The 56210-nt window shown below is 72.1% G+C and carries 52 protein-coding genes, 2 pseudogenes and 1 riboswitch (1 of these 55 running past the window's edge); of the genes and pseudogenes, 30 read left to right on the forward strand and 24 right to left on the reverse strand.

Features of this window, described 5'->3' with window-relative positions:
• Positions 1-103 precede the first annotated feature (103 nt).
• The 7 genes and pseudogenes from AIIKEEIJ_RS04635 to AIIKEEIJ_RS04665 all read left to right on the forward strand — a co-directional run.
• A pseudogene (locus tag AIIKEEIJ_RS04635) lies at positions 104-292 on the forward strand (SufE family protein); the annotation flags it as partial.
• Between the two features lie 6 nt (positions 293-298).
• Complete coding sequence (locus AIIKEEIJ_RS04640; RefSeq protein ID WP_161995052.1) at positions 299-1741, forward strand: condensation domain-containing protein; 1443 nt, start codon at positions 299-301, stop codon at positions 1739-1741.
• Between the two features lie 120 nt (positions 1742-1861).
• A complete protein-coding gene (locus AIIKEEIJ_RS04645; protein WP_006939582.1) occupies positions 1862-3658 on the forward strand; it encodes an acetyl/propionyl/methylcrotonyl-CoA carboxylase subunit alpha in 1797 nt (598 codons plus the stop codon).
• An 83-nt stretch (positions 3659-3741) separates the two neighbouring features.
• Positions 3742-4353 carry a DUF1707 SHOCT-like domain-containing protein gene (locus AIIKEEIJ_RS34255; RefSeq protein ID WP_161995053.1) on the forward strand — a complete coding sequence of 204 codons (612 nt, stop codon included), beginning with the start codon at positions 3742-3744 and terminating at the stop codon, positions 4351-4353.
• A 20-nt stretch (positions 4354-4373) separates the two neighbouring features.
• Positions 4374-4754 (forward strand): DUF1707 SHOCT-like domain-containing protein, encoded by a 381-nt coding sequence (locus AIIKEEIJ_RS04655; RefSeq protein ID WP_043801426.1) that lies wholly within the window; start codon positions 4374-4376, stop codon positions 4752-4754.
• Positions 4755-5015, forward strand: a complete 261-nt coding sequence (locus tag AIIKEEIJ_RS04660) for a hypothetical protein (RefSeq protein WP_161995054.1) — start codon at positions 4755-4757, stop codon at positions 5013-5015.
• Positions 5012-5353, forward strand: coding sequence for a VanZ family protein (locus tag AIIKEEIJ_RS04665; protein ID WP_006939589.1), 342 nt, complete (start codon positions 5012-5014; stop codon positions 5351-5353). Before AIIKEEIJ_RS04660 ends, AIIKEEIJ_RS04665 begins: the two co-directional genes overlap by 4 nt.
• A 34-nt stretch (positions 5354-5387) precedes the next feature.
• Here the strand turns inward: AIIKEEIJ_RS04665 and AIIKEEIJ_RS04670 are convergent, their stop codons facing one another.
• Complete coding sequence (locus AIIKEEIJ_RS04670; RefSeq protein ID WP_161995055.1) at positions 5388-6221, reverse strand: tyrosine-protein phosphatase; 834 nt, start codon at positions 6219-6221, stop codon at positions 5388-5390.
• A gap of 493 nt (positions 6222-6714) precedes the next feature.
• Here AIIKEEIJ_RS04670 and AIIKEEIJ_RS04675 point away from each other — a divergent pair, with 493 nt between their 5' ends.
• Positions 6715-8544 carry a sensor histidine kinase gene (locus AIIKEEIJ_RS04675; protein WP_338020905.1) on the forward strand — a complete coding sequence of 610 codons (1830 nt, stop codon included), beginning with the start codon at positions 6715-6717 and terminating at the stop codon, positions 8542-8544.
• A gap of 39 nt (positions 8545-8583) precedes the next feature.
• Here AIIKEEIJ_RS04675 and lat read toward each other — a convergent pair whose 3' ends face one another.
• Complete coding sequence (gene lat / locus AIIKEEIJ_RS04680; protein ID WP_161995056.1) at positions 8584-9927, reverse strand: L-lysine 6-transaminase; 1344 nt, start codon at positions 9925-9927, stop codon at positions 8584-8586.
• 66 nt (positions 9928-9993) lie between these two features.
• Entirely contained in the window at positions 9994-10443 is a 450-nt protein-coding gene (locus AIIKEEIJ_RS04685; RefSeq protein ID WP_006939604.1) for an Lrp/AsnC family transcriptional regulator, read from the reverse strand.
• 36 nt (positions 10444-10479) lie between these two features.
• Between AIIKEEIJ_RS04685 and amaB the strand changes: the two genes are divergently transcribed.
• Positions 10480-11985 carry an L-piperidine-6-carboxylate dehydrogenase gene (gene amaB, locus AIIKEEIJ_RS04690; protein ID WP_161995057.1) on the forward strand — a complete coding sequence of 502 codons (1506 nt, stop codon included), beginning with the start codon at positions 10480-10482 and terminating at the stop codon, positions 11983-11985.
• On the forward strand, positions 11982-13142 hold the full coding sequence (locus AIIKEEIJ_RS04695; RefSeq protein ID WP_161995058.1) for a hypothetical protein: 1161 nt from the start codon (positions 11982-11984) through the stop codon (positions 13140-13142). The genes amaB and AIIKEEIJ_RS04695 overlap by 4 nt, the downstream gene beginning before the upstream one ends.
• A gap of 10 nt (positions 13143-13152) precedes the next feature.
• Here the strand turns inward: AIIKEEIJ_RS04695 and AIIKEEIJ_RS04700 are convergent, their stop codons facing one another.
• The 3 genes from AIIKEEIJ_RS04700 to AIIKEEIJ_RS04710 are packed head-to-tail and all read right to left on the reverse strand — an operon-like array spanning position 13153 to position 14952.
• Entirely contained in the window at positions 13153-13587 is a 435-nt protein-coding gene (locus AIIKEEIJ_RS04700) for a pyridoxamine 5'-phosphate oxidase family protein (protein WP_006939609.1), read from the reverse strand.
• Complete coding sequence (locus AIIKEEIJ_RS04705; protein WP_006939610.1) at positions 13584-13961, reverse strand: hypothetical protein; 378 nt, start codon at positions 13959-13961, stop codon at positions 13584-13586. The genes AIIKEEIJ_RS04700 and AIIKEEIJ_RS04705 overlap by 4 nt, the downstream gene beginning before the upstream one ends.
• 22 nt (positions 13962-13983) lie before the next feature.
• Positions 13984-14952: a hypothetical protein gene (locus AIIKEEIJ_RS04710; protein WP_161995059.1), complete on the reverse strand. Its 969-nt coding sequence runs from the start codon at positions 14950-14952 to the stop codon at positions 13984-13986.
• Positions 14953-15091: 139 nt separating this feature from the next.
• Here AIIKEEIJ_RS04710 and AIIKEEIJ_RS04715 point away from each other — a divergent pair, with 139 nt between their 5' ends.
• The 5 genes from AIIKEEIJ_RS04715 (at position 15092) to AIIKEEIJ_RS04735 (ending at position 24018) form a co-directional block, all read left to right on the forward strand.
• Positions 15092-16636, forward strand: a complete 1545-nt coding sequence (locus tag AIIKEEIJ_RS04715; protein ID WP_161995060.1) for an AMP-binding protein — start codon at positions 15092-15094, stop codon at positions 16634-16636.
• Positions 16633-18003 (forward strand): FAD-linked oxidase C-terminal domain-containing protein, encoded by a 1371-nt coding sequence (locus tag AIIKEEIJ_RS04720; RefSeq protein WP_202916590.1) that lies wholly within the window; start codon positions 16633-16635, stop codon positions 18001-18003. The genes AIIKEEIJ_RS04715 and AIIKEEIJ_RS04720 overlap by 4 nt, the downstream gene beginning before the upstream one ends.
• Before the next feature lie 44 nt (positions 18004-18047).
• The gene (locus AIIKEEIJ_RS04725; RefSeq protein ID WP_161995062.1) at positions 18048-18611 is read left to right on the forward strand and encodes a hypothetical protein; all 564 of its coding nucleotides are present in this window, start codon (positions 18048-18050) and stop codon (positions 18609-18611) included.
• Between the two features lie 95 nt (positions 18612-18706).
• Positions 18707-23224: an ATP-dependent helicase gene (locus AIIKEEIJ_RS04730; protein WP_161995063.1), complete on the forward strand. Its 4518-nt coding sequence runs from the start codon at positions 18707-18709 to the stop codon at positions 23222-23224.
• Positions 23224-24018 (forward strand): DNA-formamidopyrimidine glycosylase family protein, encoded by a 795-nt coding sequence (locus AIIKEEIJ_RS04735; RefSeq protein ID WP_065922379.1) that lies wholly within the window; start codon positions 23224-23226, stop codon positions 24016-24018. Before AIIKEEIJ_RS04730 ends, AIIKEEIJ_RS04735 begins: the two co-directional genes overlap by 1 nt.
• Before the next feature lie 67 nt (positions 24019-24085).
• Here the strand turns inward: AIIKEEIJ_RS04735 and AIIKEEIJ_RS04740 are convergent, their stop codons facing one another.
• Both AIIKEEIJ_RS04740 and AIIKEEIJ_RS04745 read right to left on the reverse strand, forming a co-directional pair.
• Positions 24086-24343: a DUF7218 family protein gene (locus tag AIIKEEIJ_RS04740; protein WP_029544682.1), complete on the reverse strand. Its 258-nt coding sequence runs from the start codon at positions 24341-24343 to the stop codon at positions 24086-24088.
• Positions 24344-24400: 57 nt separating this feature from the next.
• Positions 24401-24964, reverse strand: a pseudogene (locus AIIKEEIJ_RS04745) (TetR/AcrR family transcriptional regulator); the annotation flags it as partial.
• A gap of 151 nt (positions 24965-25115) precedes the next feature.
• On the opposite strand from AIIKEEIJ_RS04745, the gene AIIKEEIJ_RS04750 reads away from it, so the two are divergent.
• Complete coding sequence (locus AIIKEEIJ_RS04750; RefSeq protein WP_006939619.1) at positions 25116-25652, forward strand: hypothetical protein; 537 nt, start codon at positions 25116-25118, stop codon at positions 25650-25652.
• A 92-nt stretch (positions 25653-25744) separates the two neighbouring features.
• Here the strand turns inward: AIIKEEIJ_RS04750 and glpD are convergent, their stop codons facing one another.
• On the reverse strand, positions 25745-27478 hold the full coding sequence (glpD, locus tag AIIKEEIJ_RS04755; protein ID WP_006939620.1) for a glycerol-3-phosphate dehydrogenase: 1734 nt from the start codon (positions 27476-27478) through the stop codon (positions 25745-25747).
• Positions 27479-27573: 95 nt separating this feature from the next.
• Between glpD and glpK the strand changes: the two genes are divergently transcribed.
• Complete coding sequence (gene glpK, locus AIIKEEIJ_RS04760; protein ID WP_006939621.1) at positions 27574-29088, forward strand: glycerol kinase GlpK; 1515 nt, start codon at positions 27574-27576, stop codon at positions 29086-29088.
• Positions 29089-29094: 6 nt separating this feature from the next.
• Here glpK and AIIKEEIJ_RS04765 read toward each other — a convergent pair whose 3' ends face one another.
• From AIIKEEIJ_RS04765 to AIIKEEIJ_RS04780, 4 genes are all read right to left on the reverse strand, one after another.
• Positions 29095-30300, reverse strand: a complete 1206-nt coding sequence (locus AIIKEEIJ_RS04765) for an aminotransferase class I/II-fold pyridoxal phosphate-dependent enzyme (RefSeq protein WP_161995064.1) — start codon at positions 30298-30300, stop codon at positions 29095-29097.
• A gap of 207 nt (positions 30301-30507) precedes the next feature.
• Positions 30508-31323 carry a MerR family transcriptional regulator gene (locus tag AIIKEEIJ_RS04770; RefSeq protein WP_006939624.1) on the reverse strand — a complete coding sequence of 272 codons (816 nt, stop codon included), beginning with the start codon at positions 31321-31323 and terminating at the stop codon, positions 30508-30510.
• Positions 31320-31739, reverse strand: a complete 420-nt coding sequence (locus AIIKEEIJ_RS04775) for a VOC family protein (protein WP_029544686.1) — start codon at positions 31737-31739, stop codon at positions 31320-31322. Before AIIKEEIJ_RS04775 ends, AIIKEEIJ_RS04770 begins: the two co-directional genes overlap by 4 nt.
• A 61-nt stretch (positions 31740-31800) precedes the next feature.
• Positions 31801-33201, reverse strand: coding sequence for an NAD(P)H-quinone dehydrogenase (locus tag AIIKEEIJ_RS04780; protein ID WP_006939626.1), 1401 nt, complete (start codon positions 33199-33201; stop codon positions 31801-31803).
• Positions 33202-33378: 177 nt separating this feature from the next.
• On the opposite strand from AIIKEEIJ_RS04780, the gene AIIKEEIJ_RS04785 reads away from it, so the two are divergent.
• Positions 33379-33849 (forward strand): gamma-glutamylcyclotransferase, encoded by a 471-nt coding sequence (locus tag AIIKEEIJ_RS04785; protein WP_006939627.1) that lies wholly within the window; start codon positions 33379-33381, stop codon positions 33847-33849.
• Here the strand turns inward: AIIKEEIJ_RS04785 and AIIKEEIJ_RS04790 are convergent.
• The 6 genes from AIIKEEIJ_RS04790 to AIIKEEIJ_RS04815 form a co-directional block, all read right to left on the reverse strand.
• On the reverse strand, positions 33846-34892 hold the full coding sequence (locus tag AIIKEEIJ_RS04790) for an ABC transporter ATP-binding protein (protein WP_050035483.1): 1047 nt from the start codon (positions 34890-34892) through the stop codon (positions 33846-33848). The genes AIIKEEIJ_RS04785 and AIIKEEIJ_RS04790 overlap by 4 nt on opposite strands.
• Complete coding sequence (locus AIIKEEIJ_RS04795) at positions 34889-36343, reverse strand: ABC transporter permease (protein WP_170914114.1); 1455 nt, start codon at positions 36341-36343, stop codon at positions 34889-34891. Before AIIKEEIJ_RS04795 ends, AIIKEEIJ_RS04790 begins: the two co-directional genes overlap by 4 nt.
• Positions 36344-36447: 104 nt before the next feature.
• The gene (locus AIIKEEIJ_RS04800; RefSeq protein WP_006939636.1) at positions 36448-37488 is read right to left on the reverse strand and encodes an iron ABC transporter substrate-binding protein; all 1041 of its coding nucleotides are present in this window, start codon (positions 37486-37488) and stop codon (positions 36448-36450) included.
• A 54-nt stretch (positions 37489-37542) separates the two neighbouring features.
• Complete coding sequence (locus AIIKEEIJ_RS04805) at positions 37543-38697, reverse strand: M20 family metallopeptidase (RefSeq protein ID WP_161995065.1); 1155 nt, start codon at positions 38695-38697, stop codon at positions 37543-37545.
• Positions 38694-39854, reverse strand: a complete 1161-nt coding sequence (locus AIIKEEIJ_RS04810) for a M20 family metallopeptidase (protein WP_065923430.1) — start codon at positions 39852-39854, stop codon at positions 38694-38696. The genes AIIKEEIJ_RS04805 and AIIKEEIJ_RS04810 overlap by 4 nt, the downstream gene beginning before the upstream one ends.
• A gap of 34 nt (positions 39855-39888) precedes the next feature.
• Positions 39889-40587: an enoyl-CoA hydratase/isomerase family protein gene (locus AIIKEEIJ_RS04815; protein ID WP_006939639.1), complete on the reverse strand. Its 699-nt coding sequence runs from the start codon at positions 40585-40587 to the stop codon at positions 39889-39891.
• A 65-nt stretch (positions 40588-40652) separates the two neighbouring features.
• Between AIIKEEIJ_RS04815 and AIIKEEIJ_RS04820 the strand changes: the two genes are divergently transcribed.
• Complete coding sequence (locus AIIKEEIJ_RS04820; RefSeq protein ID WP_006939640.1) at positions 40653-41465, forward strand: purine-nucleoside phosphorylase; 813 nt, start codon at positions 40653-40655, stop codon at positions 41463-41465.
• Complete coding sequence (locus AIIKEEIJ_RS04825) at positions 41462-42937, forward strand: phospho-sugar mutase (RefSeq protein WP_161995066.1); 1476 nt, start codon at positions 41462-41464, stop codon at positions 42935-42937. Before AIIKEEIJ_RS04820 ends, AIIKEEIJ_RS04825 begins: the two co-directional genes overlap by 4 nt.
• Positions 42938-43005: 68 nt before the next feature.
• Here the strand turns inward: AIIKEEIJ_RS04825 and AIIKEEIJ_RS04830 are convergent, their stop codons facing one another.
• Together AIIKEEIJ_RS04830 and upp are read right to left on the reverse strand one after the other, a co-directional pair.
• Positions 43006-43701, reverse strand: a complete 696-nt coding sequence (locus tag AIIKEEIJ_RS04830) for an MspA family porin (protein WP_006939646.1) — start codon at positions 43699-43701, stop codon at positions 43006-43008.
• A gap of 379 nt (positions 43702-44080) precedes the next feature.
• Positions 44081-44704 (reverse strand): uracil phosphoribosyltransferase, encoded by a 624-nt coding sequence (upp, locus tag AIIKEEIJ_RS04835; protein ID WP_050035488.1) that lies wholly within the window; start codon positions 44702-44704, stop codon positions 44081-44083.
• 188 nt (positions 44705-44892) lie between these two features.
• Between upp and AIIKEEIJ_RS04840 the strand changes: the two genes are divergently transcribed.
• From AIIKEEIJ_RS04840 to AIIKEEIJ_RS04860, 5 genes are read left to right on the forward strand one after another with little or no spacing between them, the layout of a single operon-like run.
• A complete protein-coding gene (locus AIIKEEIJ_RS04840) occupies positions 44893-45537 on the forward strand; it encodes an ABC transporter permease (protein ID WP_029544703.1) in 645 nt (214 codons plus the stop codon).
• Positions 45534-46724: an ABC transporter ATP-binding protein gene (locus AIIKEEIJ_RS04845; RefSeq protein ID WP_050035489.1), complete on the forward strand. Its 1191-nt coding sequence runs from the start codon at positions 45534-45536 to the stop codon at positions 46722-46724. Before AIIKEEIJ_RS04840 ends, AIIKEEIJ_RS04845 begins: the two co-directional genes overlap by 4 nt.
• Positions 46721-47527: an ABC transporter permease gene (locus AIIKEEIJ_RS04850; protein ID WP_043801414.1), complete on the forward strand. Its 807-nt coding sequence runs from the start codon at positions 46721-46723 to the stop codon at positions 47525-47527. Before AIIKEEIJ_RS04845 ends, AIIKEEIJ_RS04850 begins: the two co-directional genes overlap by 4 nt.
• Entirely contained in the window at positions 47524-48501 is a 978-nt protein-coding gene (locus AIIKEEIJ_RS04855) for a glycine betaine ABC transporter substrate-binding protein (RefSeq protein ID WP_006939655.1), read from the forward strand. The genes AIIKEEIJ_RS04850 and AIIKEEIJ_RS04855 overlap by 4 nt, the downstream gene beginning before the upstream one ends.
• A gap of 15 nt (positions 48502-48516) precedes the next feature.
• A complete protein-coding gene (locus tag AIIKEEIJ_RS04860; RefSeq protein WP_050035490.1) occupies positions 48517-50073 on the forward strand; it encodes an MFS transporter in 1557 nt (518 codons plus the stop codon).
• Positions 50074-50175: 102 nt separating this feature from the next.
• Here the strand turns inward: AIIKEEIJ_RS04860 and AIIKEEIJ_RS04865 are convergent, their stop codons facing one another.
• Positions 50176-50490 carry a DMT family transporter gene (locus AIIKEEIJ_RS04865; RefSeq protein ID WP_006939659.1) on the reverse strand — a complete coding sequence of 105 codons (315 nt, stop codon included), beginning with the start codon at positions 50488-50490 and terminating at the stop codon, positions 50176-50178.
• A 10-nt stretch (positions 50491-50500) separates the two neighbouring features.
• Positions 50501-50568: riboswitch (guanidine-III (ykkC-III) riboswitch) on the reverse strand.
• 171 nt (positions 50569-50739) lie between these two features.
• On the opposite strand from AIIKEEIJ_RS04865, the gene AIIKEEIJ_RS04870 reads away from it, so the two are divergent.
• Genes AIIKEEIJ_RS04870 through AIIKEEIJ_RS04890 form a run of 5 tightly spaced genes read left to right on the forward strand, consistent with a single transcriptional unit; the run spans position 50740 to position 54046 of the window.
• Positions 50740-51090, forward strand: a complete 351-nt coding sequence (locus AIIKEEIJ_RS04870) for a hypothetical protein (RefSeq protein ID WP_050035491.1) — start codon at positions 50740-50742, stop codon at positions 51088-51090.
• The gene (locus AIIKEEIJ_RS04875) at positions 51087-52070 is read left to right on the forward strand and encodes a C40 family peptidase (protein ID WP_029544713.1); all 984 of its coding nucleotides are present in this window, start codon (positions 51087-51089) and stop codon (positions 52068-52070) included. Before AIIKEEIJ_RS04870 ends, AIIKEEIJ_RS04875 begins: the two co-directional genes overlap by 4 nt.
• 39 nt (positions 52071-52109) lie before the next feature.
• Positions 52110-52442, forward strand: a complete 333-nt coding sequence (locus tag AIIKEEIJ_RS04880; protein WP_050035492.1) for a hypothetical protein — start codon at positions 52110-52112, stop codon at positions 52440-52442.
• Between the two features lie 5 nt (positions 52443-52447).
• Positions 52448-52753: a YbaB/EbfC family nucleoid-associated protein gene (locus AIIKEEIJ_RS04885; protein ID WP_006939673.1), complete on the forward strand. Its 306-nt coding sequence runs from the start codon at positions 52448-52450 to the stop codon at positions 52751-52753.
• 60 nt (positions 52754-52813) lie between these two features.
• A complete protein-coding gene (locus AIIKEEIJ_RS04890) occupies positions 52814-54046 on the forward strand; it encodes a primosomal protein (RefSeq protein WP_161995067.1) in 1233 nt (410 codons plus the stop codon).
• Here the strand turns inward: AIIKEEIJ_RS04890 and AIIKEEIJ_RS04895 are convergent.
• Positions 53979-55367: an NAD(P)/FAD-dependent oxidoreductase gene (locus tag AIIKEEIJ_RS04895; protein ID WP_202916584.1), complete on the reverse strand. Its 1389-nt coding sequence runs from the start codon at positions 55365-55367 to the stop codon at positions 53979-53981. The genes AIIKEEIJ_RS04890 and AIIKEEIJ_RS04895 overlap by 68 nt on opposite strands.
• Before the next feature lie 82 nt (positions 55368-55449).
• Positions 55450-56210 carry the final stretch of an AAA family ATPase gene (locus tag AIIKEEIJ_RS04900; protein ID WP_050035494.1) on the reverse strand. The gene runs 1330 nt beyond the window's last position, so 761 of the gene's 2091 nt are visible here — the last part of the coding sequence; the start codon falls outside the window, past its right edge; it ends in the stop codon at positions 55450-55452.

A 56210-nucleotide genomic window follows, 5' to 3' on the forward strand; every position in this document is an offset into this window, starting at 1 on the left:
AGTACACCCGCCGGGATGGGGTAGTCCTCGAGTTCGGTGAACTCCATGGCATCTCAGGAACGCAGATGCCGCTTGATGCGTGCCAGCATCGCGCTCATTCCCCGAGGCCCCGACCACCCGCGGATTCGCATCGATCCTGCATCAGGGGCTCGACGGTCTCAGCGCCGAGCAGATCCTCGAGGTGCCCGACGACTTCTACTCGGCCCTCGGGCTGGCCGACGCGGTCAGCCCGCTGCGCCTGCGGGGAATGAGCGCGATGCTGGCACGCATCAAGCGGCATCTGCGTTCCTGAGATGCCATGGAGTTCACCGAACTCGAGGACTACCCCATCCCGGCGGGTGTACTGACCGAATGGCTGCCGTGCGTCGCAGCGGATGCCTGGAGCACCGATCCGCGACCGGTGTCGTACGTGCACGAGGCACATCTGCGGCGCACCGCGGGCAGCCGGTACGGCGACGTCCCGGACGCGTGGCTGGGCACCGCCTTCGAGGTCGCGGGACGCCTCGAGGAGGAGCCGTTCCGGCGCGCCCTGGAGCGGTGGATCGACCGGCACGAACCGCTGCGCAGCCAGGTCGTCCTGAGCGGTGACGGCGCCGTCGGCTCCGGCGGCGTGACCCGGCGGACCGCGCCGCCGGGCGCGGTGTCGGTCCGATTCGTCCGGCACCTGCCGTCCGCCCCGGACGACATCCGCGAGCACCTCGAGCAACTGCTGGCCGACTGCACCGAGCCGCACACGTGGCCGGCGTATGTCTTCGCCACCCTCGAGCCCGAGGACGGGGACGCGTCCGCGGCGTCGTTCACGGTGTTCTTCGCCGCCGACCACGCCGTCGCCGACGCCTACTCGGTCGTGCTGGTCGCCCACGAGATCACGGCCCTGTACGAGCAGGAGCGGTCCGGCCGGCCGGCCGGACTGTTCCCCGTGGGCAGCTACATCGACTTCGGTGCCGCGGAGCGGGCGGACGCCGCCGATCTGGCCGGCGAGCACGAGGCCGTGCGGATCTGGCGGGAGGCCCTGACCGCCGGCGGCGGCGCGATGCCCGAGTTCCCGTTGCCCCTCGGCCCCCGGCCGGCCGGTGCGGTGCCGCAGCGCCGTCTGTCGATGCGGATGCTCGACGACGACCGGGCCAACCGCTTCGCCGCCCGCTGCCGGGAGGCCGGGCACGGCTTCTTCGCCGGCACGCTCGCGTGCCTCGCCCGCGCCACGGTCGAGCTCGCCGGGGTCGACCGGTTCCGGACGATCGCGCCGTCCCACACCCGCAGCGGTCCGATGTGGGCCGGGGCCCTCGGCTGGTTCGTGGGGCTGCGCCCGGTCGACATCGATGCGGCCGGGGCCACGGACTTCGCGACGCTCACGGCGCGCGCGGGCGCCGAGCTGCGCCGCACGCGGGCGAGCGCCCGGGTGCCGTTCGACCTGGTCGGCGAACTGCTCGAGGTACCCATGCGACCGCGATTCCTGGTGTCCTACATGGACGTTCGCTTCGTCCCCATGGCCGCGCAGTGGCCGCAGTGGAACGCCCGGACGCTGCGCAGCCGCAGCTACACGCACGACGTGTTCCTGTGGTTCAACCGCAGCCCGAAGGGAGTGAACCTGGCGGGCCGGTTTCCCGACACGCCGACCGCCGCGGCCAACGTGCCGTCGTTCGTCGAGCGGGTCCGGGAATTGATGCACGAGGCGAGCGAGGGCCGCGAGTGGGACACGCCGGAACTCGGGAACGAGGGCGCTTCCGCTACCGGCCGGTAATGTTGCCGGGTTCCGGGCGACCCGTAGGGTGTAGGGGCTATCCGGTTACATCGTCTATCGGATTGGCGCCTACACTCCCAGAGACGGCAATAACCTAACGATCGATCAACAGGAGGCTCCGTGCCCAGTCATGCCAGCGCGCACATCACGAAGGTGCTCGTCGCCAACCGCGGCGAGATCGCTGTGCGGGTCATCCGAGCCGCCAAGGATGCCGGTTACGGGAGCGTGGCCGTCTACGCAGAACCCGACGCCGACGCCCAGTTCGTGAAGCTCGCCGACGAGGCATTCGCGCTCGGTGGCCAGACCTCCGCCGAGTCCTACCTGGTGTTCGACAAGATCCTCGACGCCGCCCGCAAGTCCGGTGCCGACGCGATCCACCCCGGCTACGGCTTCCTGTCCGAGAACGCCGACTTCGCGCAGGCCGTGATCGACGCCGGTCTGATCTGGATCGGCCCCTCCCCGCAGGCCATCCGCGACCTCGGCGACAAGGTCACCGCGCGGCACATCGCCGAGCGCGCCAAGGCACCCATGGCCGCCGGCACCAAGGATCCCGTCAAGAACGCCGACGAGGTCGTCGAGTTCGCGAAGCAGTACGGCGTGCCGGTCGCGATCAAGGCGGCCTTCGGTGGTGGCGGCCGCGGCATGAAGGTCGCGCACACCATCGAGGAAATCCCCGAGCTGTTCGAGTCCGCGACCCGCGAGGCCATCGCCGCCTTCGGCCGGGGCGAGTGCTTCGTCGAGCAGTACCTCGACAAGGCGCGCCACGTGGAGGCGCAGGTCATCGCCGACCAGCACGGCAACGTCATCGTCGCCGGCACCCGCGACTGCTCGCTGCAGCGCCGCTTCCAGAAGCTCGTCGAGGAGGCCCCCGCGCCGTTCCTGACCGACGAGCAGCGCCGCCGCATCCACGAGTCCGCCAAGGCCATCTGCCGCGAGGCCGGCTACTACGGCGCCGGCACGGTCGAGTACCTGGTCCAGGGCGACACGGTGTCCTTCCTCGAGGTCAACACCCGCCTGCAGGTCGAGCACCCGGTCACCGAGGAGACCGCCGGCATCGACCTGGTGCGCCAGCAGTTCCGCATCGCCAACGGCGAGAAGCTCGAGCTCACCGAGGACCCGGCCCCGCGCGGGCATGCGTTCGAGTTCCGCATCAACGGTGAGGACGCCGGCCGCGGCTTCCTGCCGGCCCCCGGTCCGATCAGCGTGTACCGCGAGCCCTCGGGCCCGGGCGTGCGCGTCGACTCCGGTGTGGTGCAGGGCGACGTCATCGGCGGCCAGTTCGACTCGATGCTCGCCAAGCTGATCGTCACGGGCGAGACCCGCACCCAGGCCCTCGAGCGTGCTCGCCGCGCCCTCGCCGAGTTCGAGGTCGACGGCCTGGCCACCGTGATCCCGTTCCACCGGCACATCGTCGAGCACCCCGCCTTCGTCGGGGACGGCGAGAAGTTCGACGTCTACACCAAGTGGATCGAGACCGAGTGGGAGAACACCGTCGAGCCGTACACCGGCGGTGGGGTCGCCCCCGAGGACGAGGACGAGGCGCTGCCGCGGCAGAACGTCGTCGTCGAGGTCGGCGGCCGCCGCGTCGAGGTGTCGCTGCCCGGCCAGTTCACCCTCGGCGCCGGCGGCGGTGCCGCCGGCGGGGCGCTCCGCAAGAAGCCGAAGCCGCGCAAGCGGGGCGGCGCCCACGGCGGCAAGGCCTCCGGTGACGCGGTGACCGCGCCGATGCAGGGCACCGTCGTCAAGGTCGCGGTCTCCGAGGGTCAGGAGGTCGCCGAGGGTGACCTGATCGTGGTGCTCGAGGCCATGAAGATGGAGAACCCGGTCAACGCGCACAAGGCCGGCGTCGTCACCGGCCTGTCGGTCGAGCCCGGCGCCGCCATCACCCAGGGCACGGTGCTCGCCGAGCTCAAGTAGCAGTTCCGCCTGCGACGGCGCGCCCCGCGAATCCTCGGATTCACGGGGCGCGCCGTCGTTCGTTCCGGGACTAGGGTGGTGATATGGCCGATTCACCGGAGGTCCGTATCGGCACGGCCGAGCGCGAACAGGCCCAGCGCCTGCTCGGCGAGCACTTCGGTGCCGGTCGCCTCACCCTCACCGAGTTCGAGGACCGCAGCGGCCGCATCGCCGCCGCCGTCACCCGCCGCGATCTCGCGGTCCTGTTCATCGACCTGCCCACCGTCACCGGCCGGGCCGACGGGCACCGGCGCGGGTGGTGGCTTCTGGTCCCGGTGGTGGTCCTCGGACTGGTCGCGTTCTACCAACTCCTGGAACCGAACGTGTGGATCATGACGGGCGCGACGGTCGCCGCCACCGTCGCCGTCCTTGCCGCCCGCGCCCGCGGCGGACGACCGCGCACGGCCGAGCCGGCCTTTCTCCGCGACGTCCCGCCGCTCCCCGCCCCCGCCGCCCGGGACCCGCACTTCCGGGACCCACAGCCATCCGCGACGCGCGACGTCCCGGACCTGGTGTGGCTGCTGACGATGAGCATGTTCGCCGTCGCGCCGGCGCTGGTGCTGCGGCACCCCATCGCGCTGCTGATCTCCGCCGTCGCGCTGATCCTGATCATCTCCCGGGCATTCCGGACCGGGACCGGCGGGACCGGTCGCTGACGACCCATTAGTGTGGACCCATGGCCGACTCTCCCGAGGTCCGCATCGGCACCGTCGAACGCGAACAGGCACTGAACCTGCTCGGTGAGCACTTCGGTGCGGGCAGGCTCACCCTCGTCGAGTTCGACGAGCGCAGCGCGAAGGCGGCCGCCGCCACCACCCGCGCCGAACTCGACGCCCTGTTCACCGACCTTCCCCCGGCGACCCCGAACACGCCTGCGCCGGTGGACGACACCGCGAAGGCCGAGCAGCGGGAGAGGTGGCGCACCGCCGCCATGGGGCTGATCCCCCTCGTCGCCCTCCTGCTGTTCTTCGTCTCCGGCAGCTGGTTGTGGTTCCTGCTGATCCCGGCCGCGGGCATCCTGTACTCCGCGACCAAGGGCACGAAGGGCGGCTGCTGAGTGGACCCCGTCGAGATCAACGCCGGCAACTGGTACCTGCTCGCCGAACGCCCCGACGAGTGGGCCGCCGGCACGGGCTACCACTGGTCGGTGCGGGAGGCGACGACCGCCGATGTCGAAGCCACCGTGGAACTCCGGCCCGACGGGACACTGACCGGGTCGGCCGAACCCGGTTGCGAGGATGCGCTGGCCGCCGCGTTGGCCGCCGTGCGCCGGTTCGCCGAAAGCGCCTGGAACATGGCGGTCACCGAATCTGCATGACCGCCCGATTCGTCCCGGTGGCGCTCACGCTCGTGGTCGTCACCGTGCTGCTCATGCTGCCGGGCGATACGACTCCGTCGGCGTTCCCGCACGCCGACAAGATCACGCACGCACTGATGTTCGCGGTGCTCGCCTACGCGTCCCGCTTCGCCCGGATCCCGCCCGCCGCGACCGTCGCGTGGCTCGCGGTGTACGGGGTGGTCACGGAGGTCCTGCAGGCGACCGTCGCGGTCCGGCGGTCGGGGTCGGTGTGGGACTGGTGCGCGGATCTGCTCGGCGTGGCGATCGGTGTCACGGTGTTCGAGGCCGTACGCCGACGGAGTCGCTCGGAACCGTAGGGCCCGGCGCCTGCGCCGTCCGCTCCCCCGGCCCTCATTCCAGGAGTCGTTGCCGTAGCAGCGCCCGAGCGGAGTCCGTGAGCCCCAGGGCGTCGCTCAGGTAGCGGTCGAACGACCCGAACGCCTCCTCCGCCGCCGCGAGCGCCGTCGCGAGGTACTCGGCGCGGACACCGAGGACGGATTCGAGGTCCCCGCGGGGCACCCCCTTCGCCGTGAGCGCTTCGAGGACCGGGGCGAACACCGGCAGCAGCCGCTCGTTGGTGAGCAGGTAGTCCTCGAAGACGGTGTCCTCGTCCACGCCCAGCGCGAGCAGCAGGACGGCCGACGCCCACCCCGTGCGGTCCTTGCCGGTGGTGCAGTGCACGAGCACCGGGTCGGCGTCGCCGGTCAGCAGGGTCTGCAACAACGTCCGGTATGCGGCGCGGGCGCTCGGCAGCAGGACGAAGTCACGGTAACTGCCCCGCAGGTATTCGGCGCCGCGCCCGTCCCCGAGGACCTCGCGGGCGAACGCGGCGTCGGTCAGAAGCTCCTTCATGTGCGCGGCGATCGAACCGTGCTCGCGGTCGGCGAGCACGTCGAGGGCGAGGGTACGCACACCCTCCGGGAGCCGGTCCGGCGCCGCCTGCCGCTCCGGTTCGGTCCGCAGGTCCACGACAGTCGCCAGGCCGAGCCCGGACAGCACCCGCGCATCGGCGTCGGTCACCCGGCTCAGGTCGGTGGACCGGAAGACGATGCCCCGGCGCACCGACGCACCGTCGCGCGTGGCGTATCCACCGACATCGCGCAGGTTCGGTATCGAGGTCGCTTCGGGACCGGGCATCGGCCCTCGGGAGGTGGGGGTACCGGGACGACCGGCGGAGTCCGACATGCGCCCACCCTAACCGGGTCGGTTCACCCGTCCGGATCGGTGCACCCGGTCCGATCCGCCGGAGCGACGCCGGGCGCACGCGGAGATCCGGGCGATCGACGCGAGTGCCGGATTCGCCGGCAGCCGAGTGTCACAGGACCCACCCACTACCGCGTGAGGGCGCGGATGACGTCCTTGATGCTCGCGTCGTCGGGCAACACGAGCGGCAGCAGGTTCGTGAGGGCATTCACGATGATGGTGAACCGCATTGCCGTCTCCTTCGGTTCTTGCGGCGCTCTCGCTACCGCTACCGCTTCCGTGCGGCCCGGCGGGTTCCGGACCCACCACAACTGTGCGGTTCGGCCCCCGTCGCTGCATCCGTGGTGACACCGGAATGCGGGACCGTGGTGACACCCGCACGCGGTCCGTGCCAGCACGGTGGTGCCGGCGACGGCGCGGGAGGAGACTGAGACGGTCCGGGAGGAGACCGAGACGGTCCGGGAGGAGGCCGGCCGTGCGGCACCGAGTCATCCAGCTGCTCGTCGTGGTCACCGCGGTGCTGGTCGCGGCGATCGCCGCGGCGGTGGACTGGTCGCCGGCGGCGCTGCGGGATCCGGCCCGCACGCTGCTCCTCGGGCCGCGCGAGTCCTTCGCTGCCGCCGAGGGCCCGTTCCTGCCGGTGTTCGGCCCGACCGAACTCGGGTTGTTCCTCGGCGCCGGTGTGGCGTTCGTCGTGGCCGGCGCGATCGCGTGGAACACCCGCCCGCACGACCTGACCGGTCCCCTCGTCCTCATCGCCGGCCTGCTGTGGTTCCTCGGTGGTCTGCGACGCTCCGGCGAACCCGTGGCCTTCACCGTCGGCGTGGCGGCGACGAACCTGTACCTGCCCGTCCTGCTCCAGGCCCTCGTGGGGTTCCCGACCGGCCGGCTGCACCGACGGTGGCAGCGTCTGTTCGTGGGCGCCGCGTGGCTTCTCGCCACGATCGGCATCGTGGCCGAGTGGCTGTTCTTCGATCCGCGGACCGCACCCGCGGCGTCCCCGTCGACGTCGACGAATCTGCTTCTCCTGCGCGATGATCCGTCCCTCGCACGGATCGTGCAGCTCGTCGTCGGGTTCTGCGCCTTCCTGATCGTGGTGACACTCGTGGTGGTGGTGGTCGCGCGCTGGCGGTCGGGGTCGCCGGCGTACCGGTCCGGGTTCGCTCCCCTCGGCGTCGCGTACGGCCTCTCGGCGGTAATCACGCTCGCCGTGCTCTCCAGCGCGGTGAGTCTTCCGTGGTCGCCGCCGACCTGGGTGCTCAACCTGCGCTACCCGACCACGGCGCTGTTTCCGCTGGCGGTGGCGGTCGGTCTCGTCCGGTACCGGCTGGCGCGTGCTGCGGTCAGCGACGCGATGGTGGAGATCGGTTCCGCCCCCATCGGTGTCGGATTCGTGGACGCGCTGCGGCGGGCCGTGCACGACCCGAGCCTGGTGCTGTGGACCTATGCGCCGGAGCGCGCGGCCTACGTCGATCCGGACGGGTCGGTCCACGCTCTTCCCCGCCGTTCCGATTCTCGCGCGGCGACCATCCTCGAACGCGGCGGCACTCCCGTGGGGGCCTTGGTGTACGACCCGTCCCTCGAGACCCAACCCGAGCTGCTCGCCGCGGTCCACAGCGCCACCGCGCTGGCTCTCGAGCACGAACGGTTGCAGGCGGACCTGCAGCTCCGGCTCGACGAGGTACGGCGCTCCCGCGAACGGATCGTCGCGGCCGGCGACATCCAGCGGCGACGCCTCGAGCGCGACCTGCACGACGGTGCGCAGCAACGGCTCGTCGCCGCGTCGCTGTTGTTGCGCCGCGCCCAGCGCGCCGGGGAGGAGGCCGATCTGCGCCGGCTGCTCGCGGACGGTGCCGCCGAACTCGACACCGCCCTGACGGAACTGCGGGAGCTCGCCCGGGGTGTCTACCCGGCGGTGCTCACCGAGCGCGGGCTCGCGGCTGCGCTGCGCTCGCTGGCCGAGCGGGCACCCGTGCCCGTCGGCATCGACGACGGCCTCCCCGGCCGGCCCTCGCCTCCCGTCGAGCTCGCCGCGTACCTCATCGGGGCGGAGGCCGTCACCAATGCCGGAAAGCACTCCGGGGCCACTGCCGTCCGCATCTGCCTGCACCGGGCGGGTGATGCGCTGCGCGTGACGATCCGTGACGACGGATGCGGTGGCGCGCGGCCGACGCCCGGCGGGGGGCTGGACGGGCTGCGGGATCGGACCGAGGCTCTCGGCGGCGACCTCGTGCTCGACAGTCCCGAGGGCCGCGGCACGACCGTCGACGTCACGCTCCCGTTCCACCTCGACGTCGAGTCCTGACCGGGTCCGACTCTGCCGGACGGTTCCCGGCCCGGCGGATCAGTGCCGTGCCACCTCTCCCAGCACGCGGTCCAGCGCGTCGAGCGCCTCGTCCAACTCGGCGGTGGTGACCGTCAGCGGCGGCCGGAACCGGATGCCGCGCTGCCCGGTTCCGATCATCAGCACGTGCTCGTCGACCCGCAGGCGGGTGAGCACGGCGTCGCGGACGGTGGGCGTGGGCAGGGTGAACGCGCACATCAGGCCGCGTCCGCGCGGCTCGCCGACCAGCCGGTGGCGGCCGGCGAGCTGGTTCAGCCCGGACAGCAGATGCGCCCCGGTCATGCGCGCCCGGTCGACGAGCCGGTCCCGCTCGATCACCTCCAGAATGCGCCGGGCGCGGACCATGTCGGTCAGGCTGCCACCCCAGGTGGAGTTGAGCCGCGACGAGACCATGAAGACGTTGTCGGGGATCTCGTCGATCCGGCCGCCGGCCATGATGCCGCAGACCTGGGTCTTCTTACCGAAGGCGACGATGTCGGGTGCGACGCCGAACTGCTGGTACGCCCAGGTGGTTCCCGTCAGCCCGACGCCGGTCTGCACCTCGTCGAAGATCAGCAGCGCATCGTGCCGGCGGCACAGTTCCGCCATGGCCTGGAAGAACTGCGGCCGGAAGTGATGGTCGCCGCCCTCGCCCTGGATGGGTTCGGCGATGAAACACGCGATGTCGTGCGGATTCTCGGCGAACGCCCGGCGCGCCTGCTGCAGCGCATGCGCCTCCGCGGCCTCGACGTCGCGGTCGTCGGCGAGGTAGGGCGCGTCGATGCGCGGCCAGCGGAACTTGGGGTACCGGGCCGTCTTGATCGGGTCCGTGTTGGTGAGGGACATCGTGTAGCCGGTGCGACCGTGGAATGCCTCGGTCAGGTGGAGAACGCTGCCCCCGAGGTCGGAGCCGAGTCCGCGCGCCTCGTTGAGCCGGCTCTTCCAGTCGAAGGCCGCCTTGAGTGCGTTCTCCACCGCGAGCCCGCCGCCGTCGACGAAGAACAGGTGCGGCAGGGCCGGGTCGCCGAGCACCCGCGCGAAGGTGTCGACGAACCGGGCCATCGCCACCGTGTAGATGTCGGAGTTGCTGGGCTTGTTCGCGGCGGCCGCGGCGAGTTCGGCGGCGAACGCCGGGTCGTCGACGATGTCGGGCGGGTTCATCCCGAGCGCGGAGGATGCGAAGAACCCGAACATGTCGAGGTAGGTCGTGCCGTCCCGTTGATCGACGAGCCGCACGCCCCGCGATCGGTCGAGGTCGAGGACGAGGTCGAACCCGTCCACCAGCAGATGTTCGCGCAGAACGGCGTGTACCCGGCTCGGGGGCAGCTCGCGGGCACCGTCCGGGTGTCGGAATGCAGTGCTCATGCCCAGAGAGTACGTCAAAGTTCCGCCAAGATCGGCGCGATAAAGGAAGATCACCCCTTCCTTCGACTATCGTTCGTAAAATGTTTGGAGGATGACGGTGCTGCGGGTGGCCACATTCGCCGTCGCGCGGATCTCCTGGAGCAGTTGTTCGAGCGCCCGAGGCGAGGCGACGCGCACGAGCAGGATGTAGCTCTCGTCCCCCGCCACGGAGTGGCAGGATTCGATGGCGTCGATGTGCCGCAACCGCGCCGGCGCGTCATCGGGTTGGGACGGGTCGAGAGGGGTGATCGCGACGAACGCCGACAGCATCAACCCGAGCGCTTCGGGATCGACCTTCGCCGCGTATCCGCGGATCACCTGCCGGGCTTCGAGGCGGCGAACCCGGGACTGCACCGCGGAGATCGACAATCCGGCCTTCTCGGCGAGAGTGGCCAGCGTCGCCCGGCCGTCCACCACCAGTTCGCGCATGAGCAGCCGGTCGATCTCGTCCAGGGACTCCTTCGAGTTTTCCGCCATCAGCGCAGGCTAATCGAACCGGAAAGGACATCGACGATGAATCCGACTGGCAATCTGCACGATCGCGCCGCGGCCGCGCTGCGTCGCTGCGGGGCGAGCGCCCCCGCCCTCGACGGCGCCCACACGGTCACCAGCCCGATCGACGGCTCGGAGCTCGCGCGGTTGCACCCCGCCCGCGGCGCGGACGTCGACGCCACGGTCGCCGCGGCGAGCGCGGCCTTCGGGCACTGGCGGCAGGTCCCGGCGCCGATGCGGGGACGGCTGGTCCGCAGGCTCGGGGACCTGCTCGGCGAGCACAAGTCCGATCTCGCCGAGCTCGTCACGCTCGAGGCCGGGAAGATCCCCTCCGAAGCGCTCGGCGAGGTGCAGGAGATGATCGACATCTGCGAGTTCGCGGTCGGCCTCTCGCGCCAGCTCTACGGCCGCACGATGCCCTCCGAGCGACCCGGCCACCGGCTGATGGAGACGTGGCATCCGCTGGGGGTGGTCGCGGTGATCTCTGCGTTCAACTTCCCCGTCGCCGTGTGGTCCTGGAACACCGCGATCGCGCTCGTGTGCGGCGATCCGGTGGTGTGGAAGCCCTCCGAGAAGACCCCGCTCACGGCGCTGGCCTGCCACGCGCTGCTCGAGCGGGCCGCGGGCGACGTGGGCGCCCCCGCCGGCCTGCACCACGTCCTGGTCGGCGACGCTGCCGTCGGCGAGGCGCTGGTCGACGATCCGCGCGTCGCGCTGGTCAGCGCGACGGGCTCGATCCGGATGGGCCGCATCGTCGCGCCCCGGGTGGCGGCGCGGTTCGGGCGCTGCCTGCTCGAACTCGGCGGCAACAACGGCGCGATCGTCGGCCCCTCCGCCGACCTCGACCTCGCCGTGCGGGCCGTGGTGTTCGCCGCGGCCGGCACCGCCGGGCAGCGCTGCACCACCCTGCGACGGCTGATCGCCCACCGCTCCGTCGTCGACGAGCTGACCGAGCGGATCGCCAAGGCCTACTCGGGGCTGCGGGTGGGCGATCCGTTCGACGACGGGGTGCTCGTCGGACCGCTGATCGACGGCCGTGCCCACGCCGCGATGCGGACCGCGCTCGAGCGCGCCGAACTCGACGGCGGCATTCTCGTCACGGGCGGCGACGCGGTCGAGGTCCCCGGTGACGGGGTGTACGTCCGGCCCGCGGTCGTGCGGATGCCGGCGCAGACGGACGTGGTGCGGGAGGAGACGTTCGCCCCGATCCTCTACGTGCTGACCTACGACGGCTTCGACGAGGCGATCGCCCTGCACAACGGGGTACCCCAAGGACTTTCGTCGTCGATCTTCACCACCGACCAGCGCGAGGCCGAGCGCTTCCTCGCCGCCTCGGACTGCGGCATCGCCAATGTCAACATCGGCACCTCCGGCGCGGAGATCGGGGGCGCGTTCGGCGGCGAGAAGGAGACCGGCGGCGGCCGCGAGTCGGGTTCGGACTCGTGGAAGGCGTACATGCGCCGCGCCACCAACACGATCAACTACTCCGACGATCTGCCGCTGGCGCAGGGTGTGGAGTTCGGTTGAGCGACAAGCTGGTTCCGTACCGACTGTGGGGGTGCCGACCGGACCGGTTCGACACCGAGATCGAGGGCGAGTTCGCGTGGACCGACCACATCGTGCGGACCCTCGGCGCGGCGTTCGAGCCGGCCGGCGCCGAGATCCGGAGGGAGGTGTCCCTGCTGCCGGAGACACACGGCGTCAGCGTGCGCGCGGACGGGCTGACGCTGGGCATCCTCGGCGACGGCGACGCGCTGCGCTACGGGCCGGTGCTCCGCCGTGTCGTCGCAGGCGGGTATCTGCCGACCGTGCCGGGCCGCATCTGGGCCGCCGATGCGGGCGCCTACAACGACGACCCGGCCCGCAGCAGCCGCGTCATCGCCCGCGTCTCGGTCAGCCTCGGCGCCCCGGCCCGACTGGTGCCCCGCAACGATCCTCCGGACGTGCCCTACACGCTGCTGCCCCCGGGCCGGACCCTCCAGGTCACCGGGGAGGAACGACACTTCGACCTGCTGCACCCCTACGCCGACCCGCCCGGCAAGTACGCCCTGCTCGTCACCCTCCACGAGGCGGACGGCGCGCTGGTGGAGGTGCGGGTGGACGACCGGGCGTGCGGATACCTCGGCCGGCGGTCCAGTGCGCGTCTGCTGCCGATCGTGACGCACCTGTCCGCGCGTGGACTCGGCACCGCCGCGCGGGCCGCGGTGAGCGGATCCCGGCTGGCGGCCGAGGTGACGGTGTCGGTGACGCCGGCCGACGAGATCGACGAGCGCGTCCTGGACGGACCGCCGGTGGTCGTGCCGCGGCTGGCGCCCGGCCCGGTCGCCGACCCGCCCGACCCGGTGCTGCCGATGCACCGGTACCACGGGTGGGGCGGGCAGATCGTCGTGCAGGGCGACCGGCTGTGGATCCTGCGGGAGGGCCCCGTGGCGCGGGCGTTGGGTCCGGTTCCGTTGACGCCCAAGCGGATCCGTCTGCGGGACGTGGTGGACGTGCAGTTCCGCCCGGCGCTGCCCCAGACCGACGGCATGCTCCGGATCGTGACGGGCAGCGGCCGGGACGGCGCGCCGGCGTCGGCGGATCCCGACACGGTGGTGTTCCACCATCCCGACCGGCAGCGATTCCAGGCGCTCGCCGAGTGGCTGCGGCACGTCGCAGCCGTGAACGCCGGACCGCCGTCGTGAGAGGCACCCCTCAGGGCCGCCGCAGCAGCTCGGCCTCCCCCGGTTCGACGACGATCGTGGCCGGTTCGGTCCGGCCGTAGTACCGCGTACGCAGGAGCCAGCTCCGCGCGTGGGACAGTTCCGAGCGCCACCCGGCCAGGTAGTACTTCCGGCCGAAGCGGGCCATGACGGTCGCCGGTGGCCCGCCCGGCCGCACGGTGGCCCGGCCGTGCAGCCGCAGGACGGGTCCCCGCTCGCCGTCGTCGAGCAGCACCACGACGTCGGGATTCGCGGCCGCGTTGCGCGCCGCCACGGTGCTGCGACCGGTGCCGAAGTACAACCGGCCGTCGACCTGCACGAACCACAGCGGGGCCAGGGCCGCCGCGCCCTTCGGGGAGCGGGTTGCCAGGCGCGCGACGAGGGCACGGTCGAGGAAGTCGCGCACGACGGCGTCGTCGGCCTTCACGCGTCCCGCTCCTCGTGCAGGGTCGCGTAGTCCCACGCGGTGGCCCGCCGGGGCGTGAACACGAACCAGGCGAGGTCCTCGCGACCGTCGGGGGCGGGGGCATCCGCTGCGGCGAGGCGTCCGCGCCAGTTCACCGCCCGCAGCTCGAACCAGAATTCGCCGTCGTCGAGCAGGACGGTGACCCGGTCGAGACCGGCCGACGGCGGCACCGACTCCCGCGGCACACCGACCCACAACTCGCCGTCGCGTCGCCGGACCCGCGCGGGCAGCGCAGTGACCGCACCGGCGTCGTCGAACGCGACCGCCGCCCGACCGTGCTCGAGCAGCCTGCCGGCAAGCGGTTCCGGTTCGACGCGCTGGGTGATCCGCCCCATGCCGACAGACGATACCGCCGGATCATCCGCGGCGGCCGGGATCGCGCGGGGCCGGCCGGATCCGGATCGGTTCGGGCACCGTGACGGTCTCGTTGCCGGGCAACGGCTCCCCGCGGCGCCGCCCGACGTCGGCGACCGTGTCGACGTCCGCGAGCGGCTGCGCCCCCTGCCGCGCGACGGTCTCGTCGTAGAGCTCGAACCACGGGAATCCGCGCCCGGTGTAGTCGGCGGCGGCCAGGGGCCGGGTCGGTGGGGCCTCCCCGGTGACCGTGCGCCACTGCTCGCTGTTCACCAGGTGCACGTCGACGACCGAGCGGTGGTCGAGGTCCCACGCATCGTGCGGTTCGACCGGGGTGGCGACGCCCTGCTCGACGGACCCGCCGGCACCGAGCCCCATGGCCGCGGCCGGCGCGAAGGAGTGCATCGGACGCCGGGCGTCGAACTCGGCACGTTCCTCCCATCGTCGCGCCCGCATGGGGTACGCCGCGATGCGGATCCCGCCCTGCGCCGGCCCGGACCGCAGCTGCTCCTCGACGCCGTAGCCGGAACCGAGCGGCATCGCGACGAACTGGCGCACCCGCCCCTGCGCCACGACGAAGCCGTCGAGCCACGGTTGCGCCGGCACCTCGAGGTAGTCCTCGCGTTCGAAGTCCGGCACCGTCGACCAGGTTTCGCCGGTGAGCGCGTCGACGTCCCCGGCGGCGACCTTCACCAGGAACGGGTACCGGGACTCGAACCCGAGCCAGCACGCCTCCGACTGCCACATCGGCATCACCAGTCCGCCGCGGGACCGCCACGAGTCCGGTATCCGGGCGTCGTCGAGTCCGGCGACGGTCCGCAGCGGGAACCGTCCCAGGCCGGGCGGCAACGGGTAGGTGTTGCCGTCGTCCGGCACCCGCAGGGTGCGGTGGAACGAGACGGCCATGCGGGCGGCGGCGTGCACCTCGGGGAACTCGAACACCAGGCGGTCCTTCTTGAGAGCGAGCGCCACGTCGTCCCTCCCGTCCGCATGCTCCGGTGCCGTTCACGTGCGGGTGAGGGTACGCCGACCGGACGGGCCGGTCGAGCAGTTGCGCCGAGCGCCTCTCGGCTCACGTGACCCGGGCCACAGCTGTGGTAGACCAAGGGGCATGTTTCCTGGGAACTTCGTCGCCACGACCCCCGACAAGCCCGCCATCGTGCGGCCCGCCACCGGGGAGTCGCTCACCTACCGGCAGCTCGACGGGAGCTCCGTCCGCCTCGCGAAATACCTGCGCGCCGCCGGACTCGAGCCGGGCGACCACATCGCGCTGATCTCGGACAACGACCTGCGGGTGATGGAGGTCTACTGGGCGGCGCTGCGTTCCGGCCTGTACGTCACGGTGGTCAACTGGCACCTCACCCCCGCCGAGGCCGCCTACGTGGTCAACGACTGCGGCGCGAAGGTGCTCCTCGCCTCGGCGGGCGCGGCGACCGCGATCGACACCCGTTCCGGGGCCTACCCGAACGTGATCCGCCGGCTCGTGTACGGCGGTGCACTGCCCGGCTTCGACGACTACGCCCACGCGCTCGCGGCATTCGACGCCTCGCCGCTGGAGTCGCAGCCGCGTGGTCAGGACATGCTCTACTCCTCGGGCACCACCGGCCGGCCCAAGGGCATCAAGCCGAAGCTGCCCGAGGGACAGGTCCAGGACGTCCCGGACCCCTACACGGCGGTGTTCGCCCCGATGTACGGCTTCGATGCCGAGTCGGTGTACCTATGCCCGGCCCCGCTGTATCACGCTGCGCCGCTTCGCTTCTGCGGAGTAGTGCAGTCCGTCGGGGGCACGGTGGTCCTCATGGACCGGTTCGAGCCGGAGGAGGCGCTCGCCCTGATCGAGCGTTACCGCGTCACCCACAGCCAGTGGGTGCCGACGATGTTCGTGCGGATGCTCAAGCTCCCCGAGGAGGTGCGCGGCAAGTACGACATGTCGAGCTTGAAGGTCGCCATCCACGCGGCGGCGCCGTGCCCGCCGGAGATCAAGCGCGCCATGATCGAGTGGTGGGGCCCGATCGTGTACGAGTACTACGCCTCCACCGAGGGCGCGGGGGCCACGTTCATCGACTCGGAGCAGGCGCTTGCACACCCGGGATCCGTGGGTCGCGACGGCGTGATGGGCGTCGTCCACATCTGCGACGACAGCGGCGCCGAGCTGCCGGTCGGTGCCACCGGCACGGTGTGGTGGGAGCGCGACGAGCGGCCGTTCGAGTACCACAACGACCCGGAGAAGACCGAGGAGGCGACGCACCCCGATCATCCGACCTGGACCACCAGCGGCGACATCGGATACCTCGACGAGGAGCGCTACCTGTACCTCACCGACCGGGCCGCGTTCACGATCATCTCCGGCGGCGTGAACATCTACCCGCAGGAATCGGAGAACGTCCTCACCCTGCACCCCAAGGTGTACGACGTCGCGGTGATCGGGGTCCCCAACGAGGAGATGGGCGAGGAGGTCAAGGCCGTCGTCCAGCTCGCCGACGGCGTCGAGCCCGGACCCGAGGTCGAGCGCGAGCTCCTCGACTTCGTCCGCGAGCGCGTCTCCCACTTCAAGGCGCCGCGCAGCATCGACTTCTCCGACGACCTGCCGCGCACGCCCACCGGCAAGCTCGTCAAACACAAGCTGCGCGCCCGCTACCTCACCCCGGCAGGCTGACCGTGTCCGCCGATCTCGCCGAGCTCGCCGACCAGCTCCCGGCCGGCGCGCTGATCACCGATCCGGACCTGCTCGCCGGGTACCGGCAGGACTGGGCCCGCGATCCGGACGCGGCGGTGCCGCGCGCGGTCGTGCGGGCCACGCGCACGGCGGACGTGCAAGCCACACTGCGATGGGCGAGCGCCCGCCGGGTGCCCGTGGTGCCGCGCGGCGCGGGCACCAGCCTGTCCGGCGGGGCGGGCGGGGTGCCGGGCGGGATCGTGCTGAGCACCGAGCGGATGCGGGCGATCACCGTGGACCCGGTCACCCGCACGGCGGTCGTCCAGCCGGGACTGCTCAACGCCGAGGTCAAGCGGGCCGCGGCCGAGCACGGGCTGTGGTATCCGCCCGACCCGTCCTCGTTCGAGATGTGCACGATCGGCGGCAACGCGGCGACCAACGCCGGGGGGCTGTGCTGCGTGAAGTACGGCGTCACCACGGACTACGTCCTCGGCCTCGAGGTGGTGCTCGCCGACGGCACCGCGGTGCGGCTCGGCGGACCCCGCCTCAAGGACGTGGCGGGCCTGTCGCTGACCAAGCTGTTCGTCGGCAGCGAGGGCACCCTCGGCATCATCACCGAGGTGACCCTGCGGCTCCTCCCGCCGCAACCGCCGGCATCGACGATGGTCGCCACGTTCGGCTCGGTCCAGGCCGCGGCCGACGCGGTGCTGGCCGTGACGGCCACGTTGCGCCCGGCGATGCTCGAGTTCATGGACCGCGCCTCGATCAATGCGGTCGAGGACGCGCTGCACATGGGACTGGACCGCGACACCGAGGCGATGCTCATCGCCCGGTCCGACGCGCCCGGCACGGCCTCGGCGCAGGAGATCGCGACGATGGTGCGGGCGTGCGAGGACGCCGGTGCCGAGGAGGTGTTCTCGACCGACGACCCCGAGGAGGGCGAGGCGTTCGCGGCGGCGCGGCGGATGGCCATCCCGGCGGTCGAACGGACCGGCAGCCTGCTGCTCGAGGATGTCGGCGTGCCCCTGCCGGCCCTGCCGGCACTGGTCGGGGGTGTCGCCGAGATCGCCGACCGCAATGCGGTGACGGTGGCGGTGATCGCGCACGCCGGCGACGGCAACACCCATCCGCTGATCGTGTACGACCCCGCCGACGCCGACCAGACGGCCCGCGCGCACGTGGCCTTCGGGCAGATCATGGACCTGGCGATCGCGCTGGGCGGCACCATCACCGGGGAGCACGGGGTGGGCCGGCTGAAGAAGGCGTGGCTGCCGGATCAGGTGGGTCCCGACGTGATGGCCCTGACCCGGCGGATCAAGGCGGCGCTCGACCCGGAATCCATCCTCAATCCGGGCGTCATCCTCTGAAGCAAGATCGAGTACGGTGGCCGCGTGCGTGAGGACCGAATCCAGTGAACGCCCGTACGCCCTTGTCGCCGGCGGGCCTGCCGCTGCGCGACACCCGCTACCGGACGTTCGAGCAGTACCCGGAGTTCGCCGCGGCGACAGCCTGGCTGCGCGACTACGTGCGCGCCGCGGTGCCCAACCCGAGGATGAGTGAACGCGAGTACTGGTCGGTGGTGTGCCTGCCGCCGCACGACGGCTCCATCGAGGCGGAACCGCTGGTGAGCGTGCACGTCGGCGCGATCGAGGCCGCGGGGCTGTACGTGGAGGCCCCGGCGGCGCAGCCCCGCCGGATCGGCGGCCGGGTCACCGTGGCCGTCGACGACCTCGAGGCGGCCGCCGGAACGAGCGTGGACGTGCTCGCGGCGGCCCACTCGGACCTGCGGTTCCGCCCCGACGGGCCGGTCGTGTCGATCGGCTGGTCCGCCGGACCCGCCAGCCGCGCGCAGTTCGCCGCCGTACCGTGGGAGCCGGCCGCCGCCGCACTCGTCGGACGCGTGATGCGCAACGGCAAGTGCCGATGGTCGGCTCACCACTGCGCGCAGCTCGCTCGGTTCGCGCTGGCCGACTGACGTCCGGCCCCCGACCCGCCGGCCGGGGGCCACCGGCACGAGCGCGGCGTCCGGGAAACCTCCGGCGTGTCGTACCGGCGGTGCACCATGGAACGGTGACCGACGTCCTGACCCGTTTCTCCGAGCCCACCCGGCAGTGGTTCGCGGGCGCGTTCGAGGCCCCGACCGCCGCGCAGCTCGGGGCCTGGGAGTCGATCTCGTCCGGCGCGCACACCCTGGTGGTGGCCCCCACCGGGTCGGGTAAGACACTCTCGGCGTTCCTGTGGTCGCTCGACCGCCTCGCGGCCACCCCGACCGAGCACTCCGGCACCCGCGTGCTCTACGTCTCCCCGCTCAAGGCCCTCGCGGTGGACGTGGAACGGAACCTGCGCTCGCCGCTGGTCGGCATAACCCAGACCGCGCGGCGGCTCGGCCTCGAGCCGCCGGAGATCACCGTCGGCGTACGCTCGGGCGACACGTCGGCGGCGGACCGGCGCGCCCTGATCCGCACCCCGCCGGACATCCTCATCACCACCCCCGAGTCGCTGTTCCTCATGCTCACCTCCGCAGCGCGCGAGACGCTCGCCGGCGTGGAGACCGTCATCGTCGACGAGGTGCACGCCGTCGCCGGAACGAAACGCGGTGCGCACCTTGCTCTTTCTCTCGAACGGCTCGATCTGCTGCTCGGGCGGCCGGCGCAGCGGATCGGTCTGTCGGCGACGGTGCGCCCGCACGAGGAGGTGGGCCGGTTCCTCGCCGGGACCGCGCCGATCCGCATCGTCGCCCCGCCGTCCGCCAAGACGTGGGATCTCACGGTGCGGGTGCCCGTCGAGGACATGACCGAACTGGGCGTGCAGCCGGAACCCTCGGACGACGGGATGCCGGGGGTTCCGCAGGCCGGGTCGATCTGGCCGCACGTCGAGGAGCAGATCGTCGACCTCATCGTCGCGCACCGTTCCACCATCGTGTTCGCCAACTCCCGCCGCCTCGCCGAGCGGTTGACGGCCCGGCTCAACGAGATCCACGCCGAACGCGAGGGAGAGGCGGTGGACCGCCGGCCCCCGCCCCCGGCGCAGATCGGGGCGCCCACCGAGGTCGCGTTCGGCGCGCAGCCGCTGCTGGCGCGGGCGCACCACGGCTCGGTGAGCAAGGACCAGCGGGCGCTGATCGAGGACGACCTGAAGTCGGGGCGGCTGCGCTGCGTCGTCGCCACCTCGAGCCTCGAACTCGGCATCGACATGGGTGCGGTCGACCTCGTGATCCAGGTGTCGGCACCACCGTCGGTGGCGAGCGGACTGCAGCGCGTCGGGCGGGCGGGCCACCAGGTGGGCGAGGTCTCCCGCGGGGTGCTGTTCCCCAAGCACCGCACCGACCTGGTGCACTGCGCGGTCACGGTCGAACGGATGGTGGGCGGGCACATCGAGGCCCTGCAGGTGCCGGCCAACCCGCTGGACGTGCTCGCCCAGCAGACCGTCGCCGCGGTCGCCCTCGAGCCGCTCGACGTGGACGAGTGGTTCGACACGGTGCGGCGCAGCGGCTCCTTCGCGACGCTGCCCCGCTCGGCGTACGAGTCGACGCTGGACCTGCTGGCCGGGCGGTACCCGTCGGACGAGTTCGCCGAGCTGCGGCCCCGGGTGGTGTGGGATCGCACCGCCGGCACCCTCACCGGCCGGCCGGGCGCGCAGCGGCTGGCCGTCACCTCGGGCGGCACGATCCCCGACCGCGGCCTGTTCACCGTGTACATGGTCGGCGAGAAGGCCACCCGGGTCGGAGAACTCGACGAGGAGATGGTGTACGAGTCCCGGGTGGGCGACGTGTTCGCGCTCGGCGCGACGAGCTGGCGCATCGAGGAGATCACCTTCGACCGGGTGCTGGTCTCCCCCGCCTACGGGCAGCCCGGCAGGCTGCCGTTCTGGCACGGTGACGGAGTCGGCCGCCCGGCCGAACTCGGCGCCGCCCTGGGGGCGTTCGTGCGCGAACTGGGACACGCCGATCCGGAGGACGCCGCCGCCCGGTGCCGTCGCGGCGGCCTCGACGACAACGCGACCGCCAACCTGACACGGCTGCTCGAGGAGCAGCGCAACGCCACCGGCCGCCTGCCCACCGACCGGACCCTGGTGGTCGAGCGGTTCCGCGACGAACTCGGCGACTGGCGCCTCGTGCTGCACTCCCCGTACGGGATGCGCGTGCACGCGCCGTGGGCGCTCGCCGTGGGCGCACGGCTGCTCGACCGGTACGGCGTCGAGGCCGCGCCCACGGCCTCGGACGACGGCATCATCGTCCGGCTCCCCGACACCGAGGATGCCCCGCCCGGCGCGGAGGTGTTCGCCTTCGACACCGACGAGATCGAGGACCTGGTCACCGAGCAGGTGGGCGGCTCGGCGCTGTTCGCCTCCCGCTTCCGGGAGTGCGCGGCGCGGGCACTGCTGCTGCCGCGGCGCACGCCCGGCAAGCGGGCGCCGCTGTGGCAGCAGCGGCAGCGCTCGGCGCAGCTGCTCGACGTGGCCCGTCGCTACCCCACCTTCCCGATCCTGCTCGAGACGGTGCGGGAATGCCTGCAGGACGTCTACGACCTGCCCGCCCTGCGGGACCTGCTCGGCCGCGTGGCCCGGCGGCAGGTCCGCATCGTGGAGGTCGAGACGGCCACCGCGTCACCGTTCGCGACCTCACTGCTGTTCGACTACGTCGGCGCGTTCATGTACGAGGGCGACAGCCCCCTGGCAGAACGGCGTGCCGCGGCCCTGTCGCTGGACTCGACACTGCTCGCCGAACTGCTCGGGCGTGTGGAGCTGCGGGAACTGCTCGACGCCGACGTCATTGCCCGGGCCGAACTGGAGCTGCAGCACCTGGCCCCGGACCGCAAGGCCCGCGACGCCGAAGGTGTCGCGGACCTGCTCCGGCTGCTCGGCCCGCTGACCGAGACCGAGATCGCCGAGCGCACCACGGCCGATCCCGCCGCATGGCTCGACGAGCTGGATGTGCAGCGACGGGTGCTGAAGGTGTCCTTCGCCGGCCACGAGCGGTGGTCGGCCATCGAGGACGCCTCGCGTCTCCGGGACGCGCTCGGGGTGCCGTTGCCGATCGGCGTGCCGACGGCGTTCGTCGAGCCGGTGCCCGATCCGCTGGGCGACCTGATCGGCCGGTACGCCCGCACCCACGGCCCGTTCACCGCGGCGGAGGCGGCGGCCCGGTTCGGGCTCGGCACCGCGGTGGTGCAGGACGTGCTGCACCGGCTGGCCGCCGAGAAGCGGGTCAGCGCAGGTGAGTTCCGGCCCGGCACGACGGGCGCCGAGTGGTGCGACACCGAGGTGCTGCGGCGGCTGCGGCGACGGTCGCTCGCGGCGGCACGACACGAGGTGGAGCCGGTCGGCACCGCCACCCTCGGCCGGTTCCTGCCGGCGTGGCAGCACGTGGGCGGCGGCCTGCGCGGGGTGGACGGGGTGGCCGCGGTCGTCGAGCAACTGGCCGGGGTGCCGGTGCCGGCGAGCGCTCTCGAGCCGCTGATCCTCGCGCCGCGGGTGCGGGACTACTCCCCCGCGATGCTCGACGAACTCACCACGACGGGCGAGGTGCTGTGGGCGGGGTCGGGGCAGATCTCCGGCAAGGACGGCTGGGTGTCGCTGCACCTGACCGACACCGCCCCCCTGACCCTCGCGCCGGCGGCCGAGATCGAACAGACCGACGTCCACCGCGGCATCCTGGACACGCTCGCGGGCGGCGGGGCGTTCTTCTTCCGTCAGCTCACCGAGGCCCTCGGCACCACCGACACGGAAACCGCCTCGGCACTGTGGGATCTCGTGTGGGCCGGCCTCGTCTCGGGGGACACGCCGGCCGCGCTGCGCGCCCTCGTCGGCGACACCTCCCGCGCGACCCCCGCGCACCGCACGCCCCGACGCGCCCCGCGCGCCCGGATGTACCGCGGCCGTCCGGCGCTGCCGAGCCGGACCGGGCCACCGACGGTCGGTGGGCGGTGGTCGCTGCTGCCCGACCGGGAAACCGATCCGACGGTGCGCGCCCACGCCGCCGCGGACCTGCTGCTCGAGCGCTACGGTGTGGTCACCCGCGGCGCGGTCGTCGCCGAGGGCGTGCCGGGCGGCTTCGCTCTTATGTACAAGGTACTGAGCCGGTTCGAGGAGACGGGGCGGTGCCGCCGCGGCTACTTCGTCGACACGCTCGGCGGTGCGCAGTTCTCCACCCCGGAGGTCGTGGACCGGTTGCGGTCCTACGGCGAGTCGCTCGAGGGCCGCCACACCGGCACACCCGCGGTGACGCTGGCCGCGTGCGACCCGGCGAACCCGTACGGCGCGGCACTGCCTTGGCCGAAGTCGGCGGCGCCCGAGGACTCGCCGCGGCACCGCCCCGGCCGCAAGGCCGGGGGGCTGGTGGTGCTCGTCGACGGCGAGCTGGGTCTGTTCGTCGAACGCGGCGGCCGCACGGTACTGACGTTCACCGAGGACCCGGGGATACTCCGCGGTGCGTGCGCGTCACTGGCCGGGTCGGTCAAGGGCGGGGGCCTCGACACGCTCGTCGTCGAGAAGGTCGACGGCAGTTCCATTCACGGTCACCTGTTCGCGGAATTCCTCGCCGAGGCCGGCTTCTCGGCCACCCCCCGCGGTTTCCGGTTGAGGGCCTGATGCCCGAGGGCGACACCGTCTTCCAGGCGGCCACCCGGCTGCGCCGCGCCCTCGCGGGAAAGCCGTTGACGCGCTGCGACATCCGCGTGCCCCGGTACGCGACGGTCGATCTGACCGGCACCGTGGTCGACGAGGTGCTCGCCCGGGGCAAGCATCTTCTGATCCGCGTCGGTGCGCACACCCTCCACACCCACCTGAAGATGGAGGGGGTGTGGGACGTCCACGCGCCCGGGACCCGCTGGCGCCGTCAGGGATATCACGCCAGGATCGTGCTCGCGGTCGCGGACGCCGAGGCCGTGGGCTTCGACCTCGGGATCGTCGAGGTGCTGGACCGCGACCGCGAGGAGGAGGCCGTGGGACACCTGGGACCCGATCTGCTCGGCCCGGACTGGGACCCGGCAGCCGCCGCCGCGAACCTGATGCGCGATCCGGGCCGACCCGTCGGTCTGGCGCTGCTCGATCAACGGGTGATGGCCGGGGTGGGCAACGTGTACCGGTGCGAGCTGTGCTTCCTGCGGGGCGTGCACCCGTCGACACCGGTCGCGGACGCGGGAGATGCGGCCGCCTGGGTCGATCTGGCGCACCGCCTGCTGGTGTTCAACCGGGACCGCGTCAGCCGGATCACCACCGGCGACCGCCGGCCCGGCCGGGGCACATGGGTATACGGACGCGCGGGCAAGCCGTGCCGCCGGTGCGGAACCACGATCCGGACCGGCATGCTGGGGTCGGCGAGCGACCCGGATCGCAAGATCGACTGGTGCCCGCACTGTCAGCCGCGCGACGGGGACGGCTGAGCCGGCGCGTCCCGCCGGCTCGGTCGTCCCGCAGCTCGGTGGTTGCGCAGCTCGGTGGTTGCGCAGCTCAGTGGTTGCGCAGCGCGTCGATGAGCTCGCCCTTGCGCTTGGACGAGTAGCCCGAGATCCCGAGCTCCTTGGCCCTCTTCTTCAACTCGTCGACGGTCCAGTCCTCGTAGGACCCCGACGTACCGCCCTTGTGGCCGACGGAGGACCGGCCGCGCTTCGCCGCCGCGTTCGAGATCCGGGCGGCCTTCTCCTTGGAGGCGCCGTCGTCGCGCAGTTCCTGATACAGCTTCTCGTCCTTGATCGACGACCTGGGCATGATGCCCCTCCTTTCGTCGAGCGTGCCGTCGTCTCGCGAATACCCCTCCGCCTGCGGCCCTACACTTCCGGCCTGGACGAGCAGGCCCACGCAGTGCCGCACCAACCGCTCCGGCGACACCGCGACGGTGCCGTCCAGATAGCCGATGAACAGGCTCGTCAGCGCCCCGACGAGCCCGACCGCCACCATGTGCCGCTCCTCGCGGTCGGCGATCGCCGTGAGCTGCTGCTGGACGAGCAGCACGAACGTGGGAGCGAGGTCGAGTCCCTGACCACCGAGCGACGGCTCCCGCAGCGGGCCGAGCAGCAGCACCCGGCCCAGGGCCGGGCGGTCGACGATCAGCTCGACGAAGGCCCGGACCGCCGCCTCGGGAAGATCTCCCGGTCGCGGGGCCGTACCGACCGCGGTCTCCAGCGCCGTGCGCACCCGTTCGCCGACGGCGGCATACACGGCGCGCACGAACGCGTCCCGGTCGTCGAAGCTTTCGTAGAAGTACCGTTCCGTCAGTCCGGCCGCCCGGCACACGGCGCGCACGTTGACCGCCGGCCCCTCGGGCGCACCGAGCAGATCGATGCCCACCGAGAGCAGCGCGTCGCGGCGTGCCCGCCGGCGTTCCGCCATGTCGGTGCCGCCCCAGCGCCGTCGCACCCTCTCCACCACCGCGATCCCGTCGTCGACCACCTGCGTCGTCGGATCCTACGCCGCGGCCCGGACGCAGCGGATGTGTGCGGTCGCAGGCTCCGTACGACCGCCGTCTGTCACCCTTGTCGGCATGGACTCCGATGCCCACGCGCTCCTGCACGGTCCGTTGTTCTCCCGGCGCACACCTTTGGACCGGGACAACGCCGCCAGCCGTATCAGCGCCTACATCTACGGCAACGTCCTGGTGCTCGCGGCGCTGGTACCGATCATCACCGGCCCGAAGTACGTCGGCATCGCGATCGTGCTCGGTACGGCGCTGTCGACGTTCGTCGCCCACGCATTCGCCGAGGCGGTCGGGCACACCGTGCGCCAGGGGACCCCGCTGACCCGGGCGGAGAAGATCGCCGAACTGCGCAATTCGGTGCCGATCCTGAGTTCGGCGGTCCTGCCGTGCGTGATCCTGGGACTCGGCTGGCTGGGCTGGCTCGAGCCGCGCACGGCCCAGCTGCTCGCCGAGGTCGCCGTGCTGCTGCGGATCGGTGGCATCGTCTTCGTCATCGGCCGCCTCAACGGGGAGCGGCCGGGGCGGACCTCACTGGTGAGTGCCGTCGCACTCACCGCGGTTGCCGCGACCGTGGTGCTCGTCAAGGTCATCCTGACCCACTGACCTTCCCGGCCACTGACCTTCCCGGCCACTGACCTTCCCGGCCACCGACCTTCCCGGCCACCGACAGGGCTGGGACGCGCGCCGGTGGCGCCTCAGACGCCCGTCGGGACCGGCTCGAGGATCTCCGCGCGGGCCTCCGGGGCGGCGGCCCGCAGCGCATCGGCGGACTCGTCGTCGGGCCGGCTCTGCGAGCGGATCTCCGCTTCGACCCGGGCCCGGTAGGTCGCGATCTCCTGCTCCACCGTCGCGGCATCCCAGCCGAGGACGGGGGCGACCAGGCGGGCCGTCTGCTCGGCGCAGTGCACGCCGCGGTGCGGGTACTCGATGGAGATGCGGGTGCGGCGGGCGAGGATGTCCTCGAGATGCAGCGCTCCCTCCGCGGCCGCCGCGTACACGACCTCCACCTGCAGGTACTGCGGCGCATCCGTGAGCGGCTCGAGCAGCTCGGGACGGTCGGCCGCCAGTTCCAGCATCTCGTCGATCAGCGACCCGTACCGGTCGAGCAGATGCTTGACCCGGTACGGGTGCAGGCCGTACCGCTCGGCGAGCTGCATCGTCTGGTTCACGAGCGCGAAATAGCCGTCGGCACCCACCAGCGGCACCCGCTCGGTGATGGACGGGGCGATCCGCGCGGGGATGTCCTCGGCCGCCAGGTCGACGGCGTCCTCGGCCATCACGCGGTAGGTGGTGTACTTGCCGCCGGCGATCGCCACGAGGCCGGGTGCGACCCGGGCGACGGCGTGCTCGCGCGACAGCTTCGACGTCTCGTCGCTCTCCCCGGCCAGCAGCGGCCGCAGGCCCGCGTACACGCCGTCGATGTCGTCGTCGGTCAGCGGGACGACCAGGACCCGGTTCACGTGGTCGAGGATGTAGTCGATGTCGGCCTTCGTCGCGGCCGGGTGGGCGAGGTCGAGGTTCCAATCGGTGTCGGTGGTGCCGATGATCCAATGGCTGCCCCACGGGATCACGAACAGCACCGACTTCTCGGTGCGCAGGATGATCGCCGAGTCGCTGACGATCCGGTCGCGCGGCACCACGATGTGCACGCCTTTCGAGGCGCGCACCCGGAACCGGCCGCGCTGCCGGGACAGGGCCTGGATCTCGTCGGTCCACACCCCCGTGGCGTTGATCACCACGTGCCCCTTCACCTCGGTGACCGACCCGTCCTCCGAGTCGCGCACCCGCACGCCGGAGACGCGGTCGGCCTCGCGCAGGAACCCGACCACCTGGGTCGAGGTCCGCACCACGGCGCCGTAGTGCGCGGCCGTGCGGGCCACGGTCATGGTGTGACGGGCGTCGTCGACGACGGTGTCGTAGTACCGGATCCCGCCCACGAGCGAGTCGCGCTTGAGCCCGGGCGCCATGCGCAACGCCGCGGAGCGGGTCAGGTGTTTCTGCGCGGGCACGGACTTGGCGCCGCCCATCCGGTCGTACAGGAAGATGCCCGCGGCAATGTACGGGCGCTCCCACACCCGGTGGGTGAGGGGGAAGAGGAACTTCAACGGCTTGACCAGATGCGGCGCCAGCGTCGAGAGCGACAGCTCGCGTTCCCGCAGCGCCTCGCGGACGAGCCCGAACTCGAGCTGCTCGAGATACCGCAGCCCACCGTGGAACATCTTCGACGAGCGGCTCGACGTGCCGGAGGCGAAGTCCCGTGCCTCCACGAGGGCGACCTTCAACCCGCGGGTGGCGGCGTCCAGGGCGGCACCGGCGCCGACGACGCCGCCGCCGATGACAACCACGTCGAACTGCTCCGAACCGAGCCGTCGCCACGCGTCACGGCGCTGCTGCGGCCCGAGAATCTGGACGCCTGGTTGGTTGGTCACCGCATCGCTCCCGTGAGTCGCCGACGTTTCCGCACTCAGGCTAGTAGGTTCGTCCGCAGACTGCCGTCCCGAACCATACGCCCGGAGAGGTTGCCGTGACCCGATACATCGCCGCGATCGATCAGGGGACCACGTCGAGCCGCTGCATCATCTTCGACCACGACGGCCGCATCGTGGCCTGGGCCCAGACCGAACACGAGCAGATCCTCCCCCGCGCCGGCTGGGTGGAACACGATCCGGAAACGCTGTGGCTCAACACCCGCGAAGTCGCCGCCCTGGCCCTGGCGAAGGCGGATCTGACACGCGCCGACATCGCCGCGATCGGCATCACCAACCAGCGCGAGACGACGGTCGTGTGGGAACGCTCCACCGGCCGGCCCGTCCACAACGCGATCGTGTGGCAGGACACCCGCACCGATCGCCTGGTCGAGCAGCTCGCCGGCGACGCGGGCGTGGACCGGTATCGCAAGGCCACGGGCCTGCCGCTGTCGACGTACTTCGCGGGCCCGAAGGTGCGGTGGATCCTCGACAACGTCGAGGGCGCCCGGGAGAAGGCGGAGGCCGGCGAGCTCGCGTTCGGGACGGTGGACAGCTGGATCCTGTGGAACCTCACCGGCGGCACCGGCGCGGGCAACCGGCAGCCGGGAGTGCATCTCACCGACGTCACCAACGCCTCTCGCACGATGCTCATGAATCTCGAGACGCTGCAATGGGATCCGGACATCTGCGCGGACTTCGGGATCCCGATGTCGATGCTGCCGGAGATCCGCAGCTCGTCGGAGATCTACGGGTACGCCCGCGAACGCGGGCCGCTCGCCGGCGTCCCGGTGGCGGGCATCCTCGGCGACCAGCAGGCCGCGACGTTCGGCCAGGCGTGCCTGTCGCCGGGCGAGGCGAAGAACACCTACGGGACCGGGAACTTCCTGCTCCTCAACACCGGGACGACGCCGGTCCGGAGCGAGCACGGGCTGCTGACCACCGTCTGCTACCGCGTCGGCGACGCCCCGGCGGTGTATGCCCTCGAGGGTTCGATCGCGGTCACGGGGTCGCTCGTGCAGTGGATGCGCGACAATCTCGGGCTCATCCGCACGGCCGCGGAGATCGAGGATCTCGCCGCGACCGTCCCCGACAACGGCGGCGCGTACTTCGTGCCGGCGTTCTCCGGCCTGTTCGCGCCGCGGTGGCGCCCCGACGCGCGCGGCGTGATCGCCGGGCTCACCCGCTTCGTCAACCGGGGGCACCTGGCGCGCGCCGCGCTCGAGGCGACCGCCTACCAGACCCGCGAGGTGATCGAGGCGATGCACGCCGACTCCGGCGTCGAGTTGCACACCCTGAAGGTGGACGGCGGGATGGTCGTCAACGAAACCCTGATGCAGTTCCAATCGGACATCCTCGGCGCCCCGGTGGTCCGGCCCGTGGTCGCCGAGACCACCGCGCTCGGCGCGGCCTACGCGGCGGGCCTGGCGGTCGGCTTCTGGGACGGCGAGGACGATATCCGGCGCAACTGGGCGGCCGGCCGCACCTGGGAACCGAAGATGGACGCCGCCGAGCGGGAGCGGCTCTACGCCGAGTGGAACAAGGCGGTCGAGCGGACCTACGGCTGGGCCTGAGCCGCGTTACGCACAGGCCGTCCTGTGCTGCAGGGCGCGCACGGCGCGGCCGAGCCGGCGCGCCGCCTCGGCGAGGTCGGCCTCCCCGGCGGTGGCGAAGCACAGCCGTGCAGTGCGACCGTGGTCCCCGGACACCGCGAAGGCGGTCCCCGGCACGAACGCGACACCGTGCTCGGCCGCGACGGGCAGCAACTCGGCCGTGTCGAGCTCACCGGCGAACCGCACCCAGGTGAACATGCCGCCGCGCACGGCGGAGGAGACGACCGCGTCGCCGAACTCCGCGGCGAGGGCGGTCGACAGTGCCGTGGCCCGGGCGCCGTAGGTGCTCCGGAGCCGGTCGAGATGCCCGGCGTACCAGGGCCCGTCGGCGAGGAGCGCGGCGGCGATCGCCTGGGTCAGGGACGAGCCGCACAGATCGGCGCCCTGTTTCAGCAGCTCCACGGCCGCGCACAGCCGCCGGTCGCCGTGCAGCCAGCCCACCCGTAATGCCGGGGCGAGGGTCTTCGAGGCACTCGAGAGCCGGACGACGCGGTCCGACCAGGACGCGACGGGCGCCGGAGGTGCCTGTCCGAACCACAGCTCGCCGTACGGATCGTCCTCGACGACGCGGAATCCGTACCGGTCGGCGAGGGCCGCGAGGTGCCGGCGCCGAGCCGCGGACAACACGACCCCGCGCGGGTTGTGGAACGTGGCGACGGTGTGCACGAGCACCGGCCGCTCCCCCGCCGCCAGGAGGCGTTCGAGCGCCTCCGTGTCCATGCCGTCGTCGTCGAGCGGTACCGGGACCACGCGGGCCTCGGCGGCGTGGAAGACCTGCAGCGCACCGGTGTACGCGGGCTCCTCGACGATCACCGTGTCACCCGGGTCGAGCAGCACCTGAGCGAGCAGGCTCAGCGCCTGCTGGGAGCCGTGGGTGACGACGACCTCGTCCGGGTGGACGGCGCGTCCGAGCCGCTCGCCCTCCCGCGCGGCGAGCACGGCGCGCAGGTCCCCGCGACCGGAGGTCGCGGCGTACTGGGCGGCAGCCGGGTCACGGAGCACGGTGGCGGCCGCGTCGGCGATCTCCGCGGTGGGCAGCAGCTCGGGCGCGGGGAGCCCGCCGGCGAGGCTGAGGACGTCCGGTCGGGCGGTCAGGGCGAGCAGATCACGGATGGCGGAGCTGCGCAGGCCGCGCAACCTGCGGGCGGTGCGGATACTGCCGTCGACGGACACGGGAACTCCTGGACGGGTTGAGAGAAGACCTCTTTCGTCCCGGGTCCGCGGTCGGCGCGAGGCTGTCGATGACGGACCGGATCCGGTCCTCGCCCCACCGTAGCACCACCCGCCCATAGCGTGGAATGCGGATCCCACACTATGGAACCCTGATCCGGTGGGGCGAAGCCGGCGCGGGAGCCGCGGCGCGCCGGCCTCGGGGAACCCTCATCCCGGAACGTGCTCACCCGGCAGGGGGTGCAGCACCCGCGTACGCATCGCATCGGCAGCGACGTCACGCGGGTCGGTGAGGTAGTACTCCCGGAACGGCCCCTCGGCCGCGAGACCGCGCTCGTCGAGCCACCCGAACAGTGCGTGGTAGGCGACCGGCAGCAGCGCGACCGGACCGACGAAGTCCACGCCCGCGAAAGTCCCGCCCGGCAGCGTCGTCGTGGCAGTTTCCGCACGTCCGAGCGGGGACCGCAACTCGAGACCGACGCCGAACTGCACCACGCCGTCGAGGGTGGCCGGGTACTGCCCCACCACCGGCGCGTCGGTGGGCAGCCCGGCGCTCGACGCGTCGGCCAGCAGCGCCGTCACGAGGTTCGTCACATCCGAATCCAGAGATTCGGCGGTCGATTCCCCATTGCGCCACAAGACCGTTCGATCCTCGATCCAGTGCCGGCGCACGGCGAGGCCGCCGGCTTCGGCCTCGGCGAGGGAGGCGACGAGGGCGAGCGCCCGGTGCTTACGGGCGGCCTCGCGCTCGATCCGTTCCCGCTCCGCGGCGAGGACGACCTCGGTGTGTCCGGGGTCCTGCAGGAGGAGACGGATCGCAGGGACGGATACCTCGGCTCTGCGCAATACCGCGATGCGCAGAGCCGAGGCGAGCTGCTCGCGCGAGTAGTACCGGTATCCGGTACGCGGATCGACCCGGCCTGGAGCGAGCAGCCGTTCGCGGTCGTAGTGGCGCAGCGTCCTGACGCTCAGCCGGGACATCCGCGCGAACTCGCCGATGCTCAGCCATCCGTCGGCCGGGCTCACCCGGTCACCACCGCCCCGCTTCCGGCAACCTCCGGCGCGTACGGGATCACCGTGATGACGTCGACGAGCAGGCCGTCGGGATCGACGGTCATGAAGTGCCGCTGCCCGAAGTCCTCGTCGCGCAGTTCCAACGCGACCGGGAGTGCGAGGTCGCCGGCGCGCGCATACACGGCGTCCACGTCGTCGACCTCCACCGAGATCAGCACGCCGGCGGGAGCGGAGAGGTGGGCTCGGGGAATCGTCTCGTGGCCGCGTGCCACGAGACCGAGCTGCACGGTCTCGTCGGTCGCCGCCTGCAGCTGCGCATACCAGCCGCTGTCGAAAACCACACGCAGACCGAGCAGCCCGGCATAGAAGTCGCGGCTGCGGGCGACGTCGTGAGCGGGGACCACGGGGAAGATGCTGTTCGTTCGCATGCGTCCACCGTCGACCCTCCCCCAGCGAGAGAGTCAAGAACGTCGACGCCGGTCATCCCGCTCAGTCCAGGTGGTCGTCGTGCCGCATCAGCTGGCGCGCCGCCTCGGTGATCGACCCGGTCAGCGACGGGTACACCGAGAAGGTGTGGGCGAGATCGTCGACGCTGAGATTGTTCTGCACCGCGATCGCGATGGGCAGGATCAGCTCCGAGGCGGTGGGGGCGACCACCACGCCACCGATCACGACGCCGGTGGCGGGACGGCAGAAGATCTTCACGAAGCCGCGGCGCAGCCCCGACATCTTCGCACGGGGATTGGTGTGCAGCGGCAGCATCACGGTGCGGGCCGGCACCTCGCCGTTGTCGATCGCGGCCTGGCTGACGCCGACCGTGGCGATCTCGGGCCGCGTGAACACCGCCGAGGCGACGGTCTTGAGCCGGATCGGGCTCACCCCCTCGCCGAGGGCGTGGTACATCGCGATGCGGCCCTGCATCGCGGCCACCGACGCCAGCGGCAGCAGCCCGGTGCAGTCGCCGGCGGCGTAGATACCCGAGACGGACGTGCGCGAGACCCGGTCGACCTGGAGGTAACCGCCCCGGTCGAGTTGCAGGCCGACCTTCTCGAGCCCGAGGTCGGAGGTGTTCGGCACCGAGCCGACCGTCATCAGGGCATGGCTGCCCTCGACGATGCGCCCGTCGGCCAGCTTGACCCGGATCCCGTTCGCGGTGCGCTCGACGGCGTCGGCACGGGCGTGCTTGACCAGGTTCACGCCCCGCTCGGCGAAGGCGTCCTCGAGCACGAGGGCGGCGTCCTCGTCCTCGTGCGGCAGCACCCGGTCGCGGCTCGAGACCAGCGTCACCTGGACACCGACCTCCGTGTAGGCGGAGACGAATTCGGCGCCGGTGACACCGGAACCGACGACCACGAGGTGCTCGGGCAGCGCGTCGAGGTCGTAGAGCTGACGCCAGTTGAGGATGCGGTCGCCGTCCGGCTCCGCGCCGGGCAGCACCCGCGGGCTCGCGCCGGTCGCGATGAGCACGACGTCGGCGTCGAGGATCCGCTCCTCGCCCGTGAAGAGGTTGGCGCGCACCTGGTGCGCCGCCATCCCGACCTGGCTGTCGATGAGCTCGCCGCGGCCGCTGAGCAACTGCACGCCGGCCGCCTCGAGCTTGGTGCGGATGTCCGCGGACTGCGCGCGGGCGAGGCTCTTGACCCGGGCGTTGACCTCGGGCAGCGCCACCCCGGAGCTTTCGAGCTGGACGCCGAGGTCGGCGGCTCGGCGCATGTCGGTGCGGATGCCGGTGGACGCGATGAACGTCTTGGACGGCACGCAGTCGAAGAGCACGCAGGCACCGCCGACCCCGTCCGAATCGATCAGTGACACGGTCGCGCCGTACTGAGCCGCCACCAGCGCCGCCTCGTAGCCCGCAGGGCCGCCGCCGATGATCACGATCCGGGTCATTGTTCTCCTCTGTATCGATTCCGAGATGGTCCTCGGTCCGGGTGTGCGGGCGCCGGGGTTGCCGAACGTCCGCAGACACGCTATGCCACCGGCCCCGTCCTGCGCACGCGGACTCGGCCACGCAGCGGCCAGCGCCCCGTGTCCTGCGCCGGACGGTCAGCCATTAGCCTGTACCCCGTGCCGATCTACGCCGCCTACGGCTCCAACATGCATCCCGAGCAGATGCTGCAGCGCTGCCCGCATTCGCCGATGGCCGGAACCGGCTGGCTCCACGGCTGGCGGCTGACGTTCAGCGGCGGCGACATCGGCTGGGAGGGTGCGCTCGCCACCGTCGTCGAGGATCCCGACTCGAAGGTGTTCGTGGTGCTGTACGACGTACCCGACGAGGACGAACGCAGCCTCGACCGGTGGGAGGGCTCCGAACTCGGCATCCACCGCAAGATCCGGCTGCGCGTGGACACCGACGACGGTCCCGTGCTCGCCTGGCTGTACGTCCTCGACGCGTACGAGGGCGGCCTGCCGTCGGCCCGCTACCTGGGCGTGATGGCCGACGCCGCCGAGATCGCGGGAGCCCCCGCCGACTACGTGCGCGACCTGCGCACCCGCAACAGCCGCAACGTCGGGCCGGGCCGGCCCGACAGCTTCTAGTCCCCGGCCGGCCGGTCCGGGTAGAACGGCACGGGGACGCCGACCCGCAGCGTCACCGGATCCCCGGCCTGCACGTCGTGCGACGCGGCCCGCTGCGCCCGGATCGTCTGCCCGGCGCCGGTCACCCGCACCTCCGTCAGTGCCCCGCCGAAGGCGATGTCGAGCACGGTGAACTTCGACGGCTCGTCGGCCGCGGCGACCTGCACCTGTTCCGGGCGCACGAGCACGTGACCCTTGCCGTGGGCCGGGGCGGCGAGCGGGACCGCACCGATCACCGTGTGCGCGCGGTCGCCGTCCGCATCGGCGTCGAGCACGACCGAATCCCCCACGAATGCGCCCACCTCGAGCGTCGCGGGCCACCGATAGACCTCCTCCGGGGTGCCCACCTGGGCGACACGCCCGCCGAGCATCACCGCGACCGTGTCCGCGATGGCCAGGGCCTCGGCCTGGTCGTGGGTGACCAGCACGGAGGCGACCTCCTGGTCCCGCAGCAGGGCGCGGACCTCGGCGCGCAGACTGGCCCGCAGCCCGGCGTCGAGGGCGCTGAACGGCTCGTCGAGCAGTACGACGGACGGGTTCGGGGCCAGCGCCCGCGCCAGCGCGATGCGCTGCTGCTGGCCGCCGGACAACTGCGACGGCTTGCGCTGACCGGTGCCGGCCAGGCCGACCAGGTCGAGCAGTTCCGCCACGCGGCGGTGCCGGACGGACTTCTGCCGCACCATCGATCGCCACGTCGGCTGCACCAGCCCGTAGCCGACGTTGCGCGCCACGCTCAGATGCGGGAAGAGCGCACCCTCCTGCGGCACCAGCCCCACCCCCCGGCGCTCCGGCGGCAGAGCCGTGAGGTCGCGTCCGTCCGCGACGACGCGCCCCGCGCTCGCCGGGTGCAGACCCGCGACGACGCGCAGCAGCGTGGTCTTGCCCCCGCCCGAGGGCCCGAGTACGGCCAGCAACGCGCCTCGCTCCACCGTCAGCGAGACGTCGCTGACGACCTCGGTCCGCCCGTACCGGGCGCATACGCCCTCGATGGAGAGCCCGCTCATTCCTCACCGCCACTTTCCGCATCGACCCGGCCCCGCAACAGTCGGCCCAGCACCAGCGACGGCAGCGCGGCGATGAGCACCAGGATCGCGGCGTACGGGGCCGCCGAACCGTATTCGAGGGTCTCGGTGTACTTCCACATCCGTGACGCCAGGGTGTCCTCCCCGATCGGCACGAGCAACAACGTCGCGGGCAGTTCCTTCGCGATGGTGAGGAACGCCAGCGCCGCGCCCGCCACGACACCGGGCGCGGCCAGCGGGATCATCACCCGGACGCCGGTCCGCAGCCGTCCGCTGCCGAGGGTCGCGGACGCGTCCTCGAGGCCGAGCGGGATCGAGGCGACGGCCGCGCGGATCGACCCGACGGCGAGCGGCAGGAACAACACCGCGTAGCCGATCACGAGCATCGGGGTGTGCTGGTACCACTGCGGCAGCAGCCGGATACCGAAGAAGACCAGAGCCAGACCCACGGTGATGCCGGGCAGCGCGAACCCGACGTAGGAGGCGCTCTCGGTGAACCGCGCCACCGGCGAGGTCGAACGCGCCGCCAGGGTGCCCACCGGCAGGGCCAGCGCCGTCGTCAGCAACGCCCCCAGGGCCGCCACCCACAGCGTGTACGTCGTCGCCGTCCAGATCCCCGCCCAGTCGATCGCCGCCTGCTGCGAGAACCACAACCAGCGCGCAAGTCCGGCCAGCGGCACGCCGACGCTCACCACCAGCACGACGGCGAGGAACGCCAGGGCTGTCCACCGCTGCCCGCCCAGCGGCACGGCCGCGGCGGCTCGTGGGGCGCCGGAACCGACGCGCGCGGTGGCCCCGCGGCGCACCCGGCGCTCGGAGACCGTCAGCGCGACGGCGAGAACGACGAGCACCAAGCCGAACACCGCGGCCGGGGTGCGGTCGAGCAGCCCCCGGTAGCTGCCGTAGATGGCGAGGGTGAAGGCCTCGTACCGCATCAGCGCGACGGCGCCGAAGTCGCTGAGGGTGTACAGCGCCACCAGCAGGCCGCCGGCCGCCGCGGTCGGCCACACCTGACGCAGGGTCACGGTGAGCGTGGTGCGCAGCCGGGACCGGCCGAGGGTGCGGGCCACCTCCTCGAGTCCCGGATCGACCGAGGCCAGCGCGGCGGACACCGGCAGGTACACGTACGGGAAGCTCGCCGCGGTGAGGACCAGCGCGGCCCCCGCGAAACCCGCGAGGCCGGGGAACTGGGCGATGTAGACGAAGCCGGACACGTACGACGGGATGGCGAGCGGAACACTCAGCGCCAGGGCGAACCACCGCCGGCCGGGCAGGTCGGTGCGTGCCGTGAGCCACGCGGCGGTGACGCCGATCACGAGGCAGGCGACGGTGACGGTGAGCGCGAGAATGCCGCTGCGCCACACCAGATCGAGGGTGCGCTGCCGGAACACCAGCGACCACACGCGGTCGGGGCCGTCTGCGAACGCACGCATGACCAGGTGTGCCACCGGGGCGAGCGCGAACACCGAGACACCCAGCGCAGCCAGCGTGAGAACGGGCCGGCTGCGCCGGGTGGGACGGAGAGCGGCGAGCTGGATCAGATGAATCCCAGCTCCTGCAGCAACGCCTGGGTCTGCTCGAGCGAGGCGAGTTCGGCGAGTTCGATGTCGGAGTTGCCGATCTCCGACAGCGGACGCAGCTGGTCCTTGGTCTCGACGCCCTCGACGACCGGGTACTCGGCCGTCTCGTCGGCGAAGTAGGCCTGGGCCTCGGGCGAGAGCAGCGCGGCGACGAACTGCTCCGCCTGCTCCTTCTGGTCCGTGGTCTTCAGCACGCCGGCCCCGGCGATGTTCACCAGCGCGCCCGGATCACCGGCCTGGAAGTAGTAGACCTGCACGTTCAGGTTCTCGGCACCGCGCTCGTCCGCGAGGCCGTACCAGTAGTAGTGGTTGGTCAGGCCGAGGGTGACCTGGCCGGTGTCCACACCCTCCATCAGCGGGCCGTTGCCCTCGAAGGCCACCGGCTCGTTGGCCTTGAAGGCCTCGAGCCAGGCGCGGGCCCCGTCCTCGCCGCGCGCGACGCGCAGCCCGGTGACGAACGCCTGGAACGACGCGTTGGTCGGGGCGAAGCCGATCTGGCCCTTCCACTTCGGGTCCAGCAGGCCGTCGATGCCGGTGGGCAGATCCTGCGGCTGCACCTTCTCGTCGTTGTAGACGAGCACGCGGGCGCGCGCGGAGGTCGCCACCCAGGTGCCGTCGGCGGCGCGGTAGTCGGCGGGAACCAGCTCGGTCACCGACGCCGGCAGCGTCTCGAGCAGCCCCGCCTGGTCCAGCAGGCCGAGCGCACCGGCGTCCTGGGTGAACACCACGTCGGCCGGCGAGGAGCCGCCCTCCTCGACCAGCTTTCCGGTGATCTCGGGGGTGCTGCCGTAGACGACGTCGACCTCGAAGCCGAGGGTGCCCTCGAGCTGGTCGATCAGCGGCCCGACCAGGTTCTCGCTGCGCCCGGAGTACAGGGTGAGCGCACCGGTGGAACCGCCCTCGGACTCACCCGATCCCGAGTCGCTGCCGCACGCGGCCAACACGGCGGCGACGACCCCGGCCGACAGTACGGCGACAGCTCTGCGTCGAAAATGCATCCGGACCTCCTGGCGTGAGCGACGACTCACAGGCAACGTACAGGTTGTGCAAGCCTAACCTGATCCCAGGACCAGGTTCGTCATCACCCGTAGGCCGACGGCCAGGGCCCGCTCGTCGAGATCGAAGTCGGGCTGGTGGATGTCGAGCTTCGGCCCGGTCCCCCGCCACACACCCAGCCGGGCCATCGCCCCCGGAACCTGCTCGAGGTACCAGGAGAAGTCCTCGCCGCCCCCGGACTGCGGGGTGTCCGCCAGCGCGTCCGGGTCGATCGCGCGCACCGCGTCCTCGACCATCCGGGCCGACACCTCGTCGTTGACGACGGGCGGCACACCGCGCCGGTAGTCCAGCTCGTAGCTCAGGCCGGTCGGCGCGAGCAGACCGTGCACGATCTCGCGCACCATCGGCTCGAGCAGCTCCCACGTCTCGTGGTCGCCGGTGCGGACGGTGCCGGTCAGCATGCCGGTGCGGGGAATCGCATTCGCGGCCTTGCCCGCCGTCACCGCGCCCCACACCATCACCGTGCTCGTGCGCGGGTCGATGCGCCGGCTGAGCATGCCCGGCAGCCCGGTGATCACGGTGCCGAGCCCGTACACCAGATCGCCCGTCAGGTGCGGGCGGGAGGTGTGCCCGCCCGGCGAGTCGAGGACCAGCTCGACCGTGTCGGCGGCCGAGGTGATCGCCCCGACCCGCACCCCGACCCGGCCCGCCTCGAGCCGCGGATCGCAGTGCAACGCGAAGATCCGGGCCACCCCCTCGAGCGCGCCCGCGGCGACCACGTCGAGCGCGCCGCCCGGCATCACCTCTTCGGCCGGCTGGAAGATCAGCCGCACACCCACCGGCAGCTCGGGCACCGAGTGCAGCGCCAGTGCCGTGCCGAGCAGGACGGTGGTGTGTGCGTCGTGCCCGCAGGCGTGTGTCACGCCCGGCACGGTGGAGGCGAACGGCAGGCCCGTCAGCTCCTGCATGGGCAACGCGTCCATGTCGGCACGCAGGGCGATCCGCGGGCCCTCGGGGCCGAGATCGCAGATCAGGCCCGTGCCGCGCGGCAGCACCTTCGGTTCGAGCCCGGCGGCGGCGAGCGTGCTCCCGACGAACTCGGTGGTGGCGTACTCCTGACGGGCCAGTTCGGGATTGGCGTGGATGTGCCGGCGCCACGCCGACAGGTCGTCGGTGTGCTCGCCCAGCCACTTCTCGATGTACGGGTTCATCGGCGCGCCACGTTCTCGAGCAGCCGTGCACGCTGCGTGGGATCGGTCGCCGCCCGGGCCGCCGTCGCGGCGAGCGCGCGGGCGCCGTCGAGGACGGCGAGGTCCGCCGAGGCGGTGACGCACGCGGCGGCGAACGCCGCCTGGTGGGTCACCGCCCCACCCGAGTCGAGACCGATCACCGGGTGGATACCCGGCACCACGTTCGTCACGTTTCCCATGTCCGTGCTGCCCAGCGGGCGCGATCCTTCCTCCTCGACGGGCAGCGGCGTGCGCCCGAGACCGATGATCTCCTCACGATAAGCCCGGACCAGCCACGGGTCGGGAGTCAGTTCGGTATAGGTCGGCGACACGGTGCGGATCTCGTGCGTGCAGCCGGCGGCGAGAGCCCCGGCGGCGAAGCAGTTCCCGGCGCGCTCGGACAGGTCGGCGAGGGAGTCCGCGGTCGTCGCCCGCAGGTAGTACAGCAGTTCGGTGTGCGCGGGCACGATGTTCGGGGCGGTGCCGCCGTCGCTGACGATGCCGTGGATCTGCTGGCCGGGCAGCAGATGCTGACGCAGCAGGCCGACGGCGACCTGCGCGACGGTCGCGGCGTCGGCGGCGTTGCGGCCGTATTCGGGGGCGGCGGAGGCGTGCGCCTCGCGACCGGTGTAGGTGACGGCGATGTCGGCGAGGGCCAGCGACGTCGCCCCGGTGATGTCGAACGGGCCCGGGTGCACCATCAGGGCCATGCCGACGTCGGCGAACACGCCGCGCTCGAGCATGAGCACCTTGCCGCCGCCGGTCTCCTCGGCGGGCGTGCCGATGACGCGGACGGTGATGCCGAGGGCGTCGGCGACCGCGGCGAGACCCAGGCCCGCGCCGGCGGCGGCGGCGGCGATGATGTTGTGCCCGCACGCGTGCCCGATTCCGGGCAGGGCGTCGTATTCGGCGCAGATGCCGACGACGAGTTCCCCGCTGCCGAACCGGGCGTCGAACGCGGTGGGCAGATCGGCGATCCCGGTGCGGACCTCGAATCCGCCGCCGCGCAGCAGTTCGACGATCTTCGCGGCGCTGCGGTGTTCGTCGAAGGCCAGTTCCGGCTCGGCGTGGATCGAATGCGACAGGGCGATCAGGCCGTCCGACGCAGCCTCGATCGCCCTGTCCGCATCGCTCGTCACCCGCTCAGTCTGGCACGGGCGGAACGAGGGCACCTCACCCGAGGCGGAAGTTCGACTCGTCCGTCTTCGTCTCGAGCGCCGCGATCAGCGGCGCGTGCAGACCGCGCTTGATGCCCGCCAGGTTGGCACCCCGGGTGCCGGTCAGGGCGGCAGCCCGCTCGACGGCGGCGGCCAGCACGGTGTCGCCGTCGACGGCGCGATCGACGATGCCCGCCGCGAGGGCGTCACCACCGCCGAACCGGCGGCCGGTCGTGGTCGCCTCGACCGCGGCCTGGATCGGCAGCCGCTCGCGCAGCAGGGCGGACATGCCCACGGTGAACGGCATGTTCAGCGACACCTCAGGCAGGCACCAGAAGCCGCGATCGGCCCGCATCACGCGGAAGTCGTGGGTCAGCGCGAGCATCGCACCGGCACCGAACGCATGGCCCTGCACCGCCGCGACGGTGGCCGCGGGGAAGGTGAGGATCCGCCCGTACAACTCGTGGACGGAATCGAGGTAACCCGGCAGCCCGGGGAGGTTCCCGAAGATCCAGTCGGTGTCGAGGCCGTTGCTCCAGAACTTCCCGGTGGCCGCGGTGACGAGCGCCGCGGGGCCGTCGTGCGCGACGACCTCGTCGAGCAGCGCGTGGACGGCGGAGAGCCAGTCGGGGTGGAAGCGGTTCTCGGTGTCGCCGCCGGAGCGGTCGCCGAGGTGGAGGACGAAGACGTCGCCGTCGCGTTCGAGGTATGGCATGCGGAGAGGATAGCGCCAGAACCTACCGGTGAGTAACAACACGGTTGGCGCTAGGGTCGACCGACATGGGAGCACCCGACGCCATCGCCGATCCCCCTGCCGAGGCCGCCCGCGCCGCCGCGGCACTCGCCGAGCGCACCGGCGTGCCCGAGCACTCCGTCGCGGTGGTGCTCGGCTCCGGCTGGCGCGCCGCGGTGGAGCGCTTCGGCACGGCGGTCGCCGACGTTCCGATGAGCGAACTGCCGGGATTCGCCCCGCCCACCGCCGAAGGACATTCGGGCACCGTGCATTCGGTGCGGGTCGGCGAGACCCCGGTGCTGCTCCTCGCGGGCCGCACCCACGCCTACGAAGGGCACGACCTGAGCCGCGTCGTGCATCCGGTGCGCACCGCCGTCGCCGCCGGCGCGCGCACCGTCGTGCTCACCAACGCCGCCGGCGGCATCCGGCCCGATCACGCGGTCGGTCAGCCGGTCCTGATCTCGGACCACCTCAACCTCACCGGACGCTCGCCGCTCGTCGGCGCCCAGTTCGTCGACCTCGTCGACGCCTACTGCCCGAGGTTGCGCGCCCTCGCCCGCGAGATCGACCCCACCCTCGGCGAGGGCGTGTACGCCGGCCTGCCCGGCCCGCACTACGAGACCCCCGCCGAGATCCGCATGTTGCGCACCCTCGGCGCGGACCTGGTGGGCATGTCCACCGTCCACGAGACCATCGCCGCGCGTGCCGCCGGCGCCCGGGTCCTCGGCATCTCCCTGGTCACCAACGCCGCGGCGGGGATCACCGGCGAGCACCTCGACCACCACGAGGTCCTTGCGGCGGGACGGGCCGCCGCCACCCGCATGGGCGACCTGCTGCGTGAGCTGGCGGGCCGGCTGTGACCCTGCGCTTCGGCACCGCCGGGCTGCGCGGCCCCGTCGGCGACGGCCCGGACTGCATGAACGAGGACGTGGTCGTCCGCACCACCGCGGGCCTGGCCCGCTGGCTCGACGCGCGCGGCTCCGGCGGCGGCACCGTGGTCGTCGGCCGCGACGCGCGCACCGGATCGGCCGAGTTCTTCGCCGCCGCCACAGAGGTTCTCGCGGCCGCCGGTTTCGACGTCGTGGCGTTGCCGCGCCCGCTCCCGACCCCGGTGACGGCGTACGCCGTGCGGACGCTCGACGCGGTCGCGGGTGTGCAGATCACCGCGTCGCACAACCCGGCCACGGACAACGGCTACAAGGTCTACACCCGCGGCGGCGCACAACTGGTCGAGCCGGACGACCGGGAGATCGAGGCGGCGATCGACGCCGTCGGCGACGCGGCGTCGGTGCCGCGCGTCACCGTCGCACCCGCGGGGGACGAACTGGTGGCACGGTATCTCGCGCGCGTCGCGTCGCTGCCGCGCTCCGCGGCGCGGGAACTCCGCGTCGCACTGACGCCGCTGCACGGCGTCGGCGGGGAGACCGCGGTGGCAGCCCTGCGCGCGGCCGGCTTCGGCGACGTGCATGTCGTCGACGCACAGTTCGCGCCCGACCCGCGCTTTCCCACCGTCGAGTTCCCCAACCCGGAGGAGCCGGGGTCCGCCGACGCCCTGCTCGCGCTCGCTGCCGAGGTCGGCGCCGACATCGCCGTCGCCCTCGATCCCGATGCCGACCGGTGTGCCGTGGGCGTCCCCACGCCCGACGGCTGGCGGATGCTGCGTGGCGACGAGACCGGGGTGCTGCTGGGCGACCGGATTCTCGCGGGGGCCCCGCGCGGTGCACTGGTGGCGACGACGATCGTCTCCTCGTCCCTGCTCGGCAAGCTCGCCGCCGCGCGGGGCGCCCGCTACGCGCAGACCCTCACGGGCTTCAAGTGGCTCGCCCGCGCGGGCGACGGGCTGGTGTACGCGTACGAAGAGGCCCTCGGACACTGCGTCGACCCGGATGCGGTGCGCGACAAGGACGGCATCGCCACGGCGATCGTCGTCGCGGACTACGCCGCGGAGCTGAAGGCCCGGCGGCGCACGCTCGTCGACGCTCTCGACGCCCTGTACCGCGAATTCGGGCTGCATCTCGGCGATCAGGTCTCGATCCGGGTGACCGACCTCGCGCGGATCGGGGCGATCATGAGCCGGCTGCGGTCCGCGCTGCCGGCCGAACTCGCCGGGGAGCCGGTCACGGCCACCGACCTCGCGACGGCGGCCGGCCCGCTGCGCACGGACGCGGTGGTACTCGAGGGGGCGTCGGTGCGCGTCGTGGTGCGGCCCTCGGGCACCGAGCCGAAGCTCAAGTGCTATCTCGAGGCGGTCGCCCCGGACGGTGACCGCGGCGGCGCGACGGCGCGCCTACGGGCGTTGCGCGCGTGGGCATCCGCGCTGAGCGACGGGTAACCACGCACGTCGGTGCCGGCGGTGCCCGCGTGTCGCGGTCACAGCCGGCACCGGAGCGACGACGATTCTCAAAGGCGGTGCGGCACCCCGTATGTGATGACGGTGTCGTTGTTCGAGGTGACAGCCCTGGCGTACGGGCGGATCGTGACCGGGCCGAGCGCTCCCGAGACCGAGCCGTGGACTCCCGCGAGCCGGACGGTCGCCGCCCTGCCGTCGAACTCCATGTCCTGGACGAATGCCACGTCGGTGATGCCGCCGGGCGCAAGATCGACCTCGATCTCCTGGGAGGGGATGATCGAACCGCCGATCGTCGCGCCGGTGCTCGCGTCGAGCCCGAGCGCGAACTCGGGGGCGAGCTCGACGCCGATGCCGAACTCGTTGCCAACCTCCCAGTCGAGGCTGGGGGTGTTGATGTGCACGATGGCACCGTTGAGGGCGACGGGATAGCCGATCTGGTATCCGATGGTCAGTTTGGTGTCCTGGAAGGAATCCGCGTCCGGCCCGGTGATGTTGACCGATACGACCTCGTCGTGGAAGAACTCGAAGCTGACGGGCGAGCTGTCGAGCGGCGGATAGGACTGGATCGACGTGTCGGCCTGGAGCACTTCGATGGCGTTGTTGTTGCCGAGGGGCAGCGTCCGGGCATTGTCGACAGCGGCTCCGGCACTGCCGGACCCCACCACCATGCCCAGCACTGCGGCCGCACCGAGTGCGGTGGCCCGGGCGCACTGTCGAAACCTGTTGCCGGAGAAGGTGTTGATCATCGAGCGGACCTCATTTTCGTGGACGGTCGAGGGCAGTGGACGAACCAACCGATCTCGGCGAGCGTAACCACAGAAGCCCCGTCCGGAAGGCGAGTTGATCATCTTCGCCGAAACGAGACGGAATCGGCCGGACACACCGCCGCTCCGGACCGGACCCCCTCACGTCCGGCACCGCGACCGGAATCTCTTCCTGTCCTGCGGTTTCGCGGGTTCCGGGCCGGATGCCGGCGAGGCGCGCAATGCCGCGGAGCCGACCCGCACCAGATCCCAAAAGAAACTCTATTGTAATCCTGTCACACAACAGACAAAGAGGACATACAAGACTATCTCGGCGCCGATGCGGATCGCTGGTGCGGCGCAAGCGGATCCGCGAGCCGCCTCAGCGAGGTCCGAACTGGCGGTCGCCGGCGTCCCCGAGTCCCGGGACGATGTACCTGTCCTCGTTGAGTCCCTCGTCGATCGTCGCGGTCACCAACCGGACCGGATGACCGGAGTCGGCGAGCGCCGCCACCCCCTCCGGGGCCGCGACCACGCACACCGCGGTGACGTCGGTTGCTCCGCGCGTGACCAGCAGCTCGATCGTGTGGACCATGGAGCCGCCGGTGGCGAGCATCGGGTCGAGCACGTAGACCGGCAGGCCGGACAGGTCGTCCGGGAGCGACTCGAGGTACGGCACCGGCTCGAACGTCTTCTCGTCCCGGGCCAACCCCACGAAGCCCACGCGCGCCTGCGGGATCAGCGCGTGCGCCTGCTCCACCATGCCGAGCCCCGCGCGCAGCACCGGCACCAGCAGCGGGGGCTGCTGCAGGCGCACACCGGTCGTGCTCGCGACGGGCGTGCGCACCTCGAACTGCTCCACCGGGGCGTCCCGGATCGCCTCGTAGATCAGCATCTGGGTAAGCCGGCGCAGCGCGTACCGGAAGGCGGCGTTGTCGCTGCGCTCGTCACGCAGGGTCGTGAGGAGAGCGGCGGCGAGCGGATGGTCGACGACGAGCGAATCCATGCCGGAAGGATAGAACGCGGCCACCGTGTGCCTGCCGCCGAGTGGGGCCGCGGACCACCCGCCCTCGGGCGGCGATCGACGGTCCGTGCCTGCCGGGTTCTCCGTCGCGGTTCTCCGTCTCGGCGCGAAGCCCACCGCAGGTGTGCCATCGTGACAGTCGGGCGTGCGGGGAGACGGGACGGGTGCGCATGTGGGAATTCGTCGACGAGCGGAAGGCGCAGATCGCCTTCAGCGCCTACCAGCACGTGAGCCTGGTCGTGCAGGCCGTCCTCCTCGCCACGATCGTCGCCGTCGTGATCGCGGTGATCGTCACGCGCGTCCCGCGGCTCGAACCGGTGGCGAACGCGCTCAGCGCCATCGGTCTGACGATCCCGTCGTTCGCCCTGCTCGGCATCCTGATCCCGCTCGTCGGAATCGGCGTCACCCCGGCTTTCATCGCCGTGGCGTTCTACGCGGCGCTGCCCGTGCTGCGTAATGCGGTCGTCGGCCTGCAGGGCGTCGACCGGGCGCTCGTCGAGTCGGCGCGAGGCCTCGGCATGGGCGAGGTCGGCACCCTCACCCGCGTACGGCTCCCCCTGGCCTGGCCGGTCATCCTCGCCGGGGTACGGGTCTCCACCCAGATGTCCATGGGGGTCGCCGCCATCGCCGCCTACGTCCTCGGCCCCGGCCTGGGCTCGTTCATCTTCACGGGCCTGTCCCAGATCGGTGGCGCCAACGCCCTGAATTCCGCGCTCGTGGGCACGGTGGGCGTGGTCGTGCTCGCCCTCGCTCTCGACGCACTGCTCCTCGCGATCGGCAAGGTCACCGTCTCGAAGGGAATCCGAGCCCGATGAACACGCCAGCACATTCCGCCGGGGGCATCAGCGGCACCGACATCGACCTGGTCGACGTGGTGAAGACCTTCCCCGGTCAGGCCCGGCCCGCCGTCGACGGACTGAGCCTGCACATCCCGGCGGGCGAGATCGTGATGTTCGTCGGTCCGTCCGGTTGCGGCAAGACCACGTCGCTGAAGATGATCAACCGGCTCGTCGAACCCACCTCCGGCACCATCCTGATCGGGGGTGAGGACGTCCGTTCCGCGGACGTCGACGACCTGCGCCGGCGGATCGGGTACGTGATCCAGGGCGGCAGCCTCTTCCCGCACATGACGGTCGCCCAGAACATCTCGATCGTGCCCCGGCTGCTGGGCTGGGACAAGCGACGGACCGCGGACCGGGTCGTGGAGCTGCTCGAACTGGTCAACCTGGATCCCGGCAAGTACTGCGACCGGTACCCGCGGGAGCTCTCCGGCGGCCAGCAGCAGCGGGTCGGCGTCGCGCGGGGCCTGGCCGCCGACCCGCCCGTGGTGCTGATGGACGAGCCGTTCGGGGCGGTCGATCCGATCACCCGGCACCGGCTGCAGGACGAGCTGCTGCGCATCCACGAGGAACTGCGCAAGACGATCGTGTGCGTCACCCACGACATCGACGAGGCCGTGAAGCTGGGCAACCGCATCCTGATCATGGAGGAGGGCGCGCACGTCGCCCAGTACGACACCCCCGAGGTGATCCTCTCGGCACCGGCGAACCGGTTCGTCGAGAAGTTCGTCGGCGCCGGGTCCACCCTCAAGCAGCTGTCCCTCAGCCGGGTCGACGACCTCGACCTCGCCGACGGCACCACCGCCACCGTGGGAAGCCCCGCCGCCGAGGCTGTCTCCCGCGCCGCGGCGAACGACGACGACACCGTCGTGGTCCTCGACCAGCGACGGCGGCCGGTGGCGTGGCTGTGGGTGCACGAGCTCGAGGGCGCCGAGTCCGTCCCGGCCGGCGAACCGCAAGGCGTGATCACGCTCGATCGGCACGCCACGTTGAACGATGCGCTCGACGCGATGCTCACCTCGGCGCACGGGGCCGCGATCGTGACCGGCCGGCACGACGAATTCCTCGGATTGGTGAACTTCGAGTCCGTCACCAACCGGATCCGCCCCACCGGTCCACGCTCGGCGGGGCCCGGCGCCGACGACACCGGGAGCCGCATATGAGCCTCGACGCCGAGCCGGCCGCGCCGTCGCGCGCCGCGGGAACCGGGACACGCTCGCGCGACGCCGGCGCGGGGCGTGAGAACACGGGGCTGCTCGTCGTCATCCCCGTCCTGGTGGCGGTGGTGTTCGCCGCGTGGGCACTGTGGCGGGGCAACGCCGACCTCGACTCGATCGAGGCCCGGCAACTCGACTGGACCACGATCACGACCCTGCTCTGGCAACACGTCGGGCTCACCGTGGTCTCGGCGATCCTCGTCGTGGCGGTGGCCGTCCCGCTCGGCATCGCCCTGACCCGGCCGAGGTCACGCGCACTCGCACCCGTGGCGGTGGGGATCGCCAACGCGGGCCAGGCGGCCCCGGCCATCGGCCTGATCGTGTTGCTCGCGATCTGGCTCGGCTTCGGATTCGGAACGGCGGTCGTCGCCCTGACCCTGTACGCCGTCCTTCCGGTGCTGCGGAACACGATCACCGGGATCGAGGGCATCGACCCCACGCTCGTCGAGGCCGGCCGCGGAATCGGCATGTCCGGCGCCGGGGTGCTGCTGCGCGTCGAACTGCCGCTCGCCGTACCGGTGATCATGACCGGCGTGCGCACCGCCCTCGTCCTGCTCGTGGGCACCGCCACCTTGGCCACGTTCATCAACGCCGGCGGCCTCGGTTCCCTCATCGTCACCGGCATCACCCTCTTCCGGTATCCGGTGCTCGTCAGCGGGGCCCTGCTCGTGGCGCTGCTCGCCCTGCTCATCGACTGGGCGGGCCGGGTCCTCGAACTCACGGTGCAACCGAAGGGGCTGCGCCGGTGACCCGGATCCTGCTGCCCCGCATCGTCGGATCCCTGCTCGTCGCGGCGACCCTGACCGCCTGCGGACTCGGAACCGCCGGCGGCTTCGTCCCCACCGGCGAGCTCGCCGGTCCCCTGCAGTCCGTCCAACGGCTCGACGGGGCGAGCGTCGCGGTCGGGTCGAAGAACTTCTCGGAAGGAGTCCTGCTCGGGAAGATGGCGGTGATCCTTCTGCGCTCGGCCGGTGCGGACGTCACGGATCTGACCAACATCCCCGGCAGCGCCAGTTCCCGCCAGGCGCAGCTCGAGGGACAGGTCGACCTCCAGTGGGAGTACACCGGAACGGCCTGGATCGCCTACCTCGGACACGAGGAGGCCATCCCGGACGAGCAGGCCCAGTACCAGGCCGTGCGCGACGAGGACCTGCGCGAGAACGATCTGGCGTGGCTGCCGCCCGCCCCCATGAACAACACCTACGGCTTCGCGGCCACCAGCCGCAACGCCCAGCGCCTCGGCGTGGACTCGCTCTCCGACATCGCGAACATCCCGGTCGCCGAACGCACCTTCTGCGTGGAATCCGAGTTCGCCAACCGCAACGACGGCCTGCAGCCGATGCTCGAGACGTACGGGATCCCCCTCGGCTCCGGGGTCCCGCGGGAGAACATCAAGACCCTGGACACCGGGGCGATCTACGAGGCGACGGCCCGGGGCGAATGCAACTTCGGGGAGGTGTTCACCACGGACGGACGGATCGAGGCGCTCGATCTCGCGGTGCTCGAGGACGACCGCACGTTCTTCCCCATCTACAACGTGGCCGTCGTCGTCCGCGAGGAGACCCTCACCGAGAATCCGCAGATCGCCGACCTGTTCGCACCCGTCACCCGGGAGCTGACCGACGAGACCCTCATCGAGCTGAACGGGCAGATCGACGTCGACGGCCGGGAGCCGGCCGAGGTGGCCTACGACTGGCTCGTGGAGAAGGGCTTCATCGAGTAGGACGGGGTGTGCGTGATGGCCGAACGCGCCGAGGCGGCGCCGCGCCTCACCGGCCGGATCCTCCTGACCGTTCTCGGTCCCGCGATCGCCTACGCGATCGCGGCCGTCGACCCGCTGATGCTGACCCTCAATCTGTCCACCGTGGGCCGCGGTCTCGACGTTCCCGCCGACCGGATCGGGATGCTCGCCGCCGCCTCCACCCTCATGGTGGCCGCATCCGTCCTCGCGGTCGGGACTCTCGGCGACCGGTTCGGGCTCGCGCGCATGCTCGTGTGGGCCCTCGTCGCCAACATCGCCGTCGGGTTGCTGTCGTCGCTGGCGCCGAACTATCCGGTGCTGCTGCTGATGCGCTTCCTGGACGGCCTGGCGCTGACCGCGCTGCTGGGACTGTCGCTGGCGCTCGTCACCGCCTCCGTTCCGGCCGAACTGCGGTCGACGGCTCTCGGCGTCCTCATGGCCGTCGACACGGTCCTGTACGGCATCACTCCGGCGGTCGGCGGGTGGGTCGTGGAGACGTTCGGCTGGCGATCGCTGTTCCTCGTCACCCCGCCGCTCGCGCTGCTCGCGCTGACACTGATCGTCCGGTTCGTCGACGAACCACCGCGCCGGGCCGCGGGCGGAGTCGACGTCCTCGGTGTGAGTCTGTTCGGGGTGGCGCTGCTCGGCCTGGTGGCGGGGATCGGAGCGGTGCCCGACGGGCTCACCGAACCGCGCGCCTGGGTGCCTCTGAGCGTCAGCGTCGCCGCCGCCGCGACGTTCGTGTGGCACGAACGCAGGACGCCGGAGCCGGCCCTGAACCTGTCGCTGTTCGGGCGCCGCGCCTTCGTCCTCGCGGTGCTCGCGGTCCTGACCGTGAACCTGCTCGCGGCCGGTCTGGGAACCGTGCTCGGCCAGCTCGGCGACTACGTGCTGGGCATGTCCTCGCAGGCCGTCGGACTGCTGTACCTTCCCGGCACGCTCGTGATCGCCGCGGCGAGCGTGCTGGCCGGCCGGATGATCGCCGCGCACACCGCGCGCCCGGTGCTGGTGACCGGACTGTTGGTCATCGTGCTGAGCGGCCTCGTGACGGCGGCGACGGTCGCCCCGACGATGACGGTCGCGGCGCTCGTCGTGGCGACGTGGACCAGCAATCTGGGCGGATTCGTGGCCGGAACCGCGACCGCCGACACGATCCTCTCGCAGGCCGAGACCGGCAACACCGGGTCGATCGCCGCCGTCCAGCCGGCGTTCGGAATGATGGGCTACGCCCTCGGCCCGACCGTCTACATCCTGCTGCTCGACGCGTTCTACCGGCGAGAAGTGCTCGAGGACGCCGAAACTCGCGGCATCTCGGTCCAGGAGGCGGAGCAGGCCGAGCACGCCGTCACGTTGACGATGTCCCACAGCGGCGGCCCCACCGGGTACGACCCCAACCTGGTGCAGCTCGCCCACGGGCTGACCCTCGGCGTCGACTTCACCGAGGGCGTCGCGACCACCATGCTGATCGTCTCGGCGCTGCCGCTCGTCGTCGCGGTGCTGGTCTTCTTCCTCATGCCGCGACGACCCGACGGCGCCGGCGCGCGCACGCCGTGACGGCGGATCCGCCACTGCCGTGCGCGGATTCGTGCGCCCGGTTCCGGGGCCGGTGCTCCTCGCGGCCGGCCCCGACGGTTGCGGTGTCCCTCCGGAACGGGTTCAGTGCACCAGCTTCAGCCCGATCACGCCCCCGACGATCATGCCCAGGAACACGACTTTCGACGCCGACACCGCCTCCTCGCCCGTGGCCATCGCGAACGCCACGGTGAGCACCGCACCGATCCCCACCCACACCGCGTAGGACGTCCCCACCGGCAGCCGGCGCATGGCATACGCCAGTCCCGCCATGCTCGCGACCAACGCCGCGACGAACACCACCGACGGGCCGAGCCGGCTGAGTCCCCGGGACCGATCCAACGCGGTGGCCCACACCGCCTCCAGCACCCCGGACACCACCAGAACCAACCACGACATCACAGCCTCCGACGGGCCGTCTTGTCGCACACCGGGTACGGCGCCCCTCGTCCGGGAGCCCGGTGAGGCAGGCTCGCGTCCACGGTCCCACACCCCGTGACGGGGAACAAGTTCGCCCTCTGCGTGGCGGGACAGCGGGACGCGCTCGCCCGTGGCGTCCGTACCGCGGGGCCGCAGGGAACCGGGCCGCCGCCCGCTGCGTCCAAGCGGTGGAAGGACGATCCGTTTCCACGGAGGGGAGCAGGCCGAATGGACGCAGGCACCGGCAACGGCAACGGCAACCACGAGGTGGTACGCGCCCGGCCCGGGACGATCGCGGCGTTCGGGCACACCGCCGCGGCCCTGGGCGAGCGGCTGCACGACGCCGCCGCCGACGCACGCGCGGCCGATCCGGCACCGCTCGCGACGGTGTTCGGCCCGGTCGGCGCCGAGTTCCTCGCCGCGTTCGCGGCCACCCACCGCGGCCACGGAGCGGAACTGACCCGTCTCGGTGACACCTTCGACGCCATGGGCGCGATCGCGGGTGCCACCGCGGCCGCCTACGAACGCGTCGTCGCCGCCCAGGCGGCACGGCTGAACGCCGCCGGGGCCCCGCGGTGACCGCGGCGCCGGGGGCGGATCTGCTCACCGCTCCCCTGGCCGAGCTGTTGTCGGCGTTCGGCGCCGGAGCGGTCGGCACCGACCCGGCCGCCGTGCTGCGGTCGTGCGCCGAACTGGTCGACGGCGTGCACTCGGTGGGCCGGGTTGCGCTGGGCGAACTCGCGTGGGACTGGGCGGGGGCCGCGGCGGAGACGGCCGTGCGCAGCGGCGAGCGGGCGCTCGCCGACCTCGTCGCCGCCGCCGACCGCGGGACGGCCATCGCCGACGTCGCGGCGGACGCGACCACGACCGTCCTGACCGGTGCAGCCGAAATCGCCCGGCTGATCGAATCGTTCACGACGCTGGCCGAGCGCTCCGCTCCCCTGGCGGCGCTACCGCAGGGGCAGATGATGTTGCTGGTCGCGGCGATCGAGCACATCGCGGCCGGGCTCGACGTGCTTACCCGGGTCACCTCGTCGCTCGCCGAGCAGACGACCAGGATGGCGGAGCTGATGCCCTCGGAGCCCGCACCGGCAGCACCGACGGCCGGCGATCCGGCCGCCTCACCGGCCGGCGAGCTGCGGGCCTTCGGCGGCAACGGCACCGAGGTGCGGCTGCCCGACGGCAGCGTTGCCGTGGCACCCAATCGGGCGGCGGCCGAGGCGGTGCGTCACGCGCTCTCCCAGCAGGGCACGCCCTACGTGTGGGGTGGCACCGCACCGGGGCAGGGCCTCGACTGCAGCGGCCTGACCCAGTGGGCGTACGGGCAGGCCGGGGTGCAGATTCCGCGCCTTGCGCAGGAGCAGGACGTCGGCACCCCCGTCGAGGCGAGCGCGGTGCAGCCCGGCGACCTCGCGGTGTGGGACGGGCACGTCGCGATGATCGTCGGAAACGGCCTCATGGTCGAGGCCGGCGACCCGGTGCAGCTGTCGCCGATCCGGACCACGAACAGCGGGATGGGGTTCCAGGGCTTCTTCCGTCCCACCGGCCCCACCGGCTAGGCCGGGAACCGAGGGGCGCGGCGTCGCGTCCAACCCGGTATGGACACCGCGGAGACGACCATCACGACGGCGACCGCCCGGAACCGGTCCGGCACCGTCTCGGTGCGCACCACCGAACAGGGCCTGCCCGTCGACCTGCACATCGATCAGAGCGAACTACGTTACGGGGCAGCACAACTGGCCGAACAGATCGTGTCGCTGTGCCGTCGCGCGACACTCGAGGCCGCCGCGCTGCACCGAGAGGAGCTGGCGGGCAGGGGAATGCCGGAGGGACTGCTGAACCGGCTGGGACTGCCCACCCACGACGACGTGCAGCGCGCACGCCGCGACGACGCGCGGACGGCCGGCTCTCCGTCGGCGACCGGGTGGTGAGCGCGATGTCGGCGAGCGATCAGCGGATCACGGAGATCGTGGACGGTGTGCGCACGCGGCTCGGGGCCCTGCAGGACTGTGTGGCCGCACTCGGCGTGGTGTCGGGCGCCGCGACGAGCCCGGACGGCCTCGTGCGGGCCGAGGTGGACGGCAACGGCGCCCTGACCCGGCTGTGGCTCGACGAGGCGCTGAGCGGGCTCCACGCGCGCGACGTGGCGGCATCGATCCTGGCCACGACGCACGAGGCGGCACGGGCCGCCGCCGCCGAACGAGCTCGTCTGCTCGGGGAACTCCGCGGTGCACTCGGGTGACGGTCGTCTCATCGGCGCCCAGCTATGTCTTCGGCCGGGACATGGCTAGGCTTGGCGACCATGGCTGGAGACATCGTCCCGATCGAGCTCGGTCTCACCGACGGCGACGTCGTGACCCTCTGGGCGCCGCGGTGGCGCGAGGGCGACGACGAATGGGAGGCGTTCCTCGGCCACGGTGACGATCTGTACGCGTTCGGTGCGGTGGCCGAGCTCGTCGCGTTCGTCCGCTCCGGCGCCGACAACGACCTCGTCGAGCATCCGGCCTGGCCGGTGGTCGCGAAACTCTCCGCGGAGGAGTTCGAGCCGGACGAGAGCTATTCGTACGACCTGATCGGCGTGCCGGAACTGGTGGCGGACGACGCGGACCCGGAGTCCGTCGCCGAACTGCAGAACACGTTCGACATCGTCTCCGTCCTCGGCGACGTGTGCGAGCTCGAGTCGGTGACGAAGTTCTTCGAACGGGCGGAGATCGAGGCGCTGCTGAGCCACGGTGTCGCGGCGTTCGAGGGCCGCGAGGGCGGGGAGCTGTGGAACCGGGTCGGCTCCGCCGTCGCCGAGGACTGGGACGGGGTGATCGACGCGCTCGACGCCGTCGTGACGTCCCCCGAGGTCGACGCCGGGCTCGTCGCCGAGGCCGAGGCGGAACTCGTCGCGGCCGAGGAGAACATCGTCGAGGCCGAGGACGCCGCCGAGGAGGCGGAGGACGAGGAATACGAGTTCGTCGACGGGGACGAGAACGAGGACACGAGCTTCTGGACGGCGGTCGGAATCGACCCGGTCAAGATCATCGCCTCCGACGGCACGTGGTTCACCCTGCGCTGCTACCTCGACGACGACGCGCTGTTCCTCGGCCGCGACGGGACGATCCTCGTGTTCCCCACGGAGCGGGCGCTGGCGCGCTACCTGGCCGACCACCACGACCACGATCTGGCGGCGCTCAGCACCTACGACGACATCCGGCACGCGGCGACGGACGGTTCCCTCGAGGTCGAGGTGACGGACGAGAACGTGTACGTGCTGCCCGGGATCGCGGACGACATCGAGCACGGTACGGAGGCGGTGGACGCCGATCAGTTGGATCTGGCGGTCGAACTGTTCACCGACGCCGCGAACTACGCCGAGGACGACAGCACCGACGCCGCGCTGGCCGGGTCGACGGAGCTGGGCTGGTTCGTCAACTACGTGCTCGAGCCGGATCCGACGCGGCTCGCGCCCAGCGCGCCGTTCACCGCGGAGGCCGAGGCGTGGCGGGCTCTCGAGCGGGAGTTCGAGACCCGGCTGCACAAGCACTGATCGTCCGGCGGAGCACCCGCCCGACCACCGGCGGGGCGAACAGCGTCCCGGGCGGATCCACCATCGCCGCGACGCGGAAGAATGCGCGGACCACCTCGGGATCCTGCGCGGCGGCGGCGTGGACGAGCGGCAGGTAGCGGTTGGCCAGGCGCACTTTCGCGCTGCGCCGGCCCTCGACCTGCGGCCAGGCGAGGTCGCCGCCGGTGGCCATGTCCCAGGGCACGTCGACGACCTTCGCCATATCCCGGAACCATCGATGCGGGTCCGGCTCCCGGCCGCCCTTCAGGTGTTCGGCGAGCAGCCCGGCTTCGAACGCCGCGATGCTCATTCCCTGCGCGTAGATCGGGTTGAAACTGCATGCGGCGTCGCCGGTCACCAGCAGTCCCTCCGGCAGCCGCCGGCACCGTTCGTAGCGCTGCCGCCGACTCGCCGGAAAGTGGTACGACCGGGGCGCGTCGAGCGGCTCGGCGTCCCGGATCGCGTCGTACACGTCCGGGCGGGGCAGGGACCGCAGGAAGTCCACCCAGCCGTCCGGCGAGGACGGGGGCCGGTGCCCGAGCATGCCCACCGCCGTCACGAGGCAGCGACCGTTCTCGATCGCCTGGATGGCGGCACCGCGCGGGTACAGCGGCGACGGCGCGAGCAGAATCCCCAGGTCGCCGCCCATGAGTGCCGGATCGGAGGCGTAGGTGCGCGTGACGTACGTGAGGTCGACGCGCACCTCCTCCCGCTCGGGCGGGTGGTATCCGAGCCGCTCGAGCCACGCCGGGGTTCGCGAACCACGGCCGGTGGCGTCGACGACGAGATCGGCGTCGAGAACCTCCTCGACGCTGCCGTCCGCCCGGCGGAGCACGCGCACGCCGGTGACCTTTCGGCCGTCCCGGCTCACGGTCAATCCCAGCGCGTCGCAACGATCGACGATCCGCACTCCGGGACGTGCGGCGACGCGGGACCGCACCCGATGTTCGAGATTCGGCCGGCTCGCGCTCACCGCCGTCAGGTCGCTCTCCGCCTGCCGGAGGCGGTGGCCACCGAGATACCAGCGCACGTCGCCGCACTGGTCCACCATCGGTGCACCGTCGCCGGCGAGATCGGCGGTGAGCCCGGGCAGCAGTTCCTCCATCGCGCGCATCCCGCCGGCCACCAGCACATGGATGTGCCGACCCTGCGGTACGCAGCGCCGTGCCGCGGCACCGTCCGGCAGTCTGTCGTGATCGATCACCACCACGTCCGAGTACGCATCCGACAACACCCGCGCGGCGAGCAGACCGGCCGTTCCCGCGCCGAGGACCACGGCGCGATCACCGATACGTGTCACCATTTCCGGCACCTCCTCGTTCGAGTGCGAGAAGCATGCGTCCGGAATCTGCTCGGTCACCAGTCCGTTCGGTGCTCGGTTGTGCTCACTGCCGGCGGCCGTACACCTCCTGGTCCCACAGCCACGACACGATCCGCTCCACCCCGGTGGCCAGGTGCCTCCGATAGGTGCTGAACGGCAGTCCGAGCGCTGCCGCGGCCGACTCCTGGGTCGCCGCCGGCCGCAGATACGTCCGGTCCACGGCCCGCAGCAGTTTGTCGTCGCGGGGATGGTCGGCGAGGGTGGCGACCGCGTCGCGCAGCACCTGCTCGAGCAGCGCGACGTCGGGTTCACCGGCGCCGGCCCGGTCGTGGAGCACCCGGGTGCGCAGCAGGGGATTGCGGGCGAGCAGAGCGTGCTGCCGCAGGTCGTGCAGGCCCTGCTTGACCGACTGCGCGAACTCGGGTTGGGAGAGTACGAGCAGCACGGGTGCGCTGGGCACCGGCGGCGACGGACCGCGGGCCAGCGCCCGTTCCGTCACCCGTTCGAGCCAGGCGCCGACCGGGACGCGCCGGAAATCGTGGGCGAACAGGCCGAATCGGCGGGGACCGACGACGAAGTCGCCGCCGTCGACCCGTGGGAGGTCGGCGACGGCGAAGTAGTCGTCCCACCGGTCCGGCTCGGCCAGGACGAGCACGTCGTAGGCGAGGCCCCGGGTGGTGAGGTATCGCTGCATCGTGAGGATCGGGACCGCGTTGAGCGTCGGCGAGGGATCCTGGTACGTCTCCCGGTCCACGACGAATCGGGTCTGGGTGACGACGTCGCCCTCGCGCACCGGCGTGCCTCGCCGCGCGGCCCGCCATGCCG

The sequence above is a fragment of the Rhodococcus sp. YH1 genome, assembly GCF_009939605.1.
GTDB lineage: Bacteria > Actinomycetota > Actinomycetes > Mycobacteriales > Mycobacteriaceae > Rhodococcus > Rhodococcus aetherivorans.

Coding starts and splice junctions, on each gene's coding strand:
- AIIKEEIJ_RS04640 (WP_161995052.1), top strand. CDS start 299: ATGGAGTTCACCGAACTCGAGGACTACCCCATCCCGGCGGGTGTACTG.
- AIIKEEIJ_RS34255 (WP_161995053.1), top strand. CDS start 3,742: ATGGCCGATTCACCGGAGGTCCGTATCGGCACGGCCGAGCGCGAACAG.
- AIIKEEIJ_RS04655 (WP_043801426.1), top strand. CDS start 4,374: ATGGCCGACTCTCCCGAGGTCCGCATCGGCACCGTCGAACGCGAACAG.
- AIIKEEIJ_RS04665 (WP_006939589.1), top strand. CDS start 5,012: ATGACCGCCCGATTCGTCCCGGTGGCGCTCACGCTCGTGGTCGTCACC.
- AIIKEEIJ_RS04670 (WP_161995055.1), bottom strand. CDS start 6,221: ATGTCGGACTCCGCCGGTCGTCCCGGTACCCCCACCTCCCGAGGGCCG.
- lat (WP_161995056.1), bottom strand. CDS start 9,927: ATGAGCACTGCATTCCGACACCCGGACGGTGCCCGCGAGCTGCCCCCG.
- AIIKEEIJ_RS04685 (WP_006939604.1), bottom strand. CDS start 10,443: ATGGCGGAAAACTCGAAGGAGTCCCTGGACGAGATCGACCGGCTGCTC.
- amaB (WP_161995057.1), top strand. CDS start 10,480: ATGAATCCGACTGGCAATCTGCACGATCGCGCCGCGGCCGCGCTGCGT.
- AIIKEEIJ_RS04705 (WP_006939610.1), bottom strand. CDS start 13,961: ATGGGGCGGATCACCCAGCGCGTCGAACCGGAACCGCTTGCCGGCAGG.
- AIIKEEIJ_RS04715 (WP_161995060.1), top strand. CDS start 15,092: ATGTTTCCTGGGAACTTCGTCGCCACGACCCCCGACAAGCCCGCCATC.
- AIIKEEIJ_RS04735 (WP_065922379.1), top strand. CDS start 23,224: ATGCCCGAGGGCGACACCGTCTTCCAGGCGGCCACCCGGCTGCGCCGC.
- AIIKEEIJ_RS04740 (WP_029544682.1), bottom strand. CDS start 24,343: ATGCCCAGGTCGTCGATCAAGGACGAGAAGCTGTATCAGGAACTGCGC.
- AIIKEEIJ_RS04750 (WP_006939619.1), top strand. CDS start 25,116: ATGGACTCCGATGCCCACGCGCTCCTGCACGGTCCGTTGTTCTCCCGG.
- AIIKEEIJ_RS04775 (WP_029544686.1), bottom strand. CDS start 31,739: ATGCGAACGAACAGCATCTTCCCCGTGGTCCCCGCTCACGACGTCGCC.
- AIIKEEIJ_RS04780 (WP_006939626.1), bottom strand. CDS start 33,201: ATGACCCGGATCGTGATCATCGGCGGCGGCCCTGCGGGCTACGAGGCG.
- AIIKEEIJ_RS04790 (WP_050035483.1), bottom strand. CDS start 34,892: ATGAGCGGGCTCTCCATCGAGGGCGTATGCGCCCGGTACGGGCGGACC.
- AIIKEEIJ_RS04795 (WP_170914114.1), bottom strand. CDS start 36,343: ATGCGTGCGTTCGCAGACGGCCCCGACCGCGTGTGGTCGCTGGTGTTC.
- AIIKEEIJ_RS04800 (WP_006939636.1), bottom strand. CDS start 37,488: ATGCATTTTCGACGCAGAGCTGTCGCCGTACTGTCGGCCGGGGTCGTC.
- AIIKEEIJ_RS04805 (WP_161995065.1), bottom strand. CDS start 38,697: ATGAACCCGTACATCGAGAAGTGGCTGGGCGAGCACACCGACGACCTG.
- AIIKEEIJ_RS04815 (WP_006939639.1), bottom strand. CDS start 40,587: ATGCCATACCTCGAACGCGACGGCGACGTCTTCGTCCTCCACCTCGGC.
- AIIKEEIJ_RS04820 (WP_006939640.1), top strand. CDS start 40,653: ATGGGAGCACCCGACGCCATCGCCGATCCCCCTGCCGAGGCCGCCCGC.
- AIIKEEIJ_RS04830 (WP_006939646.1), bottom strand. CDS start 43,701: ATGATCAACACCTTCTCCGGCAACAGGTTTCGACAGTGCGCCCGGGCC.
- upp (WP_050035488.1), bottom strand. CDS start 44,704: ATGGATTCGCTCGTCGTCGACCATCCGCTCGCCGCCGCTCTCCTCACG.
- AIIKEEIJ_RS04840 (WP_029544703.1), top strand. CDS start 44,893: ATGTGGGAATTCGTCGACGAGCGGAAGGCGCAGATCGCCTTCAGCGCC.
- AIIKEEIJ_RS04845 (WP_050035489.1), top strand. CDS start 45,534: ATGAACACGCCAGCACATTCCGCCGGGGGCATCAGCGGCACCGACATC.
- AIIKEEIJ_RS04850 (WP_043801414.1), top strand. CDS start 46,721: ATGAGCCTCGACGCCGAGCCGGCCGCGCCGTCGCGCGCCGCGGGAACC.
- AIIKEEIJ_RS04860 (WP_050035490.1), top strand. CDS start 48,517: ATGGCCGAACGCGCCGAGGCGGCGCCGCGCCTCACCGGCCGGATCCTC.
- AIIKEEIJ_RS04865 (WP_006939659.1), bottom strand. CDS start 50,490: ATGTCGTGGTTGGTTCTGGTGGTGTCCGGGGTGCTGGAGGCGGTGTGG.
- AIIKEEIJ_RS04870 (WP_050035491.1), top strand. CDS start 50,740: ATGGACGCAGGCACCGGCAACGGCAACGGCAACCACGAGGTGGTACGC.
- AIIKEEIJ_RS04880 (WP_050035492.1), top strand. CDS start 52,110: ATGGACACCGCGGAGACGACCATCACGACGGCGACCGCCCGGAACCGG.
- AIIKEEIJ_RS04885 (WP_006939673.1), top strand. CDS start 52,448: ATGTCGGCGAGCGATCAGCGGATCACGGAGATCGTGGACGGTGTGCGC.
- AIIKEEIJ_RS04890 (WP_161995067.1), top strand. CDS start 52,814: ATGGCTGGAGACATCGTCCCGATCGAGCTCGGTCTCACCGACGGCGAC.
- AIIKEEIJ_RS04895 (WP_202916584.1), bottom strand. CDS start 55,367: ATGGTGACACGTATCGGTGATCGCGCCGTGGTCCTCGGCGCGGGAACG.